General features: G+C 39.6%; 56 protein-coding genes and 1 pseudogene (1 of these 57 running past the window's edge). 11 read left to right on the plus strand and 46 right to left on the minus strand.

What is annotated here, in order from left to right; translation table 11 throughout:
• Window positions 1-314: 314 nt before the first annotated feature.
• Complete coding sequence (gene rnz, locus ACI3K6_RS13730) at window positions 315-1238, minus strand: ribonuclease Z (RefSeq protein WP_435555273.1); 924 nt, start codon at window positions 1236-1238, stop codon at window positions 315-317.
• A gap of 175 nt (window positions 1239-1413) precedes the next feature.
• Here rnz and zwf point away from each other — a divergent pair, with 175 nt between their 5' ends.
• The gene (gene zwf, locus ACI3K6_RS13735; protein WP_435555379.1) at window positions 1414-2880 is read left to right on the plus strand and encodes a glucose-6-phosphate dehydrogenase; all 1467 of its coding nucleotides are present in this window, start codon (window positions 1414-1416) and stop codon (window positions 2878-2880) included.
• A gap of 106 nt (window positions 2881-2986) precedes the next feature.
• Here zwf and ACI3K6_RS13740 read toward each other — a convergent pair whose 3' ends face one another.
• Complete coding sequence (locus ACI3K6_RS13740) at window positions 2987-4264, minus strand: DNA polymerase IV (RefSeq protein WP_435555274.1); 1278 nt, start codon at window positions 4262-4264, stop codon at window positions 2987-2989.
• A gap of 120 nt (window positions 4265-4384) precedes the next feature.
• Between ACI3K6_RS13740 and ACI3K6_RS13745 the strand changes: the two genes are divergently transcribed.
• The gene (locus ACI3K6_RS13745) at window positions 4385-4897 is read left to right on the plus strand and encodes a L,D-transpeptidase (RefSeq protein ID WP_435555275.1); all 513 of its coding nucleotides are present in this window, start codon (window positions 4385-4387) and stop codon (window positions 4895-4897) included.
• A gap of 45 nt (window positions 4898-4942) precedes the next feature.
• Here the strand turns inward: ACI3K6_RS13745 and prli42 are convergent, their stop codons facing one another.
• Window positions 4943-5041, minus strand: coding sequence for a stressosome-associated protein Prli42 (gene prli42 / locus ACI3K6_RS13750; protein WP_335474273.1), 99 nt, complete (start codon window positions 5039-5041; stop codon window positions 4943-4945).
• 163 nt (window positions 5042-5204) lie between these two features.
• On the opposite strand from prli42, the gene mce reads away from it, so the two are divergent.
• The 3 genes from mce (at window position 5205) to ACI3K6_RS13765 (ending at window position 8432) form a co-directional block, all read left to right on the plus strand.
• Window positions 5205-5612 (plus strand): methylmalonyl-CoA epimerase, encoded by a 408-nt coding sequence (mce, locus tag ACI3K6_RS13755; RefSeq protein WP_435555276.1) that lies wholly within the window; start codon window positions 5205-5207, stop codon window positions 5610-5612.
• A 47-nt stretch (window positions 5613-5659) separates the two neighbouring features.
• Window positions 5660-7210 (plus strand): acyl-CoA carboxylase subunit beta, encoded by a 1551-nt coding sequence (locus tag ACI3K6_RS13760; protein WP_435555277.1) that lies wholly within the window; start codon window positions 5660-5662, stop codon window positions 7208-7210.
• 100 nt (window positions 7211-7310) lie between these two features.
• Window positions 7311-8432, plus strand: a complete 1122-nt coding sequence (locus ACI3K6_RS13765) for a tripeptidase T (protein WP_435555278.1) — start codon at window positions 7311-7313, stop codon at window positions 8430-8432.
• A gap of 141 nt (window positions 8433-8573) precedes the next feature.
• Here ACI3K6_RS13765 and ACI3K6_RS13770 read toward each other — a convergent pair whose 3' ends face one another.
• The 16 genes from ACI3K6_RS13770 to ACI3K6_RS13845 form a co-directional block, all read right to left on the minus strand.
• Window positions 8574-9296: an amino acid ABC transporter ATP-binding protein gene (locus ACI3K6_RS13770; RefSeq protein ID WP_435555279.1), complete on the minus strand. Its 723-nt coding sequence runs from the start codon at window positions 9294-9296 to the stop codon at window positions 8574-8576.
• Entirely contained in the window at window positions 9289-9948 is a 660-nt protein-coding gene (locus ACI3K6_RS13775) for an amino acid ABC transporter permease (RefSeq protein ID WP_435555280.1), read from the minus strand. Before ACI3K6_RS13775 ends, ACI3K6_RS13770 begins: the two co-directional genes overlap by 8 nt.
• A gap of 78 nt (window positions 9949-10026) precedes the next feature.
• Complete coding sequence (locus ACI3K6_RS13780) at window positions 10027-10806, minus strand: transporter substrate-binding domain-containing protein (RefSeq protein WP_435555281.1); 780 nt, start codon at window positions 10804-10806, stop codon at window positions 10027-10029.
• A gap of 223 nt (window positions 10807-11029) precedes the next feature.
• Window positions 11030-11467 carry a BrxA/BrxB family bacilliredoxin gene (locus ACI3K6_RS13785; protein WP_435555282.1) on the minus strand — a complete coding sequence of 146 codons (438 nt, stop codon included), beginning with the start codon at window positions 11465-11467 and terminating at the stop codon, window positions 11030-11032.
• A 343-nt stretch (window positions 11468-11810) separates the two neighbouring features.
• Entirely contained in the window at window positions 11811-12512 is a 702-nt protein-coding gene (locus ACI3K6_RS13790) for a toxin regulator (RefSeq protein WP_435555283.1), read from the minus strand.
• A 493-nt stretch (window positions 12513-13005) separates the two neighbouring features.
• Window positions 13006-14130, minus strand: a complete 1125-nt coding sequence (meaB, locus tag ACI3K6_RS13795) for a methylmalonyl Co-A mutase-associated GTPase MeaB (protein ID WP_435555284.1) — start codon at window positions 14128-14130, stop codon at window positions 13006-13008.
• A complete protein-coding gene (scpA, locus tag ACI3K6_RS13800) occupies window positions 14130-16328 on the minus strand; it encodes a methylmalonyl-CoA mutase (protein ID WP_435555285.1) in 2199 nt (732 codons plus the stop codon). Before scpA ends, meaB begins: the two co-directional genes overlap by 1 nt.
• Window positions 16309-18141 (minus strand): methylmalonyl-CoA mutase subunit beta, encoded by a 1833-nt coding sequence (locus ACI3K6_RS13805; protein WP_435555286.1) that lies wholly within the window; start codon window positions 18139-18141, stop codon window positions 16309-16311. Before ACI3K6_RS13805 ends, scpA begins: the two co-directional genes overlap by 20 nt.
• 332 nt (window positions 18142-18473) lie before the next feature.
• Window positions 18474-19778 (minus strand): dihydrolipoamide acetyltransferase family protein, encoded by a 1305-nt coding sequence (locus ACI3K6_RS13810; RefSeq protein WP_435555287.1) that lies wholly within the window; start codon window positions 19776-19778, stop codon window positions 18474-18476.
• 45 nt (window positions 19779-19823) lie between these two features.
• Entirely contained in the window at window positions 19824-20807 is a 984-nt protein-coding gene (locus tag ACI3K6_RS13815) for an alpha-ketoacid dehydrogenase subunit beta (protein WP_335474251.1), read from the minus strand.
• A gap of 12 nt (window positions 20808-20819) precedes the next feature.
• On the minus strand, window positions 20820-21815 hold the full coding sequence (locus tag ACI3K6_RS13820; protein WP_435555288.1) for a thiamine pyrophosphate-dependent dehydrogenase E1 component subunit alpha: 996 nt from the start codon (window positions 21813-21815) through the stop codon (window positions 20820-20822).
• Between the two features lie 49 nt (window positions 21816-21864).
• The gene (lpdA, locus tag ACI3K6_RS13825) at window positions 21865-23286 is read right to left on the minus strand and encodes a dihydrolipoyl dehydrogenase (RefSeq protein ID WP_435555289.1); all 1422 of its coding nucleotides are present in this window, start codon (window positions 23284-23286) and stop codon (window positions 21865-21867) included.
• 21 nt (window positions 23287-23307) lie between these two features.
• Window positions 23308-24411 carry a butyrate kinase gene (gene buk, locus ACI3K6_RS13830; protein ID WP_435555290.1) on the minus strand — a complete coding sequence of 368 codons (1104 nt, stop codon included), beginning with the start codon at window positions 24409-24411 and terminating at the stop codon, window positions 23308-23310.
• A 135-nt stretch (window positions 24412-24546) separates the two neighbouring features.
• A complete protein-coding gene (gene bcd / locus ACI3K6_RS13835) occupies window positions 24547-25650 on the minus strand; it encodes a branched-chain amino acid dehydrogenase (RefSeq protein WP_435555291.1) in 1104 nt (367 codons plus the stop codon).
• A gap of 90 nt (window positions 25651-25740) precedes the next feature.
• Window positions 25741-26646 (minus strand): phosphate butyryltransferase, encoded by a 906-nt coding sequence (yqiS, locus tag ACI3K6_RS13840; RefSeq protein WP_435555292.1) that lies wholly within the window; start codon window positions 26644-26646, stop codon window positions 25741-25743.
• Between the two features lie 133 nt (window positions 26647-26779).
• Complete coding sequence (locus ACI3K6_RS13845; protein WP_435555293.1) at window positions 26780-28852, minus strand: sigma 54-interacting transcriptional regulator; 2073 nt, start codon at window positions 28850-28852, stop codon at window positions 26780-26782.
• A gap of 181 nt (window positions 28853-29033) precedes the next feature.
• On the opposite strand from ACI3K6_RS13845, the gene ACI3K6_RS13850 reads away from it, so the two are divergent.
• Entirely contained in the window at window positions 29034-29267 is a 234-nt protein-coding gene (locus ACI3K6_RS13850) for a DUF2627 domain-containing protein (RefSeq protein WP_335476199.1), read from the plus strand.
• 259 nt (window positions 29268-29526) lie between these two features.
• Here ACI3K6_RS13850 and ACI3K6_RS13855 read toward each other — a convergent pair whose 3' ends face one another.
• From ACI3K6_RS13855 to spoIVB, 3 genes are all read right to left on the minus strand, one after another.
• Entirely contained in the window at window positions 29527-30261 is a 735-nt protein-coding gene (locus tag ACI3K6_RS13855) for a glycerophosphodiester phosphodiesterase (RefSeq protein ID WP_435555294.1), read from the minus strand.
• 133 nt (window positions 30262-30394) lie between these two features.
• Window positions 30395-31189 (minus strand): sporulation transcription factor Spo0A, encoded by a 795-nt coding sequence (gene spo0A / locus ACI3K6_RS13860; protein WP_435555295.1) that lies wholly within the window; start codon window positions 31187-31189, stop codon window positions 30395-30397.
• Between the two features lie 306 nt (window positions 31190-31495).
• Window positions 31496-32782, minus strand: coding sequence for a SpoIVB peptidase (gene spoIVB, locus ACI3K6_RS13865; protein ID WP_435555296.1), 1287 nt, complete (start codon window positions 32780-32782; stop codon window positions 31496-31498).
• Between the two features lie 577 nt (window positions 32783-33359).
• Here spoIVB and ACI3K6_RS13870 point away from each other — a divergent pair.
• Window positions 33360-34385, plus strand: coding sequence for a DUF3231 family protein (locus ACI3K6_RS13870; RefSeq protein WP_435555297.1), 1026 nt, complete (start codon window positions 33360-33362; stop codon window positions 34383-34385).
• 1149 nt (window positions 34386-35534) lie between these two features.
• On the opposite strand, the gene ACI3K6_RS13880 is transcribed toward ACI3K6_RS13870, so the two are convergent.
• The 4 genes from ACI3K6_RS13880 to ACI3K6_RS13895 form a co-directional block, all read right to left on the minus strand.
• Window positions 35535-35906 carry a group II intron maturase-specific domain-containing protein gene (locus tag ACI3K6_RS13880; protein ID WP_435555380.1) on the minus strand — a complete coding sequence of 124 codons (372 nt, stop codon included), beginning with the start codon at window positions 35904-35906 and terminating at the stop codon, window positions 35535-35537.
• A gap of 35 nt (window positions 35907-35941) precedes the next feature.
• A complete protein-coding gene (locus ACI3K6_RS13885) occupies window positions 35942-36277 on the minus strand; it encodes a reverse transcriptase domain-containing protein (RefSeq protein ID WP_435555298.1) in 336 nt (111 codons plus the stop codon).
• A complete protein-coding gene (locus ACI3K6_RS13890) occupies window positions 36261-36773 on the minus strand; it encodes a reverse transcriptase domain-containing protein (protein WP_435555299.1) in 513 nt (170 codons plus the stop codon). Before ACI3K6_RS13890 ends, ACI3K6_RS13885 begins: the two co-directional genes overlap by 17 nt.
• A 589-nt stretch (window positions 36774-37362) precedes the next feature.
• Window positions 37363-37755, minus strand: a complete 393-nt coding sequence (locus ACI3K6_RS13895) for a hypothetical protein (RefSeq protein ID WP_435555300.1) — start codon at window positions 37753-37755, stop codon at window positions 37363-37365.
• Between the two features lie 322 nt (window positions 37756-38077).
• On the opposite strand from ACI3K6_RS13895, the pseudogene ACI3K6_RS13900 reads away from it, so the two are divergent.
• The 3 genes and pseudogenes from ACI3K6_RS13900 to ACI3K6_RS13910 form a co-directional block, all read left to right on the plus strand.
• Window positions 38078-38527, plus strand: a pseudogene (locus ACI3K6_RS13900) (IS110 family transposase); the annotation flags it as partial.
• A 230-nt stretch (window positions 38528-38757) separates the two neighbouring features.
• Window positions 38758-38895, plus strand: coding sequence for a hypothetical protein (locus tag ACI3K6_RS13905; protein ID WP_435555301.1), 138 nt, complete (start codon window positions 38758-38760; stop codon window positions 38893-38895).
• 321 nt (window positions 38896-39216) lie between these two features.
• Complete coding sequence (locus ACI3K6_RS13910; RefSeq protein WP_435555302.1) at window positions 39217-39624, plus strand: tyrosine-type recombinase/integrase; 408 nt, start codon at window positions 39217-39219, stop codon at window positions 39622-39624.
• A gap of 114 nt (window positions 39625-39738) precedes the next feature.
• Here ACI3K6_RS13910 and recN read toward each other — a convergent pair whose 3' ends face one another.
• The 20 genes from recN to spoIIIAA form a co-directional block, all read right to left on the minus strand.
• Window positions 39739-41427, minus strand: a complete 1689-nt coding sequence (gene recN, locus ACI3K6_RS13915) for a DNA repair protein RecN (RefSeq protein WP_435555303.1) — start codon at window positions 41425-41427, stop codon at window positions 39739-39741.
• A 14-nt stretch (window positions 41428-41441) separates the two neighbouring features.
• Window positions 41442-41891 (minus strand): transcriptional regulator AhrC/ArgR, encoded by a 450-nt coding sequence (gene ahrC / locus ACI3K6_RS13920; protein ID WP_335476208.1) that lies wholly within the window; start codon window positions 41889-41891, stop codon window positions 41442-41444.
• Between the two features lie 150 nt (window positions 41892-42041).
• Window positions 42042-42863, minus strand: coding sequence for a TlyA family RNA methyltransferase (locus ACI3K6_RS13925; protein WP_435555304.1), 822 nt, complete (start codon window positions 42861-42863; stop codon window positions 42042-42044).
• A complete protein-coding gene (gene dxs / locus ACI3K6_RS13930; RefSeq protein ID WP_335476212.1) occupies window positions 42853-44763 on the minus strand; it encodes a 1-deoxy-D-xylulose-5-phosphate synthase in 1911 nt (636 codons plus the stop codon). Before dxs ends, ACI3K6_RS13925 begins: the two co-directional genes overlap by 11 nt.
• 167 nt (window positions 44764-44930) lie before the next feature.
• Entirely contained in the window at window positions 44931-45824 is an 894-nt protein-coding gene (locus ACI3K6_RS13935; RefSeq protein WP_435555305.1) for a polyprenyl synthetase family protein, read from the minus strand.
• A gap of 3 nt (window positions 45825-45827) precedes the next feature.
• On the minus strand, window positions 45828-46061 hold the full coding sequence (locus ACI3K6_RS13940; RefSeq protein ID WP_435555306.1) for an exodeoxyribonuclease VII small subunit: 234 nt from the start codon (window positions 46059-46061) through the stop codon (window positions 45828-45830).
• Complete coding sequence (xseA, locus tag ACI3K6_RS13945; RefSeq protein WP_435555307.1) at window positions 46051-47409, minus strand: exodeoxyribonuclease VII large subunit; 1359 nt, start codon at window positions 47407-47409, stop codon at window positions 46051-46053. Before xseA ends, ACI3K6_RS13940 begins: the two co-directional genes overlap by 11 nt.
• Window positions 47410-47538: 129 nt before the next feature.
• On the minus strand, window positions 47539-48396 hold the full coding sequence (folD, locus tag ACI3K6_RS13950) for a bifunctional methylenetetrahydrofolate dehydrogenase/methenyltetrahydrofolate cyclohydrolase FolD (protein WP_435555308.1): 858 nt from the start codon (window positions 48394-48396) through the stop codon (window positions 47539-47541).
• Between the two features lie 45 nt (window positions 48397-48441).
• Entirely contained in the window at window positions 48442-48831 is a 390-nt protein-coding gene (nusB, locus tag ACI3K6_RS13955; protein WP_435555309.1) for a transcription antitermination factor NusB, read from the minus strand.
• A 290-nt stretch (window positions 48832-49121) separates the two neighbouring features.
• Entirely contained in the window at window positions 49122-49529 is a 408-nt protein-coding gene (locus ACI3K6_RS13960; protein ID WP_435555310.1) for an Asp23/Gls24 family envelope stress response protein, read from the minus strand.
• An 18-nt stretch (window positions 49530-49547) separates the two neighbouring features.
• Entirely contained in the window at window positions 49548-50903 is a 1356-nt protein-coding gene (gene accC, locus ACI3K6_RS13965; protein ID WP_335476222.1) for an acetyl-CoA carboxylase biotin carboxylase subunit, read from the minus strand.
• Window positions 50904-50915: 12 nt separating this feature from the next.
• On the minus strand, window positions 50916-51431 hold the full coding sequence (gene accB, locus ACI3K6_RS13970) for an acetyl-CoA carboxylase biotin carboxyl carrier protein (protein ID WP_435555311.1): 516 nt from the start codon (window positions 51429-51431) through the stop codon (window positions 50916-50918).
• A gap of 227 nt (window positions 51432-51658) precedes the next feature.
• Window positions 51659-52219, minus strand: a complete 561-nt coding sequence (locus ACI3K6_RS13975; protein ID WP_335476226.1) for a SpoIIIAH-like family protein — start codon at window positions 52217-52219, stop codon at window positions 51659-51661.
• 14 nt (window positions 52220-52233) lie between these two features.
• Complete coding sequence (gene spoIIIAG / locus ACI3K6_RS13980) at window positions 52234-52884, minus strand: stage III sporulation protein AG (protein ID WP_435555312.1); 651 nt, start codon at window positions 52882-52884, stop codon at window positions 52234-52236.
• Window positions 52877-53506 carry a stage III sporulation protein AF gene (spoIIIAF, locus tag ACI3K6_RS13985; RefSeq protein ID WP_435555313.1) on the minus strand — a complete coding sequence of 210 codons (630 nt, stop codon included), beginning with the start codon at window positions 53504-53506 and terminating at the stop codon, window positions 52877-52879. The genes spoIIIAG and spoIIIAF overlap by 8 nt, the downstream gene beginning before the upstream one ends.
• A gap of 12 nt (window positions 53507-53518) precedes the next feature.
• A complete protein-coding gene (spoIIIAE, locus tag ACI3K6_RS13990; protein WP_435555314.1) occupies window positions 53519-54718 on the minus strand; it encodes a stage III sporulation protein AE in 1200 nt (399 codons plus the stop codon).
• Between the two features lie 37 nt (window positions 54719-54755).
• Window positions 54756-55145 (minus strand): stage III sporulation protein AD, encoded by a 390-nt coding sequence (gene spoIIIAD / locus ACI3K6_RS13995; RefSeq protein WP_335476346.1) that lies wholly within the window; start codon window positions 55143-55145, stop codon window positions 54756-54758.
• A 16-nt stretch (window positions 55146-55161) separates the two neighbouring features.
• Window positions 55162-55365, minus strand: a complete 204-nt coding sequence (gene spoIIIAC / locus ACI3K6_RS14000) for a stage III sporulation protein AC (protein WP_007084610.1) — start codon at window positions 55363-55365, stop codon at window positions 55162-55164.
• Between the two features lie 11 nt (window positions 55366-55376).
• Window positions 55377-55892 carry a stage III sporulation protein SpoIIIAB gene (gene spoIIIAB / locus ACI3K6_RS14005; protein ID WP_335476234.1) on the minus strand — a complete coding sequence of 172 codons (516 nt, stop codon included), beginning with the start codon at window positions 55890-55892 and terminating at the stop codon, window positions 55377-55379.
• A complete protein-coding gene (spoIIIAA, locus tag ACI3K6_RS14010) occupies window positions 55893-56816 on the minus strand; it encodes a stage III sporulation protein AA (RefSeq protein WP_435555315.1) in 924 nt (307 codons plus the stop codon).
• A 199-nt stretch (window positions 56817-57015) separates the two neighbouring features.
• Here spoIIIAA and ACI3K6_RS14015 point away from each other — a divergent pair, with 199 nt between their 5' ends.
• Window positions 57016-57671 carry the 5' portion of an SIMPL domain-containing protein gene (locus ACI3K6_RS14015; protein WP_435555316.1) on the plus strand. Its footprint extends 16 nt past the window's final position, so only the first 656 of its 672 coding nucleotides appear in the window; the start codon lies at window positions 57016-57018; the stop codon falls past the right edge of the window.

Below are 57671 nucleotides of genomic sequence, written 5' to 3' on the forward strand. Positions count from 1 at the left end.
TCGTGGCTATTGTTTTCCTGATGCTGCGGGCTTTATGACACCTTCTTAACGACCGTGGCTATTGTTTTCCTGATGCTGCGGGCTTTATGACACCTTCTTAACGACCGTGGCTATTGTTTTTCTGATACTGCGGGCTTTATGACGCATTCATAACGACCGTGGCCCAGTTTTTTTGATGCCCAGGTCGTTATAGAACTCTCATCGACTACTTGTAATCTAAAATCCCCCCAAATATCAAGCACCTATCTCCCCTCTTGGCGACCCTTTTTCAAAAACACATGCTATTCAGGTGCCAACCCCATAAAAAAATACCGTTATTTCAACGGTATATGTATTTCCTTAAAATCCTCCGCAATATCCGTATTAGGAAAAACGCTCCTAGCTTCCTCAACAAGCTCTTTAGAAGCATTTCGATCGTAGCGGGAGCTTATATGGGTTAGGCAAAGCTGTTTGCAGCCGGCTTCCTTTGCCACTTTGGCTGCCTGCTCTGTTGTGGAATGGAAATAGTTGAAGGCTAATGAGTCTTCTCCCTTTGAAAAGGTCGCTTCATGAATCAGAAGATCGGCATCTTTAGCCAGCAAAATGGAATTTTCATGGAATCTTGTGTCTCCCAATATCGTGACCACCCGACCCTTCTGGGCAGGGCCTACAAATTCACTTGGGTCAAGCACCCGTCCATCTTCCAACGTCACCGTTTCACCGTTTTTGATTTTTCGAAAAATGGGTCCTGGCTGAACTCCAGCTTCTTTCAGCTTTTCCGCGAGAAGTGTGCCCGGCAGGTCTTTTTCAACAATACGATATCCGTATGATGGGATGCCATGATCCAGCAGGCGTGTTTCCACGGTGAATTGGTCATCTTCAAAAATAATGCCTTCTTCTATTTCTATGACTGTTAATGGATATTTTAAATATGTCTGGCTGATTGTTAGACTCGTATGTAAATAATCGGCTATTCCTTTAGGCCCATAAACAGTAACCTCTGACTCCCCACCTTGAAACGAGCGGCTTGATAACAATCCGGGTAATCCGTATATATGATCACCATGTAAATGGGTGACAAAGATTTTTTCAATTCTCCGCGGTTTCAGGGTAGTATGTAAAATTTGATGTTGTGTTGCTTCTCCAGCATCGAACAACCAAACAGATCCCCGTTCCTCCAGTAATTTAAGTGCGATAGACGTGACATTTCGGAGCTTTGCGGGCATCCCTGCCCCCGTCCCTAAGAAAAATACATCCAAAAAAAAACCCCCGTTCTAACTGCTATTATTGATACTATAGCACACCATTATAAAAACAGAAAAATATCAATACATGTATTACTTGCGATAAGTGAAATCTAAACTATATAATTACATAGGCTATTTCGCTAGAAAAGAGGTATCAGACGTGGCACAAAATATGACAACATTACTGATGATTTTTGGAGCAACCGGGGATTTAGCAAAGCGAAAGCTGTTTCCTTCCATTTACCGTTTGTATGAACGCGGGCGCCTGGAAAAATTTGCTGTAGTTGGTGTGGCGCGCCGATCGATTACGAATGATGAATTTCAGCAATCGATTAAAGATTCGGTTGAATCCGCTCTAGGTAAAAAAGAGAATCTGGATGAATTTGTCTCTCATTTCTACTATCAATCTCATGATGCATCAGATTCCGATTCTTACGTTGCCTTAAAAGATTTTGCTAATCAAATTGATGAACAATATCAACTTGAAGGCAATCGTATTTTTTATTTGGCAATGGCCCCAGAATTTTTCGGCCCCATTGCTTTACATTTAAAATCAGACGGTTTAACAGATGTCAAAGGGTATAAACGTTTGATTATCGAAAAACCGTTTGGGCATAACCTAGCCTCTGCTAAGGAGTTAAATAACCAAATCAGAACCGCTTTTTCTGAAGAAGAAATATATCGGATTGACCATTACTTAGGAAAAGAAATGGTCCGCAATATCGAGGTTATTCGTTTTGCCAATGCCATTTTTGAACCGTTGTGGAATAACCGTTACATATCCAATATCCAAATTACTTCCAGCGAAGTTTTAGGAGTGGAAGAACGTGGACGTTATTACGAAAATAGCGGTGCCCTTAGGGACATGGTTCAAAATCACATGCTGCAGATGGTAGCTTTGCTTGCGATGGAGCCGCCCATTAAGTTGACTACAGATGAAATTCGTTCCGAAAAAGTCAGAGTATTTAGAGCGCTCCGTATGATTGAAGGAGACAAGGTAAACGAGTACTTTGTACGCGGGCAATATGCTGAGGGAACGATTAATAATGAACTGGTTCCAAAGTATCGTGATGAGCCAATGGTGGCTCCGGACTCCAATACAGAGACCTTTGTAGCCGCCAAAGTGAAGATTGATAATTTCCGCTGGGCTGGTGTGCCTTTCTATATCCGTACCGGAAAAAGAATGGCTGAAAAAACTACAAAAATTGTTGTACAGTTTAAAGATATTCCAATGAATTTATATTATCAGACTGATAAAATGTTGAATCCAAACCTGCTTGTGATTCATATTCAGCCTGACGAAGGCATTACCCTGCATCTGAACGCTAAAAAAGCTGGCGGTCATTTGGATGCTCAAGAAGTAAAATTAAGCTTTGCCAACACTGGCAGTGACGCTATGAACACTCCTGAGGGCTACGAAAAGCTGCTGTTTGACTGTATGCGCGGTGACGCCACTAACTTTACCCATTGGGATGAGGTTGCCTATTCATGGGCATTTGTTGATAAGATTTCGGCAGTATGGCAAAACACTGATACGAATTTCCCAAATTATCCATCCGGATCAATGGGTCCAAAAGAAGCTGATGAACTCCTGGAAAAAGACGGCTTCTTCTGGTGGCCGGTTACGGATCTCGATGTTGAAGTTTGCAAATAAAGAAACCTTTTCGATTGGCAAACCTTATGAGAAAAAAGAGGCGTAACTTCCCTTATGCCTGATTAGCAAATAAAAGCTCCGGATTCCCTCTAGAATCTGGAGCTTTTTATACTTCTTCCTCGTTCTTTTTCGCACGTGAGCGAAGAAAATCCTTATTAAAACTAGTTGCTGTTCCAATTTTGTGATTGGGATCCACTTGATGGGCCCCTGCTGCTTCAATAATATTTTTTCCATACTTATCACGTAGACTGGATAATGTTTTTAACAATGGTTCCTTTTTGGCATCCTGTTCATAAGAAAACAAATCTAATTGTTTAACAGCATGATCATGTTCAATCAAATCATTCCCAGTAATCCCTAGCAATCGAACAGGATCACCGCTCCAATGCTTTAAAAACAACTGCTTAGCAAATGCGGCAATTTCCTCTTTTTGACCGATGGGATTAAGTAATTTTTTGCTTCGGGTAATCGTTTTTCTGTCCTTATAGCGAATGGTAATGCAAATGGTACTAGCAAGGACATTTTTTCGTTTAAATCTGATAGAAACGGTTTCTGCCAATGATTCCAGTACATGAAAAAGTTCTTGCTGGTTGCTGACATCCCTAGGAAGGGTAGTCGAATTGCCAATACTTTTAAATTCCTCAATGGATTCGGGGTCGACCATGCGTTGATCGATGCCGTTAGCCCTCTCTTTCAAGCGGATCCCATTAATCCCAAGCAGCGATTTAAGCTGGATTTCATTTGCCTTTGCTAAATCACCAATCGTTTCAATGCCAATCGTCTTAAGCTTTTCTGCGGTCTTTTTCCCTACCCCATGCATTTCATTAGTATTCAGAGGCCACAGAATTGTGGGAATATCCCGTTTTCGCAAAATAGTGATCCCCAGCGGTTTCTTCATATCAGAAGCTGTTTTTGCAAGAAATTTATTCGGAGCAATTCCAATGCTGCACGGTAAATCCAATTGCTCCAAAATTCGTTTTTGAATACTTTTGGCAATTTCAATCGGACTGCCGAACTCATAGCTTTCTGATATGTCCATATACCCTTCATCAATCGAGACCGGTTCAACCAACTCAGTATATGTCCTGAGAATCTCAAACATCCCCATCGAAGCGGCCCGGTACCGATCAAAATTCGGTGATTTTACTATTAACTGTGGACAGAGCTTTTTCGCTTCCCACAAAGGCATTGTGGTTTTTACACCAAATTTTCTCGCCTCGTAGCTGCAAGTAACAATAATTCCCCTTCGTTCTTCTACATTTCCGGCAATCGCCAGCGGTTTCCCCTTTAGCGATGGGTCATAGGCCATCTCTACTGATGCATAGAAGCTATTCATATCAACATGTAAAATGACTCGTCCTTTTTTTGGATACATTTCTTTCATGACAATCATCCTAATTGAACATTTATAGTTTCAGTATAACAAATGAAGCCAAATCTAAAAAAATAGGAATTAGAAATATAAGGATGAAGCAAACTAGGATAAAAACGGCAGGTGGATTTTATGATAAAACTTTTATCACCTATCCTGATTGCTATTTTATTTTCACCTATTTGGCCTTTAGGACCAAACCCTTTGCCCGGTGACCCCTTCGTGATTGTCAACAAAAACAACAATGAACTCGCCTTTGTTAACGAGAACAGGGTCCAAACCGTCGTTAGCGTAGGAACCGGTAAAACAAAAGAATTGACTCCAGAAGGGCTATATACGATTACAGTCAAAGCCAAAGACCCTTACTATCGGAGGGGAAATATTCTTGGCGGAGATCCGAAGAATCCCTTGGGCTCACGTTGGATCGGGTTTGATGCAGAGGGTACCGATGGCAGAACCTACGGAATCCACGGGACTAACCAGCCGGCGTCTATTGGAAAATACGTCTCGCAAGGTTGTATCCGCACCCAGAATGAAGTAATCAGCTCATTATTTCCGTTAATCCCGTTAGGAACCAAAATATTGATTACTACCTCAAAAAAGTCATTTGAAGCTTTGGCCCGGGAACAAGGAGCTATAAAATAAGCAAAGGGAATGTTCAGTATCAGTGAACATTCCCTTTTAATATATTTAGCGGATAAATTGACCGATTCCAATCAGGAGGGTTGAAGCCAGCATGGCACCTAACATTAAATAAACAACGATTTTTCTTCCTTTTTTACTAGACAAAGTCTATTCCTCCCTTTCGAGTTACTAATCTTAATGTTTATTGTACATGGAAAAGCCTTTTTAAACAACTTGAACAACTAAGCAATTTAGGAAGGATTTATGAACTTTATACCGAATAAATTAATTGTCGGATTTATTCTAATTTTGAAATAGAGGGGTATTTATGATTAAAAAGGTGGACCATATCGGGATTGCGGTGAAATCAATTGAGGCAGCACTTCCTTTTTATACAGAGGTGCTTAAGTTGCCGCTTATAGGAATTGAAAGCGTTGACAATCAGAAAGTGAGAGTGGCCTTTATCAAAGCAGGGGAAACAAAGCTTGAACTGCTCGAGCCGACTTCTGAAGAAAGTACAATTGCCAAATTCATTGAAAAACGTGGTGAAGGAATTCACCATGTTGCCCTTGGTGTCGAATCAATTGAGGAACGGATTAAGGAAATGAAAGAAAATGGCATTACCATGATTGATGACCATGCTAGAACCGGTGCCGGCGGAGCTGAAATTGCCTTTATGCACCCGAAATCCGCTTCGGGTGTACTTTACGAACTTTGTGAAAAGAAAGCCAGATAGTACTAACAAGGGAGAATACGATTAATGCCAAAAAGGGGATGAGTCAAATGCTTGACATTTATGAAAAAATTAACGATTTATACGATAAACGCAGAGAAGTGGAGCTTGGCGGCGGAGATGAACGGATTGATAAGCAACACGCAAAGGGAAAGCTGACGGCAAGAGAACGGATCGAGTTACTGGTAGATAAAGGGTCATTTATTGAACTAAGTCCGTTTATTGAACACCGTACTAATGACTTTGGTCTTGATGAGCTAAAGGGTCCCGGAGATGGTGTTGTAACCGGGTTTGGTAAAGTGAACGGCCGACCAATTTATTTATTTTCTCAAGACTTTACCGTTTTTGGGGGAGCCCTTGGCGAAATGCATGCGAAAAAAATCGCAAATGTCATGGATTTAGCAGCGAAAAATGGTACACCATTTGTCGGCCTTAATGACTCTGGCGGCGCCCGCATTCAGGAAGGAGTCGTCTCTCTGGATGGCTATGGCCATATCTTTTATCGAAATGCGATTTATTCTGGGGTGATTCCGCAAATATCCGTGATCATGGGGCCTTGTGCAGGTGGAGCCGTTTATTCGCCGGCCATCACCGATTTTGTCTTTATGGTCGAAAATACAAGCCAAATGTTTATCACCGGCCCTAAAGTCATTGAAACGGTAACCGGTGAGAAGATTTCCGCAGAGGACCTTGGAGGAGCAAACGTCCATAACACGATTAGCGGCAATGCCCATTTTCGTGCTTCCAGTGAGGAAGAGGTGTTAAAAAATGTTCGCAGACTCTTAAGTTATCTGCCGCAAAATAATGAAGAGAAACCGCCGAAATGGGACTATGAAGATGATTTTGATTATCGTCCGGACCTGACAGATGTTGTCCCGTTTGATGCGGTTCGCCCTTATGACGTTCGAAAAGTTATTGAACAGGTTGTGGATGAACATTCTTTTATGGAAATTCATCAGGACTTTGCTAAAAATATTGTAGTCGGATTTTCCAGAATCAAAGGGGAAACAGTAGGCCTTGTCTGCAACCAACCAAAGGCCATGGCAGGAGGATTGGATATCGATTCTTCTGATAAAGCAGCCCGCTTTATTCGAACTTGTGATTCTTTTAATATTCCAATCATCACATTTGAAGATGTTACCGGCTTCTTCCCTGGGGTTAAACAAGAACACGGAGGAATTATCCGCCACGGCGCAAAAATTCTCTACGCTTATTCAGAAGCAACAGTACCAAAGCTGACGGTCATACTAAGGAAAGCATATGGAGGCGCTTATGTGGCCCTTAACAGTAAAGCCATTGGCGCCGACCTGGTATTCGCCTGGCCAAATGCTGAGATTGCTGTAATGGGACCACAGGGAGCTGCCAATATTATTTTTGCCAAAGAAATTCAAAACAGTGAAAACCCAGAGGCAGTCAGACAGCAAAAGATTGATGAATACCGTGAGAAATTTGCGAATCCGTATGTGGCTGCCAGCAGAGGAATGGTCGATGATGTTATTGACCCACGGGAAACAAGGATCAAGCTCATTCAGGCTTTAGACATGCTGCAGACTAAAAAAGAATCCAGACCATATAAAAAGCATGGTAATATACCACTATAACGATTCGGAGGCTGTGAATATCACAGCCTTGAAATTTGATGACCTGAATCTGAAAAGGTATACTAAAATAGTGAGTACATATTATTGGAGGTTCGACAGGATGGTAAATCAAGAACGTCTGTTAAACGAATTTTTAGAGCTTGTTCAAATTGATTCTGAGACCAAATTTGAAACGGAAATTGCCAAAGTACTAAAGCAAAAATTCTCTGAATTAGGACTCGAGGTTTATGAAGATGATACGACTTCAGTAACTGGTCATGGTGCAGGGAATTTGGTTTGTACCCTTCCCGCTACCAAAGAAGGCATAGATCCAATTTATTTTACATGTCATATGGATACAGTTGTACCTGCAAAAGGTGTAAAACCTTCCATTAAAGATGGTTATGTTGTGACTGATGGAACCACGATTTTGGGTGCCGATGATAAAACGGGAATCTCTGTCATGCTTGAAACCATTCGAGTGTTAAAAGAGCAAAACATTCAGCACGGAATGATTCAATTTGTAATTACGGTTGGCGAAGAATCCGGCCTAGTCGGTGCAAAAGCCCTTGACCCTTCCTTAATGAGGGCTAAATACGGCTATGCGCTTGATAGTGACGGATTAGTCGGAAATGTTGTAGTGGCAGCTCCTACGCAAGCAAAGGTGAAAGCCGTGATTTATGGAAAAACGGCACATGCCGGTGTCGCACCTGAAAAAGGAGTTTCTGCGATTACAATTGCGGCAAAAGCGATTTCGAAAATGCCATTAGGCAGAATTGACCATGAAACTACTGCTAATATAGGCAGATTTGCTGGCGGTCAAGCTACGAATATCGTTTGTGACCGTGTTGATATTTTAGCAGAGGCTCGCTCGCTGATTCCTGAAAAAATGCAGGCACAAGTTAGCAAAATGAAGGAAGCTTTCGAAACAATGGCATCTAATATGGGTGGTAAGGCAGAAGTAGAAGTGGAAGTTATGTACCCTGGATTTAAATTCGGCGAAGGCGATCAAGTGGTGGAAATCGCCCGCAAAGCAGCAGCCAAAATTGGCCGAAGCTGTGAATTGCAGCATAGCGGCGGTGGCAGTGACGCCAACGTAATCGCTGGTTTCGGTATCCCAACCGTTAACTTGGCTGTAGGTTACGAGGAGATCCATACAACCAATGAGCGAATGCCTATTGAGGAATTATACAAGCTTGCTGAAATGACATTGGCGATTATTGATGAAGTAACGAATCAATAAAATATGTTTTTTATGGAGAGTCCCGGTGGCTCTCCTTTTTTATAAATAATTGTTTGTAGTTGTTGGGAATGAGGGTTTATCAGGCCTTATTTGCTTTTGCTGCTTTTAAAAAACAAAAAAAGATGATCAATTCGACCATCTCTACAACATTTTTTCCAAAAATCCCTTGGCTCTTTGGCTTTTAGGGTTGGTGAAGAACTCTTGCGGTGCGCTGTCTTCCACTAATACGCCACCATCCAGGAACAATACACGGTCTGCTACTTCTCTGGCGAAGCCCATTTCGTGGGTCACTATTGCCATTGTCATACCGGTATGGGCAAGAGATTTCATTACTTCTAATACTTCCTTTACCATTTCCGGGTCGAGCGCGGATGTTGGTTCATCGAAGAGCATCACTTCAGGCTGCATCGCTAATGCTCTGGCAATGGCCACGCGCTGTTTCTGCCCGCCTGATAATCGTGTTGGATATTCATTGGCTTTTTCGGAAAGACCTACTTTTTCCAACAGCTCCATCGCAATTTTTTCAGCTTCTGCCTTCGCTAAACCCTTTACCTTCATCGGTGCGTAAGTCAAGTTCTTCAATACCGTTTTATGAGGAAATAAGTGAAAGTGCTGAAACACCATACCAACATTTTGGCGGACGTTCATAATATTGGTTTTCTTATTGGTAACCTCTTGATCGCCAATCCATACGTTTCCGCTTGTTGGCATTTCAAGCAAGTTCATACAGCGAAGAAAGGTCGATTTGCCGGAGCCCGAAGGACCAATAATCGCCACCACTTCACCCGTTTGGATGGTAGTGGATATCCCTTTTAATACATCTAGGTTGCCATATGATTTATGCAAATTATCAATCTTAATCACTGCGTCTCATTCTCCTTTCAACCGCTTTTCCTAAGAAGGTTAAGGTAACAACCATGACATAGTAAATAAGTCCGGCGATCAATAATGGTTCGAAATAGGAATAATATTCAGCCCCCACCTGATAAGAACGGCGCATAATATCCATGACACCAATGGTCGTAACAATTGCAGATTCCTTTGTTAAGGTAATAAATTCGTTCATTAGAGCTGGAAGGATGTTTTTAAGTGCTTGAGGCAAGATAATATCCCACATCATTTTTCCATAAGGGACTCCAAGAGCCATTGCGGCTTCCTGCTGTCCTTTATCCACCGCAAGAATCCCGGCCCTGATGATTTCAGAAATGTAGGCACCCGAATTTAGCGCAAAAGATAACACTGCAGCGGTATATGGCTCAATTTGATAGCCGAAAATCTGCGGTGAACCAAAATAAATCAACATCAATTGCAGAACCAACGGGGTTCCGCGGAATACAGATGTATAAAGATCGGCAAACCAACCGAGAAATTTGAAACGGCTAATTTTAAATAAAGATAATATGATTCCAAAAATAAACCCCATAACTCCTGCCAAAATAACAATCTTTAATGTTACTAATATTCCTTTTAAAATATATGGCATGGAGGGCATGAACTGTGAAAAGTCGAGATTCATCTGCTTACCACCCTTTAGTTAAAAAATGAGAGACGCTGGAATCAACAGCTTCCAAACGTCTCTTTAAGTAATGAAGAATTAACTTTCTCCACCAAACCACTTCACTACTAGTTTTTGTAATTCTCCATTTTCCTTCATTTTCTTTAATTCTTTATTGAACTTCTCAGTTAAATCGCTGTTTTTCGGGAAAGCGATCGCTGAACCAGCTTCTTTCGGATCATCACTAATGGTAAATCCTACTAAATCCTTTTCTTTAGCGAAATAGCCTTTTGCTACGGTGTCTTCAATGATGGCTGCATCAAAACGGCCGGATTTGATTTCTTGAATAAGGTCAGGAATACGATTGCGATTTTCGATTTTAATAGGAATTTGCTTATTGATGTCATTCGCTTTTCCTTCTTGAATAGAACCAAGCTGAACGCCAACTGTTTTCCCTTTTAAATCTTCAAGCTTCGTAATACCGCTATCCTTTTCCGAAACGATCATGTGCTGTGCTGTATAGTAAATATCACTGAAATCAACGTTTTTCTTTCTTTTCTCTGTTGGTGTCATACCTGCCATAACAAAGTCTGCTTGTCCAGATTTAAGACCCTGAATCAAACCGTTGAAATCCATATCCTTAATTTCAAGCTTATACCCAAGTTTGCTGGTGATTGCCTTAGCTAAATCAACGTCAAATCCCTTAATTTCGTCGCTCTTCTCTGTTTCAACAAATTCAAATGGTGCATAATCGGCTGATGTAGCCATTACCAATTTCTTTTTCTCGCTGCTCTTCTTGCTTTCTTTCCCATTGGTGCCGCATGCAGCCAGTCCGATTGCCATTACGATTGTTAACAATAAAACAATTGCCTTTTTCATATGTTTTTCCCCCTATACATTCAAGTTTCAATTTCTTGCATAAAATATGTGAAATTACTGGATAAACGGATGAATAAATTAATATTTATTCACATAAATGCATTTTAACACATGTTAATAATTATGCAAGTATATTATTAAAAATTCATTTGTGATTTTTTAGAGTAACTTTTTCCAAAAAAATAAGGCCAGTCTCCATTTTGGGAGACTGACCCATTTAAGATTATACTTCGTCGCAATATTTATCAAACTCTTGTTGCAGTTTTCCCACGACTGTTGCAGGATCGTAGCCTTCGATTTGATGACGTTCAACCATAGAACATATTTTGCCATCTTTTAATAATGCGAAAGATGGTGAGGATGGCGGATAACCAGTAAAGTAACTTCTCGCCTTCTCCGTTGCTTCCTTATCTTGTCCAGCAAAAACAGTGACAAAATGGTCTGGTCTTTTATCATAATGAACAGCATGGGCTGCTGCAGGACGAGCTACGCCGCCAGCACAACCGCATACAGAATTAATCATTACTAATGTTGTCCCTTTTTGATTAAGAGCCGCGTCCACTTCCACTGGTGTTTTAAGCTCCTGATAGCCGGCAGAAGAAATCTCTTGGCGTGCCTGGCGCACAACATCATTCATGAAAATATTAAAATCCATGCTCATTGCATTCACTCCTTTATATGTCTATATAACTACATCATAACAGTAAAAATGTGTTTATTTCAAATTATTATTACTCAAAAAGAAAAACACCATATTATAATTTAGATTTTATTTCTGTAATAGTTTTTATTTGTGTATGCGTATAACATTCATAATTAGGTAATATCTAAAAAAATTACTACTAAATATGATCCATTTATTCATAAATGTTGTATGCTAGAGCCCTTTTTAAATTATCCTCAAATAAAAACACCCTTCTGAAGATCGTTATTAGTTTCTAACTAATACGCTACAGGGGTGCTTTTTACTAATATCAATTAACTGGGATATTATTAAATATTTATTATTGGTCTATTTTATCAATAGAAACACCAGGAATCGATATTTTTCCACCCATTGTGGAATCATAAGTAATTAACCCAGTAGATGTTCCATAAATGGTAATCATATCATCCTCTAAGACTCTGGATGTAACAACAGAAGAATCAAATGCTCCCAATAATACAGTATCATAATTATCATTAACAGCCAATCTAATTTGGGTTTCAGCATCACCCTCAATTACTTGAATCACTTTCCCACGGAATTTTATTTTTTGACTGACAAATTTATCAGGTGTCCTAGCTAATTGGTCATAAGTAATTCCTGTATTGTAACCTTGCTTTGCCTTTGCTTCTGCCTCAGCCTTAGCTTTGGCCTCTGCTTCAGCTTTTGCCTTAGCCTCGGCTTCAGCTTTTGCTTTCTCTTCAGCTAAACGTTTCTCCTCTTCAGCTTTGGCCTCTGCTTCTTTTTGTTTACGCTCCTCATCCTTCATTTTAAACCACGGTGCTGCCTCATCTACTTTAGCTTGTAAATCTTTGTTTTTATTTTCTAAACTTGCTACAGTAGCTGTCTTGGTTGATAGTTGTTTCTTTAAAGAGTCCACTTTTGCATTTGCCTTATCAAGTTGATCTTGGGAAGGGCCACCGGAAGCACCAATGATAAGAGCGATGATTGCGGTTAATACATACTTCCACTTCTTTTTTAAGAATCCTAAAATCTTCATGTTTTAACTCCCCTTAAATTAATAACTATAATTATTTCCGATTTTTAACAAACTAAAATGACCATTAGGGAAACTACCCTTTTCATCAAACGATATGTGAAACTTTTAACAAACAAGCAAACACATCACCTCAAATATCTTTTAATAAGGCTGTTTAAAAAAGGAGGACAAGCTTAATCTTAGAAAAATCTCTCATCCATGTTGTGGAAACACATATTAACACTTTTTCAATTTCCAAAGAAACCTTTTGTTATATTATTTTATATAGTTCAAATTAACTATATTATATAATTATAAAACCTTGAATTTTGTCGAATTTTGTAGGTTCGTTAAGAAATTTGTTTATATTACACAATGTCGTTTTCCGGATATAAATATATTGTTCATTGAATGATCGTTAATAGACTGGGTCCTTTTACCCCTAATATTTATTTTTTAATTCTATAATCCTACTCATAAAAAATAAAGAAACTGCCTCCAAAAAAAGGCAGTTCTATGGTTTATTTATTAAAAACACATTAAACAAACTTTCCACCGCAACAGCCACTGTTCTTTCCCCAGCAATCACCTCATTCTCATATTTCGGAAGGAGGTTTTTTACCTGTGGATGATGATAAAAATGGTATTGCAGCTGATCGAGGATCATCGAATGCATCCACTCTCTAGTTTGGATTTTCCGTCTTTGTTCGAACACACCAGAGTTTTTTACGGTTTGTTCAAAGCTTTGAATCATGGTCCAAAGCTCGTTAATTCCTTCCTTTGTTATTGAGGAACATGTATGAGCCTTTGTTTTCCAACCCTTTGTGGCTGGCTGAAGAAAATGGAGAATGCGATTGTATTCTTTTCTAGTTTGTTCGGCTTTCAACTTATTAGCCCCGTCTGCCTTGTGAACAATGATCGCATCGGCCAACTCCATGATTCCTTTTTTCATGCCCTGCAATTCATCACCAGCACCGGTTAAAACAAGTAGCATGAAGAAGTCGACCATGTCGCGGATAATCACTTCACTTTGGCCGACCCCGACGGTTTCGACTAATATGACATCAAAACCGGCGGCTTCACAGACCAGCATCGCTTCCCTTGTTTTTCGATGAACACCGCCAAGCTTGCCGGCGGTGGGGGATGGTCGAATAAAAGCTCTTGGATTTTTGGCCAGTTGCTCCATTCTAGTTTTATCCCCCAAGATGCTGCCTCCGGTTAACTTTGAGCTTGGATCAATTGCAAGTACTGCTACCTTGTACCCCAAATCGCATAAATACTGGCCAAATGCTTCGATAAAGGTACTTTTCCCGGCACCCGGAACCCCGGTAATCCCAATGCGAATGGATTTCCCGGAGTGAGCCAAGAGCTTTTGCAGCAACATTTGTGCTTTTTGAAAATGGTGTCCTGCGTTACTTTCCACCAGCGTAATCGCTCGGGCGAGAAGAGTCCTGTTCCCAGATAACACGCCCTCGTATAGCTCCTCGACTGATGGTTCCGCCCTGCCACGTTTTTGAAATTGCATATTCTTTTGAATGCTTGCAGTCTGCCCTTCCATCTCCTGTCCCTTACGAATGATGCTGGAGCAGGAATCAGGATCATTCGGATTGCTCCACTCTGGTTTTTGATCAACAGACATTAGTTTGCCACTTCCTCGTAGCCCAGCTGTCTATAAATCTCTTTAATGACTTTTTGGGCAGCCACTGGAATAATGGTTCCCGGTCCAAAAATAGCTGCGGCACCATTGTCATATAAAAATTGATAATCCTGAGCGGGAATGACACCGCCGGCAACAATTAGGATGTCCGGCCGACCTAACTTTTTCAATTCTTCAGCTAGCTGTGGCAGAAGTGTCTTATGTCCAGCCGCCAGTGAACTCATCCCTATCACATGAACATCGTTTTCCACGGCTTGTTGCGCTGTTTCCGCCGGGGTTTGGAACAATGGTCCGATATCGACATCAAAGCCGAGATCGGCAAAGGCTGTGGCAATGACTTTCGCACCTCGGTCATGGCCATCCTGACCCATCTTGGCAATTAAGATCCGCGGTCGTCTTCCTTCATTTTCGAGGAATTCGTCGGTCATCTGTTGGACTTCGGTAATTTCCTCTTCATTTTGAAATGCCGTACTGTACACTCCGCTAATGGAGCGAATCATCGCTTTATGTCTACCTGCTACTTTTTCAATAGCATCGGAGATTTCCCCTAATGTGGCTCTAACTCGTGCAGCTTGAACAGCAAGCTCCAATAAATTTTGTTCCCCGCTAGCTGCAGCTTTTGTTAAAGCTATTAAAGCTTCTTCTACTTTCTGTTCATCACGGCTGGCTTTTAATTCGGTTAATTTGTCAATTTGCTTTAACCGGACCGCGGTGTTATCAATATCCAAAATATCAAGTGGTTCCTCTTTTTCAAGACGATAACGATTAACACCGATAATCGTTTCTTTTCCTGAGTCTATTTGCGCCTGTCTACGGGCTGCTGCTTCTTCAATCCGCATTTTTGGAAGACCCGTCTCGATTGCTTTCGCCATTCCTCCCAGACTTTCAATCTCTTCAATATGTTCCCAGGCGCGTTTCATTAATTCATCTGTCAGTTTTTCAACATAATAGGAACCGGCCCACGGATCAATGACTTTGGTGATTCCGGTTTCCTCTTGCAGGAATAGCTGAGTATTCCGGGCAATTCGTGCTGAAAAATCAGTTGGGAGAGCAATTGCTTCATCCAAGGCATTTGTATGCAGAGATTGTGTATGCCCCATCGCGGCCGCATGGGCTTCAATCAATGTTCTTGTTATGTTATTGAACGGATCCTGCTCGGTCAGACTCCAGCCCGAGGTCTGTGAATGGGTGCGAAGAGCCATTGATTTTTCATTTTTCGGGTTAAAGGTCTTCATCATTTTCGCCCAAATGAATCTCGCTGCCCGCATCTTCGCGACTTCCATAAAATAATTCATGCCAATCGCCCAGAAAAACGATAACCGTGGTGCAAAAGAATCTATCTCGATGCCCGCTTTCAGTCCTGTTCTAACATACTCCAGCCCATCGGCAAGTGTGTAGGCCAATTCAATATCAGCAGGTGCCCCTGCTTCCTGCATATGATAGCCGGAGATACTGATGCTATTAAACTTTGGCATGTATTTTGATGTATATTCGAAAATATCGGCAATGATCTTCATCGACATGTCCGGTGGATAGATATACGTATTGCGAACCATGTATTCTTTTAAAATATCGTTTTGGATTGTACCTGAAAGCTTTTCTTGGCTTACCCCCTGCTCCTCGGCCGTGACGATAAAAAATGCCAAGATCGGGAGTACGGCACCATTCATTGTCATCGAAACAGACATTTGATCCAAAGGAATCCCGTCAAATAGGGTTTTCATATCGAGAACTGAATCGATTGCTACACCGGCCTTGCCCACATCCCCTACCACACGAGGATGGTCGGAATCATAACCTCTATGTGTGGCTAGGTCAAAGGCAACAGACAACCCTTTTTGCCCCATTGCTAAGTTCCTGCGGTAAAAGGCATTACTTTCTTCTGCAGTGGAAAATCCAGCATATTGACGTACTGTCCAAGGCCGATTGACATACATCGTTGGGTAAGGTCCGCGGGTATAAGGCGGTAACCCCGGAAGGTTATGAATATGTTCCAACCCTTCACGATCTTTCTTTGTATAAAGCGGTTTTAATTTAATTTGTTCATTCGTTTCAAAAAATAGGTCTTCAATGGAGTTTCCAAGTTCCTTGTCAACTTGTTTCTCCCATTCTTCCTTCGTCAAAAATTGCTGGTGTTCAAACAGGGCTTTTTGTTGAAAATCAGGCTTTTGAATCTTCAACTGCCTTCACCTCCAATTGGGTCAGAATAGCTGATGCTGTTTCATAGCAATTACTATTTAGATGAATAAACTGTTGGATTCCTTCCTCAAGCCATTGTTGTTGGCGTTCCCGCTCCGGCAAGCCGGCCAATAGGAAGATTCGCTCAGGGAACTCTGCTTTTAGAGAGAACAAAAGTTCATGCCCCATCACTTCATATTGATCATTCGTGCCACAGAAGCAAAGATATTTCACGGTTGAACCAGAGAGAAATAGTCTGGCATCTTCTAATGTAAAGATTGGCTGACTTTCAACTGTATCAATCCCGCCCGGTGCCAGGAATCCCTGGATAAAATCCTTTCGTGCTTTATGCTGCTTTAATTCTCCTAAGCAAAGCAAACCAACTGCTGGCTCTTCTGGCAACTGTTTCGCTTTAAAACGTAATTCCTCATATGGTTCAGCCAAACGGCGCTGCGGAATCTTTTCGATTTTTAAGGATGAATCAACAGTTTTAGGCTGAGGTGACATTTTTGGTACAGGTATAGGCTCATCCAATTTTGCATACACATTGGTTCCAATAATACTTTGTTTTCTCATTTGAATATCTTTATTTCTTTTTTCAAAAACTGCGGTAATCTCCTTCTGTACCCATCCGGATCTCAATGCTTCAAGAATGCCGTTTCTTGCATCAATCTGCTGGAAAAATACCCATGCTGCTTCTGCCAGCTGATTTGTAAGTGACTCGATATACCAAGACCCTCCTGCCGGATCTATGACCTTTTGCAAATGGGCTTCATCTTTTAAAATAAGTTGGATGTTACGGGCAATCCGTTCAGAGAATAGATTGGAGCCTGTCAATTCATCAAATGGCCCGATCTGCAAATATTGCACCCCACCTAAAATGGCCGCAAATGCTTCGTTAGCAGAACGGAGAATGTTAACATGCGGATCAAATAATGTTTTGTTAAAACTGGAGGTTTTTGCGGTAATTTGCATGTTCCGCGCTTCCTCAGCTGTACCGTAGAGCTCGGTAATCCGATTCCACAACACACGTGCTGCCCGCAGTTTTGCCACTTCCATGAAAAAGTTACTGCCAATAGAGAATTGAAACATGAATTTGGAAAGGCTTGTTTCAAGGTCCAACCCATGATTGGTCAAATGCTGAACATAAAAGACAGCTGTTGCTGCAGCAATTCCTAGCTCTTGTACTGCATTTGCTCCCCCGTTATGATAAGGAACTGTGTCTATTAAAACGGTTCTTAGCTGTGGTTGCTTGCCAGCGACCTGTAGTACTGCATTTGTCCATGTTTGAAGGTAATCCTCTGAAATAGCTCCTTCTTCAGCAAATAGCGCAAGCGGGTCATTGGCAATATAGCCTGTTAGACCTTTACTATCTAGCTTTTTAACTAGTTCCGGTTGCAGCCATTTTGCATTAATGGCAAAAGGATAAGTTGAATCGGTCACACTAGAAAAGTGATCAATCACCTTGTTTGTAAGTTCAAATGAAATAGCGGTTTGTCCTTTTTCAACAGAAGTTGAGAGTTTACTCTTTAATTCATCTAAGTCTTTGAAAGGAATTTGCTGGGCCACTTTCCATTCCTTTGTCACATATCCCAACAGGTCATTTCCCCTTCGACCATCAGAACCCCCAGGATAATCACAAATAGATATTTCATCATCTTCCAAATAAAGCGGTTTCAAAATAATGTTTTCGTATGTCGAATTATGTAATGTTTGGACCGTTTTCCCTTTTAATGATTGTTCGGCTTTTGCCTCCCAATCCGCCTTGGTTTTTAAAGGAAAAGACTGATTCCGAATTTGTTCCAAACCCACCATCCCCCTTATGTGTCAGTTTAGAATATAAGTAATATTCAATTAATTATATTGTAGAATAGTTACCGAAATGTGGCAATAAGAAAAGCTCAAGTGTCCTGGTCTGCTGCGTATGGCCTCCTCGAAAAAGCTAGCGCTTTTCCTTCGTGCGATGCCCATGCTACTGAAGCTTTCCTTGTGGAGTCTCTCCAACTGAGATATAGGAAACACGAAGAGCCGGTGGCGATTCGATGTTGACTTATCGTAGGGCGGAGAGCGAAGGACACTAGCAGCTAGGGCACTGGAGCTAGACAATAAAAATACCACTGTCTGGTAAAAGACAGTGGCTAATTTTATTAATAGATGGACGTGTTGGATTTGGATGTGTTTTCGATAATTTCTTTAACACGCTGCAAGAAACGGCCACACACTAAGCCATCCAAAATACGGTGATCAAGAGACATACATAGGTTCACCATGTCGCGAACAGCGATCATTCCGTTGTTCATGACAACAGGACGCTTTACAATGGATTCCACCTGAAGAATCGCTGCTTGCGGATAATTAATGATACCCATTGATTGGACAGATCCGAATGAACCTGTATTGTTGACGGTAAAGGTTCCTCCCTGCATATCCTCCGCTTTCAGCTTTCCGGTTCTCACCTTCACAGCTAACTCAGAAATTTCGCGGGCAATTCCTTTGATCGTTTTTTCATCGGCATTTTTGATTACCGGAACAAACAGCGCATCATCTGTTGCCACAGCGATGGAAATATTAATATCCTTCTTCTGGATGATCTTATCGCCGCCCCACATGGAGTTGATTTGTGGGAATTCCTTCAGTGCTTGGGAAACGGCTTTCACGAAGAAAGCAAAGAAGGTTAAATTAAAGCCCTCTTTTTTCTTAAATTCATCTTTAATCGAGTTGCGATATTCCACCAAGTTAGTAGCATCTACCTCGACCATTGTCCAAGCGTGCGGAGCCTCATGTTTGCTGCGCAGCATGTTGGCGGCAATCGCTTTGCGGACACCTGTAACTGGAATTTCAATATCTCCAGGGGCCACAGGAATAGCCGGAACAGCTGCTTGAGCTTGTGAAGATACTGCCTGTGCTACCGGCTGCGCGGTTGGCTGGACAACGGCTGTTTGGCTGGCTGCTCCAGTTGCTTCGACCGGCTTTGGTATCTGACCAGATTCAATTATTTTCAATAAATCTTTTCTGGTAATCCTTCCCTCTGCGCCGGTGCCTGTCACCTGGGTTAAATCAATCCCATGCTCTTGGGAAAGCTTTAATACAGCTGGTGAATAGCGCACTTTCGTATCAGATGCCGGAGGTGAAACAGGACTCTTTGTTGCTGTTGCTTCAACTGGTTGTTCAGAAGTAGGGGTTGATGCTTCAGCTGCAACCTCAGTTCCACCCTCCACTTCAATAGTACAAATAATTTCACCTACTGCTAAAGTATCACCCTCAGCTGCAATAAGCTCTTTGATTGTCCCTGCAAAAGAGGATGGAACCTCTGCGTTTACCTTATCGGTCATGACCTCTGCAAGCGGGTCATATTTATTAACTTGATCTCCTACTGAAACTAACCATTTACTGATAGTGCCTTCGGTTACACTTTCGCCTAACTGAGGCATTTTAATTTGTTCGATTGCCAATGGTTTTACCTCCTATACAAATGCCTTTCACTTATTCGGTTGGAATTAGAACTCTGCTAATTCTCGCATTGCCTTTTCCACTTTATCCGGATTGACCATAAAGAATTTTTCCATTGTAGGAGCGTAAGGCATTGCTGGCACATCATAGCCCGCTAGTCGCTTAATTGGTGCATCCAAATCAAATAGACAATGTTCCGCAATAATCGCGGCAACTTCACTCATGATACTGCCTTCTTTGTTATCTTCCGTAACAAGTAATACTTTGCCTGTTTTGGAAGCAGCTTCAATAATAGCTTCTTGATCGAGTGGGTAAACTGTTCTTAAATCAAGAATATGGGCTGAGATTCCATCCTTCGCTAACTTCTCAGCAGCCTGCAAGGCAAAGTGCACGCAAAGGCCATAGGTAATCACAGTGATGTCTTCCCCTTCACGTTTCACATCGGCTTTACCAATTGGCAATGTATAATCATCTGTCGGTACTTCACCTTTAATTAAGCGATAAGCCCGTTTATGCTCAAAGAATAGAACAGGATCATTGTCACGGATTGCCGCTTTTAAAAGACCTTTTACATCATAAGGAGTGGAAGGCATTACAATTTTTAATCCCGGCTGATTCGCAAAAACTGCCTCTACGGATTGGGAATGATAGAGAGCACCATGCACCCCGCCGCCATATGGCGCCCGGATCACCATTGGACAGCTCCAATCATTATTGGACCTGTAACGGGTTTTTGCTGCTTCTGAAATAATTTGATTGACAGCAGGCATAATAAAATCAGCAAATTGCATCTCAGCAATTGGACGCATTCCATACATAGCCGCTCCAATTCCCACACCTGCAATGGCTGATTCAGCCAAAGGTGTATCAATCACTCGCTCTTCACCAAATTGTTCATATAATCCTTGAGTGGCCTTAAATACGCCACCTTTTTTACCAACATCTTCACCAAGAACAAAAACCTTTGGGTCCCGTTCCATTTCCTCACGAATCGCCATTGTTACAGCATCTATATAAGAAATTACTGCCATGTTCGTTCCCCCTTACTTATCCGCGTACACATATTTCAGCGCATCTTCAGGCGCAGCATATGGAGCACTTTCAGCATAATCTGTAGCTTCATTAACCTGCTTCATCACACGGTCATTGATTTCCTTTTCCAATTCATCACTTAGCACACCTGTTTCTTTTAAATAGGCACCAAAAGTAATAATTGGATCTTGTGTTTTGGCTTTTGCCACTTCATCAGGAGCCCGGTAAGAACGGTCATCATCATCAGAAGAATGCGGAGTTAAACGATAAGAAACGGTTTCAATTAAGGTTGGGCCTTCACCACGGCGACCTCTTTCCGCTGCTTCCTTTACAACCTTATAAACTTCTAATGGGTCATTTCCATTTACCGTATATCCAGGCATACCATAGCCAATGGCACGGTCAGAAACTTTTTCACAAGCCAATTGCTTTTCAATTGGAACGGAAATCGCGTATTTATTATTTTCACACATGAAAATAACGGGGAGCTTATGAACACCTGCAAAATTTGCACCTTCATGGAAGTCACCTTGGTTGGATGAGCCTTCTCCAAAAGTTACAAACGAGACAAAATCCTTTTTCTCCATTTTTCCGGCAAGAGCAACTCCTACCGCATGCGGTACTTGGGTTGTTACAGGAGAGGAGCCAGTTACGATGCGATTTTTCTTTTGTCCGAAGTGGCCAGGCATTTGACGTCCACCTGAATTGGGATCTTCTGCTTTAGCAAATCCTGATAGCATTAAATCTCTTGGGGTCATTCCAAAGGTTAATACGACGCCCATATCACGATAATAGGGAAGGACATAATCCTTTTCACGGTCTAGTGCAAAGGCAGCACCAACCTGTGCGGCTTCCTGACCTTGACATGAAATGACGAAAGGAATTTTCCCAGCCCGATTCAACAGCCACATCCTTTCATCAATTCGCCGTGCCAAAAGCATCGTTTCATACATTTCCAACACTTTGCCGTCGTCTAACCCTAAAGCTTCATGACGCTTTTCTACCATATATCAAGTACCTCCCAATTGTTCGTAAAATTTCTATTTTACTTAGATTTTATGAATGAATTGCCTTTCCATCGACTGCCAATGCGGCCTCCCCGATAGCCTCTGACAGGGTTGGATGTGGATGAATGGTATGACCGATTTCCCATGGAGTAGCATCCAGCACCATGGCTAAACCTGCTTCAGAAATCATATCCGTGACATGCGGGCCAATCATATGGACCCCTAATATATCATTGGTGTCTTCGTCAGCGACAATTTTTACAAAACCATCAGATTCACCGAAAACAAGAGCCTTACCAATTCCCTTAAAGGAAAACTTTCCGACCTTTACTTTAAAGCCTTTTTCTTTTGCCTGATCCTCTGTAATCCCAACACTAGATACTTCTGGATGACTGTAAATACATCTAGAAACTAAATCATATTGTAGTGGTGAAGGATCTTTTCCTGCTATATGCTCTACAGCAATAATTCCTTCGTGGGAAGCCACATGAGCTAATTGCAGACCGCCAATTACATCCCCGATCGCATAAATATGTGATTCCTTTGTTTGGAAAAATTCATTAGTGGTGATAAAACCTCTATCCACTTGTATTTCGGTATTATCTAGTCCAATTCCTTCTACATTTGCCTGGCGACCCACAGAAACTAAAATCTTTTCTGCTTTAAATTCTTTCACAGAGCCCTTAACTTCCGCCGAAATAGTTACCCCATTATCTTTTACGAGAGTTTCTGACAGAACTTTTGCACTGGTTACAATTTTAATACCTTTTTTCTTCATTAATCGCTGCATTTCTTTGGAGATTTCTTTATCCTCAGTTGGAATAATTCGATCTGCATATTCAATTACGGTAACCTCTACACCGAAATCAGAAAGCATTGACGCCCATTCAATGCCAATAACTCCGCCTCCAACAATGACAATGGATTCCGGAAGTTGTTCCATTTCAAGCGCTTCATCAGAAGACATGACATATTGTCCGTCAATATCAAGTCCTGGAAGAGTTCTCGGTCTTGAACCAGTGGCAATAATGACGTTTTTAGGGATTAACATTTCGTTTTCTGCGCCATTATTCATTTCCACTGAAATGGTTCCCGGCATCGGGGAAAAGATGGAAGGACCCAAAATGCGGCCGATTCCTTCAAATACATCTATTTTTCCTTGCTTCATTAAAAATTGTACACCTTTATGAAGCTGGTCGATAATTTTGATTTTTCGTTCCTGTACTTTGTTAAAATTTACTGTGATATCATGGGCAAGAACCCCGTATTCCTCACTGCGCTTCGTGGTAGCATATACTTCAGCACTTCTTAATAACGCCTTACTTGGAATACACCCTTTGTGCAAACAGGTACCTCCAAGCTTCCCTTTTTCAACAATTGCAGTTTTTAATCCGAGCTGTGAAGCCCGAATGGCTGCCACATAACCGCCGGTTCCCCCACCAAGTACAACTAAATCATATTCTTGTGCCACAAAATTCCCTCCCTATATGGTTTACATTTTTACAGTATTGAATTGTCCGGGATAATCTTTCACAGACTCTTCACCACGAAGAACACGAAGAGCTCCCTCCGCAAGTGCTTGAAGTTCATTTTCACCGGGATGGATCATGACATCTGCAATCCAATTGATTCGGTCACCAATCATCTGAACAAACTCCTTACCATAGGCAAGCCCACCAGTTAAAATAATAGCATCAACTTTCCCCGAAAGCACGGTACTGGCTGCCCCGATTTCTTTAGCAACCTGGTAAGCCATCGCTTCATATACTAGTTTTGCTTTTTTGTCACCAGAGGCGATATGTTGTTCCACCTTGACGGCATCATTAGTACCTAAATAACCAACTAAACCGCCTTTCCCAACAAGCATCTTCATGATTTCTTCTCGATAGTACTCACCTGAAAAGCACAAGGTGACTAAATCACCTGCTGGAACAGTCCCTGCACGTTCCGGGCTAAACGGACCGTCCCCATGAAGTCCATTATTAACATCGATGACACGCCCTTGCTTGTGAACTCCGACAGTGATCCCACCGCCCATATGAGTAACGATTAAGTTAAGGCTTTCATATTTTTGCCCTAGCTCTTTTGCCACTCTTCTAGCGACAGCCTTTTGGTTTAACGCGTGGAAAATACTTTTTCTTTCAATTAAAGAAAATCCAGAAATTCTCGCAATTGGCTCCAGCTCATCTACAACAACTGGGTCGACAATAAAGGCAGGAATGTTCAGTCCTTTTGCAATCTCATGGGCAATAATCCCACCCAGATTAGAGGCATGCTGACCGGAATAACCTAACCGTAAATCCTCCAGCATGATTCCATTTACGGCATAGGTCCCCCCTTCTATAGGACGAAGCAATCCACCGCGGCCACAAACTGCATCCAATTTTGAGATATTAATTCCTTCCATATCCAGTGTTTCTAAAATCGTATTTTTTCTAAATTCATATTGGTCAATGATATTGGTAAAAGTGTTAAGAGTGTCAGCCTCATGGCGGATGGTTTTTTCTAATAAAGAATATTCATTATCGAAGACTCCAATTTTAGTGGAAGTTGAGCCCGGGTTGATGACGAGGATTCGATATTTATGATCTGGCAATGTTTTTAACCTCCATTTTCCATCCGTTTTTTCATTCTGTTTTACATTTATTAGTAATAAATTCCGCTATTTTAAAGGCAAAGACGCTGAATCTTATAATTCAGCGCTCTGCAACCAAAAAAGTCATAATTTTATTTATCTAGAGATCCTGTGACTTAAAATATGATGACCATTTTGCAAGAATTGACTTCTTGAATTACGCATTTTTGCGATTCTCTCTTCTGCCATACGGTCAGCAGCAACATACGTTGGAATACCGTCACGCTTGGAAATCTCAATAACTTTAGTGATGTTGTCATAAATGGTTTCCACTTTTTTCATAGCACGGTCATGGTTGTATCCATATAATTCGTCAGCAACATTGATCACTCCGCCGGCATTGATAACATAATCAGGAGCATATACAATTCCCATCTCATGAATTAAGTCGCCATGACGTGTTTCTTTCAGCTGGTTATTAGCAGCACCGGCAATGACTTTTGCCTTAATCTGTGGAATAGTGTCATCATTAATGGTTGCACCTAGTGCACAAGGAGCATAAATATCGCAATTCACACTGTAAATTTCGTTTGGATCAACCGCACGTGCGCCAAAATCTTCTACTGCACGATTGACTGCTTCTTTATTGATGTCTGTTACGATTAATTGAGCACCCTCTTCATGTAAATGACGGCACAGGTTATATGCCACATTTCCTACACCTTGAACAGCTACTACTTTTCCTTCCAATGAATCCGAACCAAATGCGGCCTTTGCAGCAGCCTTCATACCACGGTATACGCCATAAGCAGTTACTGGGGATGGATTTCCAGAAGAGCCGAAAGCAGGTGAAATCCCGGTAACAAAATCTGTTTCTTCATGGATTAAATCCATATCTGCCACAGTCGTACCAACATCTTCTGCTGTAATATATCTGCCGTTTAATCCTTGAATGAAACGGCCAAATGCCCGGAACATTTCTTCATTTTTATCTTTTCGAGGATCACCGATAATAACTGTTTTTCCGCCACCAAGGTTCAAACCTGCTGCAGCATTTTTATACGTCATTCCCCGTGCCAAGCGGAGCGCATCTTCAATGGCTGCTTCTTCAGAAGCATATGTCCACATCCGTGTACCGCCTAAAGCAGGTCCTAGAGTGGTATCATGTATAGCAATAATCGCCTTTAATCCTGATTGTTGGTCTTGGCAGAAAACTAGTTGCTCATAATCATATTTTTCTAAGTACTTGAAGATTTCCATTGTTCAATTCCTCCTCATATTTTTGAAAAAAGTCAAAATTCACTTAAAAACCCCTGGCTTTCATCATGCTAATAAAGTTGCAAATCACTGTTATTCAGCTACACTGCAAAGGGCAAGTGCTAATGAATAAAGCTTACTTTCTGCTGAATCCGCCCTTGAGGTTAAAACGATTGGTGCTCTTGCTCCGGCAATGACGGCTCCAACTTTAGCTTTGGCAAAATAAATTAATGATTTATATAAGGCATTTCCAACCTCTATCGCTGGAACCAAAAGGATATCAGCATTCCCCGCTACTTCACTTTGAATTCCTTTATGTTCGGCTGCAAGGGTTGAAATGGCATTATCCAATGCCAGTGGTCCATCCACTATACATCCAGGAATTTGTCCCCGTTTATTCATAATGGTTAATGCTGCTGCATCCATAGTTGCCTGCATTGCAGGATTGACCGTTTCAATAGCAGCGAGTGGAGCTACCTTAGGTTGATTTATACCAATTGCCTTGGCAATAGTAACGGCATTTTTAATTATTTGAGCCTTCTGCTCTAAATCAGGAGCAATATTCATACCAGCATCGGTAATTAAAATAAATCGATCATACTCAGGAATTTCAAAAACGGCTACATGTGACAGTGCATTTCCTGTTCTTAAACCATATTCTTTATTTAAAACTGATTTTAATATAACGCTTGTCGGTAGATTTCCTTTCATTAAGACGCTTGCACTTTTAGAGGAAACGGCTTTAACGGCCAATTCTGCCGCCATTGAAACAGAATCAGCATGAACAATTTTTAATTGATGGGTTGGCGTCAAATTAAAATGCTTCGAACGAAGAATGGTAGTAATTTTTTCTTCATCACCAAAAAGAATAAAATTTGCTAAATTACGTGAAAGTGCATCAATCACGGCATCGATTACTTCAGAATCTTCTGCTGCAGCAACTGCGATGGTTTTCTTGTTTACCTGGGTTGCTTTGTCAATTAGTGATTCCAGCAACAAGTTGTCCTCAACCCTTTCTGTTTATACTACAACTCCTACTATACTTATTTGCAAATTTCGTGCCAAGATAAACTCCGTGAAAACGCTTCATTTTCGGCATCCACACCGTGCAGCTATTTTCATACCATGAAATTTATTGCATGCTATTTTTTTCAAGGTGATATTTATCCAATTTGTAATATAGATTTCTAACGGATAACCCGAGTGTTTTAGCGGTTAAGGTCTTATTTCCCTCTAAGCGGTTTAATGTTTCCGCGATAATCTTAGCTTCATACGATTCAACCATTTCTGCTAGACTTCGATTAGACGTTACGACTTCATCTAGTTGGACATGGTTTTGTTTTTGAGCTTTTTCGGTGGCTAAAATCGGCAAATGCAGGACATCTATAAATGTTTCATTATACTTCATAAAAATAATCGCTCTGCCCAGAATATTTTCTAATTCTCTTACATTTCCCGGCCAGTCATATTCTATTAACTGATTTAGAGCCTTCTCGGTAATCCCTTCAACATTCCGACCATAATCCCGATTAATCTTGATAATCAATCGTTCACATAGTGCCGGAATCTCTTCTTTTCGGCTCCTTAATGGAGGTATATGGATCGGCATCCGATTTAAACGGTAGTATAAGTCTTCCCTAAAGGTTCCTTTGGCAATCCCCTTTTCTAAATTGACATTAGTTGCCGCAATCACCCTTACATTAATGGAAATTGACTTTGTCCCTCCGACCCGAATAATTTCATTTTCCTGAAGAACTCTAAGGAGTTTTGCCTGTGTCCCGGCAGACAGCTCGCCTATTTCATCAAGAAAAATACTTCCGTTATTCGCTTCTTCGAAAAGTCCCCTTTTTCCTCCTCTGATTGCACCGGTGAAAGCACCCTCTTCATAACCAAATAGCTCACTCTCAAGCAACGAATCGGATAAGGCCGCACAGTTTACACGAATAAATTTGTTATATTTTCGATCACTTGCATTATGTATGGCATGGGCAAATAACTCTTTTCCTGTCCCGGATTCCCCGCGAATTAGCACGGTAGCAGGAGTTTTAGCCCCCAGTTTTGCTTGTTCAATGGCCAGCATCATTTCTTCAGATGTGCCAATAATATCTTCAAATGTATATTTTGCTTCTAGGGTTCGAATTAACTGACGTGCCCGGCTTAACTCACGGCTGAGGGATTTCATCTCTGACATATCGTGGATCACACCAACACTGCCTTTTAATTTCCCATTCACAATAATCGGTGCCACATTTACAATGACCTCTCGTTTACCTGGCCCCACTCTCATTGGAACACCGCGAACAGCCTTTCTCGTATTTAACACCTTCAAATGCATACTTTCGCCTTCAGATATATCTGCTGTAGCCGGATGTCCAATTACCTGCTCCTCTTTTAAACCTGTAATCCGCGAATAAGCTGGATTAATCAAGATTCCCCGTCCAGATTCATCAACAACGGAAATCGCATCGTCACTCGAATGGATAATCGCCTGTAGCATCGTTTGAATTTCTTTTAAGTCCGTAATTTCCTCAGCTAAATTGACGACCTCGGTAATATCCTTAAACACAGCCAAGGCCCCAATTAATGTTCCATTTTCCTCCACAATCGGAATACGGGTTGTAATAATTTTCCGTCCATTCCCTAAAATCATTTCTTGATTGGTTTCAATTCTTCTCGTTTCAAGAATGATGGGTAAACGACTTTGCGGGATTACCTCCCCGACGTATTTTCCAATGACCGTCTCCTTTTTTTGTTCCATCATTTCTTCGGCACGACGATTAAATAAAATTATGTATCCACGATGATCAATCACAACCATGCCATCGTTAGTGGAATTAAAAATTAATTCCTGTACGTATGATTCATATTGATGTTTCTGAATTAGTTCCTCTTTCTCTTCCAGTAATTTCGAAAAAAGAAAAGCCACGCTTCCCGGTATTAATAAGGTTTTTCTTGGCTTTTGATTTCGCAGTTCCTGAAAGACTTGATCATCTCCAGTAACCTCAATAATGATATCTATATTTTCGTTTAAAAGAGAACCCCAGTCTGTACCGGTTTTAATCTCTTCACGCCCAGCTAATTGAATCCCTGGGGCATCAAAATTGCGGTCAATCACAGCATAAACATTTAGAACTTCCGATTCTTTAATAATTTTAAGAATCGCCGTTCCTCCTTTTCCGGCCCCAACAATCATGACATTTTGCATCTATATACCCCTTTCAATAAACCATGTAGGGTGAACCAGTTGTTTACTAGCAACGGAGAGTTATGCAATTTTTTTCACACTCTAATTCTATCGTGAAACGTCTATTCTTGACAAATTTTATCTACGAAATCATATTTTAATGTATAATAAAAAAAGAATCTTTTTATGGAAGGACTTCATAATGACGCGGATTATTGCCCTTATAATATTATTAATTCCAGGGATGCTGGCTGCTTGGGGAATCAAATTGATGCGAGACATGACATTCGGCATTTTACAGCCGCCATTTCCTTATTTAGTCATCCAATTTCTAGCAGGCCTTATCTTTTTGATCGGGGGGCTCGGCTTTATTGCCGGATTTATTCTGCACAGAGATCGAAAACGAAACAAAGTTCAACAGCGATTCAAAAAATAGGCTGTGTTAAAGAACAGTGTTGATTTTTACACTCTGTTGATTGTAGCGGAAGGTGAGAAGACTCCTCGAAAATGCTAACGCATTTCCTTCGTGCGTGGGGGAATTCCAGGAAGAAAATCAATGTCCTGTGGGAGTACGATTCTGGAGAGACCCCGCAGGCGCTAGCGCCGAGGAGGCTCGCCGAAACGCCCACGAACCGCTTGCACCTGGAGCGAAAATCAACAGACAATTTTAACAGAGCAAAAAAATAAAGAGGCCATTATCTCAATGGTCTCTTTTGATAGGTTTCTCTTATTTTAATCGCTTTAACTGGATCATCCGTGATGATAGCTGTACAGTTGATTTGAAACAAACGTTTCATATCTCTGTCCTGATTCACTGTATAGGGCCGGACTGCAATTCCATTTTCCATTGTCGTTATGATGACTTGATCCGATATATTGGAATGCTTTGGATGAATCCCCTTGGCTCTAATCGATTTCGAATAGATCCAAGGCATATAGATCGCTTCAATGAACAAAGGCGCCGTTTCAATTTCCGGGGCAATACGATAACAATAAACAATACTATAATGATTAAACGAAGAAAACACAATTCGGTCCTCTAACCGATATTTATGAACTAGTTCAACTACTTTCTCTTCCATCCCTTCATAGGGGATTAGTCCGTTCTTAAATTCAATATTACAGACCATTTTATTTGATTTAAGCCATTCAAGTACTTCTTCTAATGACGGGATTGGCTCCTTTTTGGGACCATTCTTATCCGCATTTAATTTTCTAAGATCCTTAAATAGGAAATCTTTCACAAAACCACTGCCATTCGTGGTTCGGTTCACTTTCTCATCATGAATGACTACTATTTCTCCGTCCCTTGTCAATTGAACATCAAGCTCCAGACCGTCTGCTCCAGCCTTTTCCGCTGCAATAAATGACCCCATAGTATTTTCCGCATAAGCAGCAGAATATCCCCTATGTGCGAAAATTTGCGTCATCTTTTCACTTCCTTAATAAAATGAGCATTTTCTATAACAATTATAAATCCTGCTTAAACAGCTTATGCAAACAAGATACCATATTTTCATCAACTTATAAAAAAAAGCCCCAAACGAGGCTTTTTTAATCCTTTCAAGAAGCTTTATGTTCTAAACGCAGTTTGTCTGCCACCATCGCGATAAATTCGGAATTGGTCGGTTTTGCTTTTGACATGCTGACAGTGTAACCGAATAAAGAGGATATGGAGTCGATATTACCTCGGCTCCAAGCCACTTCAATGGCATGTCTGATGGCCCGTTCCACACGGCTGGCAGTTGTATTATATTTTTTTGCAATGTCAGGATATAAAACTTTAGTGATGGAGCCTAAAAGCTCAATATCATTATACACCATAGCAATTACTTCCCTTAGATACAAATAACCCTTAATGTGGGCTGGGACACCAATTTCATGAATGATACTGGTAATGCTGGCATCAAGGTTTTTAGGTTTCGATTCCGTTTGAGGGCGGTAGCTTGAAGAGGAAACCTTACGAGAAGAGACGGAATTTCTGCTTCCGCTAACTTGGCGAATATGATTACCTAAATTGTCCATGTCAAATGGCTTTAGAATAAAATAGGATGCACCTAATTCCACAGCTTTTTTGGTTACATCTTCCTGCCCAAATGCCGTTAACATAATGACATTCGGCAATACACCACGGTTCATTTCACGAAGTCTCTCGAGTACAGCTAGGCCGTCAAGATGGGGCATAATTATATCTAAAACAAGTACATCTGGTTCGATTGTACTTAATAAGTCCAAACATTCTTGTCCATTATGGGCTACACCAGCCACTTCCATATCATCTTGTGAGGAAATATAATCCTCTAATAAACCTACTAACTCTCTATTGTCATCAACGACACAAACTTTTATTTTCTTCAACTCCGCTTCCTCCTCAGCTCAATTGTATCTATGTAGCACAGTTTTGTTCTAATTCTATTCTAAATTAGAAATTCGACAATGCAACAAAAATTCCTCTCATTTTTTTAATATTTCTTAAAATAGTGAGAAAATCTTATCTTTTCTTTGTTTTTCTCGGTTTTTCGACGCAAAACGCAATATTCCCAGTATTTAACTTGAATTTGTCGAAAACTTTTCATGATAATGGGTGCTGTTTTGTGTATAACCATACTTTTTAACCACGAAAAAAGAAGCAAAATAGGGAATGACTCCTATTTTGCTCGGATGTTAACTTGCTTTATTTTTTGGAACGTCATATATGTTAATTCCGGCTTCATTTAACATCCATTCAATATGGACACCATACCCTGAAGTTGGATCATTTACAAAAACGTGGGTAACCGCACCAATCAATTTACCGTTTTGAATAATTGGGCTTCCGCTCATACCTTGAACGATGCCTCCCGTTTTTTCCAAAAGCTTAGGGTCTGTCACTTTGATCACCAATCCTTTTGTTGCCGGAAACTTTTGCGGAATTGTACTGACGATTTCAACATTAAATTCTTCCACTTTATCATTGTTTACCACCGTCAAAATCTTTGCTGGTCCTTCTTTTACTTGATGGGATAACGCAATAGGAATTGCTTTATCCATTATACCATTTTTTAATTCCTTGTTTATTTGCCCAAAAATTCCAAATGGGCTATTCTTTTTAATATTTCCAACCACTTCACGGTCTGAAGAAAATCTAGCTAGTTTTTCACCAGGGTCACCGTTGCTGCCTTTTTCAATAGAAGTAACCGTTGATCGAACAATTTGACCATCTTCTACTACAATTGGCTGCTTCGTATCCATATCGGAAATGACATGTCCTAAAGCACCGTATTTTTTGGAATCGGGATGAATAAAAGTCATCGTTCCAATTCCGGCTGCTGAATCCCTGATATATAAACCCAATTTGTAAGTGTCTTCTCCCTTATCTTTTAACGGAGTTAATTTGGTTCGAACTTTTCCATTCTCACGACTAATCATCATGTCCAACGACTTGCCTTCTTGTCCTGCTGTTTGGACAAATGGAGCAACATCTGTCATTTTTTCAATTTTATTGCCATTAATTTCTGTTATTATATCGCCGACTTTAATTCCTGCTATCTCGCCTGGCGACTTTTTTCCGTTTTCCGTATTAACTAAGTGGTGACCAACCACTAATACACCGACTGTATTCAACTTTACACCGATTGATTGCCCTCCAGGAATAACTCGAAAATCTTTTAGAACATTTACGTCAACCTTTTTAATGGGAATACCCGCAAATTCCAAAAGCATTTCATTTTTTCCATTTTCATTTGCTTTGAATGAAACTTTGTTTTTTTCCTGCTCAAGCGTGATATTGCTGTTGGATTTCAAAGTTGCTGTAACCGGGGCTGCTTTTTGAAAAGAAAAATCGTCACCTTCAAAAACGGTAACACTCTTCGGTATATTTACATATTCTCTCATTGGCTGAAAAAAAATAAGGCTAATTAATGAAACAAGGAGAATTCCACCAATCAATTTTCGAAATAACTCTGACTTCAAATTTTTCACTCTCCTCGCTTCTAATTCAACTTGAAATGGCTACATCTTTAATTTTGCCTCCTTGACAAGCATTTATAACTTTGTTCCAAATAAAAAAGCTACCCAAGATGGATAGGAATGGTATCTGGGTGTTATCGGAAGCTTTAGGATAAATGTTGATGTACCAAGGATTGAATAAGATGCCAATATGTTTTATTCGGGTCGTTTTTGGGCGTTGTTGACATATTTGGTCAACATTTCGTCAACAACTTTAAATTTACTTTGTATAAATTATTTACTTTTAATAACTGATTAATCATGAATCATTGATTTTTTTCTTCTATATATAAGAAAAAACTAAACAGCATTTCCTACCAGCTTTAAATTAGCGGCAAAATTTGGATTAATATATATCCTAACCCAGCGTTTTGAATCATGGTCCAGGCTCGTGCATTCAATAACGAATATCGCTTTTTTCTTATTGAAGTAATGGGGCAGGTTAATTAAATAAAGATGAGTAATCTTTTGTAAATTCAAATTCAGAATATAACTTCAAAGGAGGAAAATACTAAAAAAAAATGAAATGAAGGAAGTTACTATGCAAACGATTAAATTAGGAGCCAATAAAACAAACATTACAGAAAAATTAACATCCGCAGAAATGGGTAAACTTTGGGCAACATACATGGGAAACAGTATGTCGAAATGCATTTTAAGCTATTATCTCCAACACGTTGAGGATAAGGATATTAAAACTTTATTAGAAAATGCATTGAAATTAAGCGAAGAACTCTTGAAAACAACAACTGAAATTTTTACTAAAGAAAATTTCCCAATCCCTAAAGGATTTTCACAAGAAGATGTAAATTTAGATGCTCCTCGTCTATTCCAAGATCAATTCTATGTCCATTATCTAAAATATACTTCAAAAGCTGGCGGGAGCATTTATAGTGTAGGAAGTCCTCTTGTATTTAGAAAGGATGTAAAAGAATTTTTTAGATATTGTTTGGATTCTACTATGGATTTAATGGAGCAAATCAAAGAAATATTAATGAATAAAGGGCTTATCGACAAGCCACCATTAATTCCAGTTCCTGATAAGGTGGAGTTTGCTCATCAGGATTTTTTAAATGGTTTCTTTGGTCATGTACGTCCATTGCACGGATTAGAAATTGCTCATCTTTATGATGCTATTGAAAATAATGCAACGAGTAAGGCACTAATTATGGCGTTTGCCCAAGTAGTAAAGGATGAAAAGATTCGCAAATTGTTTGAAAGAGGAAAAGACATTACAACAGAAAATATTAAAAATTATTCGCAAAAGCTACATGATGAAGATTTACCTTCCCTATCTTTTCTGGACGATTTAGTTACAGCATCTACTTTTTCACCTTTTTCGGATAAGATAATGCTCTTTCATAAGATGGATATGTTTTCAATGAAATTTAGAACCTTTGGAAATGCAATGGCTGTAAATGGAAGGCGTGATATTGGGCTAATCTATATTAATTCCTTCATGAAAATTGCAGATTTTGTTCAAGATGCAACAAAAATTATGATTGAGAAAAGCTGGTTTGAACTAGCACCAAGAGCAGCAGATAGAGAAAAATTAGCTTCTGATTAGTTTTTCCAAATTAATTATGGTTTAATTAGGAACAGTCTGGCTCCCAATGTTATGTTTTGTCCTTGAGATATTGTTAAAAATAGGACTAAAAAAGGAGGAAAATTATTAATTGTTCGTTTATTTGGCTTTATTTAGAATTTAATGGAAATAGAAAGAGGAACTTCTGCCTAACAGGATTTCCCTTTCTTAAAATCAAACCCAAGCCTTTCTTAAATAGAGAAAGATTGTGAATTAATGTACTTAAACTATCAGGTGCGATTCTTCAATAGAAAAGGATCGCTTTTCTTATTGAACGAGGTTGAATAAGGGTTTTTATTAGTTGAATTAAGTTTTTAAATGGAAGGGATATATATTCAACAAAAAGAGAATTAAATGAAGGGGAAATACTTATGTGGAGACTCGTATATCTAGCTTTTGGTATATTTAGCATAATCGCGTTATTAATACCAAAAAAGCTAAGTAAAATAGAATTTTACGCTACTTCCTTTTTGCCTTTACCTACGGTGTTACCATTTCCGGCTGCCTGTTTTTTGTAGATTACGGAGCAGAATAGTCGAATAAGGAATCAGTAAAAAGGAGGAGGAAAATGGCATAGAAAGAAAGGGGAATAATGGATAAGGTTTTGAAAAAAGTTATTATACCCATATTACGACAACAAGGATTTAAATTCTTTTCCGTATTTTAGACGAATGAATGAAAAAAATATTGATTGATTAACTTTTCAATTTAACAAATTGAGAGGTTCGTTTGTTGTCGAGTTAGTTGTTTGTCCAAGACAAGGTGTAACAATGGATTGGGGAGAACAAATACCACCAAACAAAGTTACAGCCCATAATATGGACAAATGCTTTAGGTTGAAAGCAAAATCCGAAGATGAAAACGAAATATGGTTTGATTTGGAGAATGCAAAAACGAGGAAGACTTTGGGAAAATTGCTTTAATTGTTGTAAATTTATTAAATATTTCAGACCGTTTATGGATTTCTAAGTTATTTCGCTAACGGGAAAATTAAAGATGTAGCTGTCAATGAAGAATCTTTTCATCTTGGACAATCGGTAGTTTTGTAATCGAGTAGAGGGAAAATAAGCTGACTTATTTTCGCCCCTCTCACAACACCGTACGTACGGTTCGCGTATACGGCGTTTCAATTTATATTACAGTGTATACTTTTAAGTAACGTTCTAAAGAAGAGGGTACTCCCCTCTGCTTTAAACTTTTATTTGAGATTGCTCTTTGAATAACTTTCGATAACCCGATATACCGATACCCTTTTCGGCAGAACGTTAATCCTTTCGCTTCTTCTTCAGGTATTCCTAGTTTTATGAGCGACTTGATTTGTTTTGTCGGTACCTTCCATTGTTTCCAGATGATTACTCTTATTCTCGAGCGTAGCTTCTCATCTATTCGACTCGTTAATTTTTTCATATTTCCGATTCTAAAGTAATTTACCCACTCAAATATGACTTGTTTCAGTTTCATGATTCGGTAGTCTAACGGAACACTCCAGTTTCTCTTTGTCAGTTGTCGAAGCTTCCTTTGAAATTTCTGTACTGAGGTTAGGTGAGGTTTAACTTGGTATCTCTTGTTGTGAAGTCATAGTAATACCCAAATCCTAAGAATTTTAATTCTTTTGGATGAGAGATTTTACTCTTCTCAACATTGACTAGTAATCCTAATTTCTCCTCTATAAATCTCACGATCGATTTCATTACTCTGTTAGCGGCTTTTTCGCTTCTAACAAAGATTAGGGAGTCATCAGCGTATCTTACGAAACGCAATCCTCTACTATCAAGTTCCTTATCAAGTTCGTTTAACATAATATTACTCAATAGTGGACTTAGGTTTCCTCCTTGCGGAGTTCCGACTGGTGTTTCTTCATATTTCCCTTTCACCATGACTCCACTGACTAAGTATTTTCTGATTAAAGAAGATGACATCACCATCATCTATTGTATTGGCAATAATTCGCATGAGTTTATCGTGATGGACTGTATCGAAGAATCTTTCAAGGTCAATGTCTACCACCCAATCGTGTCCATCATTCAGAAATTCCAAACTTTTTATAATCGCCATCTCACAACTTCTTTTTGGTCTAAAGCAGTAGCTGAATTCACTGAATTGCTTTTCAAATATTGGACTGAGATCTTGATGAATGGCTTGTTGAACTTCTCTATCCACTACTGTTGGTATTCCCAACTTGCGCATCTTACCATTTTCTTTTGGGATTTCCACTCTTAAGGCAGCTTGTGGTTGGTATTTTCTTGTTCTGATGCGCTGGCGTAACTCATCCTTGTTCTCTCTCAGATATTGCTTTAGTTCTTCAACTGTTACTCCATCGACCCCACTCGCACCTTTATTTTTATAGACACGCAGGTAGGCTTCGTTCATATTTTGATTACTTAGAATCTGTTCTAAAAGTTACACACTCGTTTCTCCTTCCCTCTCACGTAGTAAGTGATATCCCCATTTTGGTTAGCCTTTGAGATACGCTCATACTTTCCCCATTAATACATTCGGAGTACGTCACTTACGCATTCGTGGTGTTGAAACACTATAAATTGTTCAGCCCTTCATGAATTAATTTCACTACTATGGCTTCTGCTGACTTCTTGCGGCTCCCTTTTTCGACTGTACTTCCGTACATCCACAAGACCTCCCAGGGTAAGACAACTATCTTTCCTCTTTTACTCGCCTGATTTATTCTACAAAGTTACGCACATCTTTTGGACTTTGACTTGTTACGGAGCCTCATCCCTTTATAAAGCCTTAGTATCAGATTTCTGTACGTCGAGCCAAGATTTTATTCCACGCTTCCTCCAGCCCTTATCTCACGATAAGTACCTTGCGCTTCCTTAGTGGTTGGCTGATGTGTACCCCCACAGTGGACTTTCACCACCTAGATAGTTACCATTCCTGGCACACGTAAAAAAAGGACTACTTAAGCAATAGTCCCACATTTGTAATGTTTTAATGTTTATTAAAAAATTCTTCTGTTAATGACTGTACATCTCCTTGCGCCCCTGCTAATTAAGCTCCGTGCCTGAGCCAATGATAATTGAACAAAAACTGCTTGGTCCATGTTGTTTTCCACATCAAACAATGCAAAAGCCTCTCCGTCAACGATGAATACACAAATGAATTCTACTTCTACATCATTAGATCTTGGAGGGCTGGATACAATCTCACAAAGCATGATTTGTCCAGTAGCGAGCAATGCTCTTGCCTCCCTGCGGGAAATTCGAATAAACACGAATTCCTCAAATGCAACATTAGTATCTTCCACTTCAATTTCAACTACAAGAAAAAAGCCATTTCTTCTGGTTTGGAGTATACAATGTGCCCCAATGGAAACAGGATCCCCCATACTCATATACTATCACCTCCTTACTACTATAAAATTCCTTAGCGAAGGAAAGGTGTGGACAAATTGTAAATTAATTTTGGTTTGCTTATCTTAAAATTTATACTATGTAACCTTTGTTAACCTCATAATTAACATTGTGAAATATCCCACTTAAACAAAAGGGGGCGATTCTTCAATAACGTAGGATCGCTTTTTCTTTTTGAAGTAACGACGCAGGTTAGCATTCCTGTAGATCGTTAAATATCAGGTTTGAAAAAAATAGAACCCCTCAGTAAGATACGAGTATAGAGTCCAATCTAACTCAGAGTCTTAAGGAGGAAGCCCTACTATGAATTTTAAAATGCAAGACAAACAAAATCAACTAATAGAAAGAATTTCTGATACACATCTTATTGTTGGTGTAGATATCGCTCAACAACTACACGTCGCGAGAGCTGTTAACTTCCGTGGAATTGTGGTTGGAAATCCCCTTTCTTTTGAAAATAGTGAAGAAGGGTTTATTAAACTATTAAACTGGATCCAAGAGTTAAAAAGACTAAAGAACTTAGAGATAGCAATAGTAGGTATGGAGCCTACAGGCCATTACTGGCTAAACCTATCAAAATGGTTATATAACCAAAACATTGAGGTAGTAACAGTCAATCCCCACTTAGTAAAAAGAAATAAAGAGAATCGTGATAATACCCAATCTAAAAGCGATAAAAAAGATGCACTCGTTATCGCAGATATGGTCAAAAATGGCTACTATTCCTTTATTCGCCCTTCATCAGAATCATATTACTAGAAAATGGTGGCATCGTTTGTTACACAATCAGTCCGCTTTCCGAATAAGAGCTATTCTATTTGCAAGAAAGGAAGTAATTGTTGCAACTGTTCCATTTCATTTAAATGATTAATTACACTCTAGAAAACCCAATGACCAATTCATTGGGTTTTTCTTGTTGCTTATATATTAATTAAGGAGGGAATGGAAAAAATAAAAATAATACAGATTTTAGGAGTGGTAATATGGAAACAGTATGCAACATTTGCGGTAGTGAAAAAGATGATTTCGAAGAACATAAAGAATCAAACGTCTTAATTATTTGTGACAATTGTTTAAAGGAAATTAAATTTTCTAATCTAATTGAACAATTTTTCAGTTAAAGTTCGTATGAGTTTCCAAGTTTTAAATGTAATTGTGAACTTTTGCACTTAAACTAAAAGGTGAGTTAGTTGAAGAAGCTAATCGGAAATGAATATAAAAATGGCTCAGTATTGCGAACTTCCATTTTATATTAATTACAAAACAGAAACAAATACATAGGAAAATTTGGTTACATTTTCAATTACATTATCAGGTTTTGCAATAGTAAACGTAACCAAAGAATAAAATAGCCCATTCTTTTTTTCTGAATGGGCTCATATTATTAGAACATTACTGACCAAGTAGCTGGACCAACTTTTCCATCAGGTGGAGTTGTTGAAATGCCTGATTGGTATATGGAAGAGTTGAAACTATACCAGTTTGAATGGAAGAAGGAAAAGCTAAAAGTCGGCGAATTGTGGGAAGGTGAAAAAAATGAATACCTTTTCCATGCTGGTTATGGGAAACCTCTCTTTCACAATTCTCCCACCCAAAAATGGATTCAATTTATAAAAAAACATAACTTAAAAAGAATTCGACTTCATGATCTTAGCCACACAATGGTGACTTTATTAATTGAAGCCGGAACAAACATTAAAGCAATTTCTAAACGCGCTCGCCATAAAAACACCGGAATTACATCAGACATTTATGGACACATTACCAAAAAAGTCAGTCGGGAAACAGCTGACAAATTTGATCGTTTTGACCCAAGAAAAAAAATAGTCAACAGTTCGTCAACAAGATGACTTTTATCTTGATGAATCGCAAAATAAAAAGCCCTTAAACCTTGATATACCAACGGTTTAAAGGGCTTTAAATTTAATAACTTTTGGACAAAGCTACCCAAGATGGATAGCATTTCAAATTTTTTTGGTTTTTTCTGCTAATTGTAATAGTTCCCCTGCATGTTGCTTAGTAAGATCAGTGATTTCCACACCAGAGATCATCCGGCCTATTTCCTTAATTTTATCATGTTCATTTAGTGGTGTAACAGAGGTAGTCGTCCTTCCACCCTTAATATTCTTGGAAATATATAAATGAGTGTCAGCCATTGCAGCGACTTGAGGCAAATGTGAAATACATAAAACTTGTGAATCAGTAGCCACTTTATATATTTTTTCAGCAATCGCCTGCGCCACTCTTCCACTTACCCCAGTATCCACTTCATCGAAAATAATGGAGGTGACTCCTTGATGCTTGGAAAAAATACTTTTTAATGCCAGCATAATCCGAGATAATTCTCCCCCTGATGCCACTTTTGATAATGGTTTTAACGGCTCCCCTGGATTGGTGGAAATATAAAATTCTACATGATCCATACCTGTTCTTGAAAAATGATCCGAATCTGTTTCAAAGCGAATGTCAAATATGGTTTTTGCCATATACAATTCCTTTAATTCTTTATGTATTAACTTTGTCAGTTTTTCAGCCCATTTTTTTCGAAGTTCACTTAATTGTTTGGCTTCCAATAACAGGTCTTTTTGCAATGAAGCCAGCTCTTTTTCTAATGCCCCTATATGCGTCTCTTTATTTTGCAAGGTCTCTATTTCTTCTTCTATCTTTGCAGCATATTCAAGGATTTCCTCAATTGTTTTTCCGTATTTACGTTTTAACTGGTTCATTTCATTTAAACGCTCTTCAATCTCGTTTAATCTGTGAGGATCAAATTCTAAACCATCCAATTCATTGCGAATGGACCCTACGGCATCCTCCAATTGGTAGTAGCAATTAGAAATGACATCATATAAATCTTTATAGGCTGTATCAAGCGCTGCAGCGTCCTCCAGGTGACCCATGGCCAACCCAAGCCAATCAAGCCCTTTTTGTTCACCATTTAAGGCTGTATAGCCTAATTGAAAAGATTCATAAATCCGTTCAAAATTAGCCAGCCTCCGCTTTTCTTCCGTTAATGCTTCATCTTCCCCAGGTTTTAACCCAGCCTTTTGAATTTCATCTAATTGAAAAAGGATTAAATCGAGGCGGTGAGCCATTTGTTGATCATTCTCACTTAAGGTTCGCAGTTTTTGACGTGTTTGTTCAAATTTACGGAAGATTTCTTGATATTCTTCAAGAGAATCAAGTATTTCTTCCGCGCCAAATTGATCAAGTAAAGGTAAATGGTGAGATTCATCCATTAATTCTTGATGTTCATGCTGACCATGGATGTCCACCAGTGCCGCCCCCATTTCCCGCAATGTAGAAATCGTCACTAATTTTCCATTAATACGGCATACACTTTTTCCACTGCGGAAAATATCTCTTCGAAGGACAATCATGCCTTCTTCAATATCAATTCCAAATTCCATAGCTCTTTCATAAACCGGATGATTTTCATCATCCATTTGAAAAAGACCCTCGAGTTCTGCTTTTTCTTCCCCATGACGAACAAATTCAGACGATCCTCTGCCACCTACCAACAAGTGAATAGCATCAATAATGATAGATTTTCCTGCACCTGTTTCTCCTGTTAAAACGGTTAGTCCTTTGTCAAATGACACTGATAACTGCTCAATTATCGCAAAGTTTTTAATTGATAACTCAGATAACAAGGATCTCCCCCCAATTAAAGCATATCCAAGAAACGCTTCGTGATAATTTCTGTATCCTCTTCCGATCTGCAAATGATCAGCATCGTATCATCACCACAGATTGTACCTAAAATTTCATCCCAATCTAGATTATCAATAAGAGCCCCAATTGCCATTGCATTTCCTGGTAAACATTTCATCACCAGCATATGACCGGCAGAATCAATTCGTACAAAGGCATCAACTAAGGCGCGTTTTAATTTTTGTAATGGATTAAATCTTTGATCCGCCGGTAGACTGTATTTATAACGACCGTCACTTAATGGAACCTTCACAAGATGCAATTCCTTTATATCTCGGGACACGGTTGCTTGAGTCACATTATAACCAGCATTTTTCAATTCATCGACAAGGTCATCCTGTGTTTCAATATCGTTATTAGCAATAATTTCTCTGATTTTGATATGGCGTTGGCCCTTATTCATACTTTCACTCCTGTTTACCCTTCGAATATTAGTACTATGAGTACTTTCTACCCATATGTTAGCCCATTTTCGTGAAATTGTACAATTAAAATTTATAAAAATACAGGATTATACAAAAAAGGATAAGCCCAAGCTTATCCCTTATATTTGTTAGCTATGAAATTCCTCATGAGCTGCATCTACGACTTCTTTTGGAGTAACAGGTAGGCCATTCACACCTGTCTCTCTTTCACCTTCCCATTTAAGGTGGAGAAGAAATTCTATATTTCCTTCTCCTCCTGTAATAGGTGAAAAAGACAGATTAATGGCAGCATACCCTTGCGAGATGGCAAACTGTATAATTTTTTCAATTACTTCAATATGGACCTTTTTCTCACGTACAATACCTTTTTTTCCAACCTGCTCACGCCCCGCCTCAAATTGTGGTTTTACCAGAGCAACGATGTCACTCCCAGGGACCAACAATGTTCTTAAAACGGGTAGTATTAAGGTTAATGAGATAAATGAAACGTCAATCACTGCAAAATTCGGCATCTCTCCAGACAAATCAGCCGGAGTCACATAACGAAAATTCGTCCGTTCCATAACCACAACTCGTTCATCCTGCCGTATTTTCCAGGCCAATTGGTTGTAGCCAACATCAAGTGCATACGACATTTTAGCGCCATTTTGCAGGGCACAGTCAGTGAAGCCGCCTGTGGAGGCTCCAATATCAATCATCACTTTATCCAAAACACTGACATCAAAAACCTTAAGAGCTTTCTCCAACTTTAAACCGCCTCGACTGACATAAGGAAGGATGTTTCCTTTCACCTGTAGCGGAATGTCCACTTTAACCTTTTCCCCGGGCTTATCCAATCGCTCTTCATTTGAATAAACAAGGCCGGCCATTATGGCTCTTTTTGCTTTTTCTCTTGTTTCAAATAACCCTCGTTCAACTAATAAAACATCTATTCGTTCTTTATTTTTCATGAAGTAATGCCCTTTGTTGTTTTTTACTGGTCAAAAGCGAGATTCTTTTGACCACTTCTTTGGTTGTAAAATTAATTTCCTCTAACAGTGAACCAACATCACCGTGTTCAATAAATTGATCCGGAATTCCCATACGGTCAATTTGGGCATGATAAAATTCTTGATCATGGGCATACTCTAAAACAGCACTGCCGAATCCCCCTTGTAGAATTGCCTCTTCAATTGTCAGAATAGGAATATTTTCTTTAAGAATATGATTCAGCATGTTTTGATCCATTGGCTTGATAAAGCGAGCATTGACCACTCTTACTGAAACACCTTGTTTTTCAAGCTGTTCTGCTGCCTCCATGGCCATTGGGATGGTTGTGCCAAAGGTTAAAATGACAGCATCTTCCCCTTCTTTCAGCACTTCCCAGGTACCAATAGGAATCTTTCTAAATTCCGTATCCATCGGTACACCAATTCCGTTTCCACGAGGGAATCTCATCGCGATTGGCCCTTCATCATAGTTTAAGGCCGTATATACCATATGCTGCCCTTCATTTTCATCTTTTGGCATCATTAAAACAATATTTGGAACATGCCTTAAAAAGGCAATATCAAATACCCCTTGATGCGTTTCGCCATCAGCTCCAACTAATCCGGCGCGGTCAATCCCGATAAACACATTTAGGTTTTGACGGCAAATATCATGAACTACCTGATCATAGGCTCTTTGTAAGAAGGTAGAATAAATCGCTAAAAAAGGCTTCATATTCTGAGTTGCTAGTCCGGCAGCCACCGTTGCGGCATGCTGCTCCGCAATCCCGACATCATACATTCGATCCGGGAATTCACTAGCAAACCCTTCAAGTTTAGAACCTACCGGCATAGCCGGAGTGATTGCCACGATACGGTTATCCTCACGTGCAAGGTTACGGACGGTTTCACTAACAAGACTGCTCCATGCTGGCGGCAGCTTTTTATTTGGTTTTACGAAATCACCGGTGTCCATTTTATATGGACCTGTTCCATGCCAAGTTCCAACTTTATCAGACTCTGCAGGATGAAATCCCTTGCCCTTTTTGGTAATCACATGCAGCAATACTGGACCTTCCGTTTTTTTGGCGTAGTTAAGATTCTCAGACAGTGCATCAAAGTTGTGCCCATCAATGGGGCCTAAATAGGTAAATCCTAACTCTTCGAAAAACATACCTGAAACAAATAAATATTTTAAGCTATCCTTGACCCTTTCAGCGGTTGCTGCAAGTTTTCCACCCACTGCAGGCACTTTTTTAAGCAATAATTCCAATTCATCTTTTACCCATTGGTATTTACCCGCGGTCCGTAATTGCCCAAGGATATTGTGGACCGCCCCGACATTAGGGGCTATGGACATCTCGTTGTCATTTAAGATCACAATCATGTCCTTTTTTTCATGGCCAATATGATTCATGGCTTCTAGTGCCATCCCACCAGTTAGAGCACCGTCACCAATGACAGGAACCACAAAGAATTTTTCTTTTTTTAAATCTCTGGCAATGGCCATTCCCATTGCGGCAGAAAGGGATGTAGAGCTATGCCCTGTTTCCCAAACATCATGCTCACTTTCCGTTCGTTTCGGGAATCCGCATAACCCTTTAAATTGGCGCAATGTATCAAATTCACAAGCTCTGCCCGTTAAAATTTTGTGAACATAGGATTGATGCCCTACATCCCAAAGAATTTTGTCTTTTGGACTATTAAAGCATTTATGTAAAGCAATGGTTAATTCAACCACACCTAAATTTGGCCCGATATGGCCGCCAGAAACGGAAAGCTTTTCAATTAAGAACTTCCGTATGTCTTGACTAAGGCCCTCCAATTCTTTGTTGGACATCCCTTTTAAAAAGGAGGGGTCTTTTATTGATAACAGATCCATTTATGGATCACTCACTTTCATACTTTTTCTTACACATGTCATTATACTATTAATACCTTTTAATGTTAAAAATAGCCGTCCACATATAGTGATAACGGCATGACAACGTTTTCGACATTAATATCAATTATAACACACCATTATCATTGCTACAAATCCCAATAGAATTAATGGTCACGGGATGCAATTAAATCTGTAATTTCCAAGAGCAGTTCTGTTTTTATTCCAGTTTTCTCTAAATGGAATTTCGCCTTATTTATTTGGTTTTTTAGTGCGGCTTTTGCTCCTTCTAATGATAATAACTGTGGATAGGTACTTTTATGATTAGCCGTATCACTTCCAACAGGTTTGCCAATCAATTGTTGATTTCCAATTAAATCTAATATATCATCTTGGATTTGGAAGGCAAGTCCAAGGTGATGAGCAAAAGTTAATAAATTTTTAACCTGTTCTTGTCCTGCCTTTGCTAATATAGCTCCAGCCAATACACTATAGCAGAGTAATTTCCCGGTTTTATGAATATGAATATACTCCAATTCCTCTAAAGAAAGGGCTTTATCTTCCCCTTCCATGTCGGCTACTTGACCGCCAACCATGCCTTCTGCACCTGCTGCTTTTGCCAGTTCAGTTAATAATTTTACTTTTACTTCCGGAGGTGCTAGTTCATTTGGGGTTTTACATAGCACTTCAAAACTATAGGTTAACAAGGCGTCGCCAGCCAGCGTGGCAACGGCATCTCCAAACACCTTATGATTCGTCGGTTTCCCCCTGCGAAGATCGTCATTATCCATGCTTGGCAAGTCATCGTGAATCAATGAATACGTATGTATCATCTCAATCGCCGCAGCCACATTCAGCCCGTTTTTTGGATCCATCCCGAAGGCGTTTAAGGTTGCAAACAATAAAAGTGGACGAATTCTTTTCCCCCCTGCCTGGAGAGAATAAATCATTGACTCCTTTAGAACTGCCGGTGCATTTAACGTTTCAACTTGGTTTCGAAGTTCCTGTTCTAAAAGCTGTTTATATTCCAGCGTAAATGCTTCTAAAGCGTTGCTCGCCAACTTCTATTCCTCCTCATCTATAGTAAAACTCTCGGTGCGTCCGTCCTCCGTAATAATTTGGGTTAATTGTACTTCTACACTTTTCAATTTATCATGACAAAGTTTTGATAACTCCATTCCCTCTTTATAAAACAGGATCGCTTTTTCTAAAGGGACATCACCTTCTTCAAGCTTATCAACAATCTGCTCCAGCTTGGTCATGGCCTCTTCAAAGGTTAAATTTTTCTCATTCTCCACGATTATCTCTCTCCTTTATGGTTTCCACTTTACAGTAAAGACTGCCATCTGATAATTGAACCTGAACGGTATCCGCTTCTTTTATCTGATGAACGCTCTTTATAATCCGATCATCCTCTGTATAGGCTAAGCTATAGCCGCGCTCCATGATTTTTAAGGGACTCAAGGCCTGCAAAGTAGCAATCATACGCTCAAAGTCAGTTTGCTTTTTTAATAAAATTTGCTGGATATTTCGCTCTAAATCTTTTTGTGTACGTTCGAACAGGATCTTAGCATCTTTTAATGCTGAATTAGGGTGGTTTCGCTGTAATCGCTTTACCAATCCATCCTGCTGTTCCTTTTTTATACTTACTAATCTTGTTGTGCCGCGAACCAGCCTTTCTGTTACTTTATCAACCTGTTCAAGCTTTTGTTCGTACAGCATATGGGGATATCGAAAAGCATAGGATTTTTGAACTCGATTAAATCGTTCTTTTTCAAAACGCAGCTGTTCTTGCATGGCCCTCATAAGGCGACTTTGCTGCTGTAATACTCTGTGCATAAGTTCTTCAATATGTGGAACAGCCATTTCCGCAGCACCTGTTGGGGTCGGGGCACGAAGATCTGCCACAAAGTCCGCAATTGTAAAATCTGTCTCATGACCTACAGCCGAAATGATGGGGATTTTCGATTGAAAAATGGCCCTGGCGACCATCTCCTCATTAAATGCCCATAATTCTTCAATAGAGCCTCCTCCACGCCCCACAATTAATACATCAATTTCCTTCAAATGATTGGCCCTTTCTATTGCCTTGACAATCGAAGGCGCAGCATTGTCACCTTGTACAAGTGCTGGGAAAACCAAAATATTAGCAATGGGATATCGTCTTTTTAAAGTTGTAATAATGTCCCTGATGGCGGCACCAGTAGGAGAGGTGATAACACCAACTGTTCCTGGATATAACGGCAGCCTTTTTTTGACTTCGGGAGCAAATAATCCTTCCTCAGCAAGCCTTTGCTTTAGCTGCTCATAGGCCAAAAATAACTCACCAATTCCATCAGGCTGCATTTCTTTAATATATATTTGATATTGCCCACTTGATTCGTAGACTGTAATATCGCCTTTTACAATTACCTTCATTCCGTTTTCCGGTGCAAACTTCATGGCTCGCGAATGACTTGAAAACATGACTGCTAGGATTCGGGCTTTTTCATCCTTTAAGGTAAAATACATATGTCCACTGGAGTGCTGTTTAAAATTTGAAATTTCTCCTCTTACATGGACATCATGCAAATGCGGGTCGGCATCAAATTTTCTTTTTATGTATTTTGTTAACGCATGTACAGTTAAGTATCTTTCCTTCTGCATAGGGATACTCCTTTATTTCGAGCTCTAGAACATAAAAACTGTCCTTATCTATTATAAAGTTCATTCCTATTTTTGTCTGTAAATGAACAAAAAGGAACTATTTAAAATAATAGATAAGGACAATCCTAATTATGATCTTTCTGCACTTTCACGGGCAGATTTTAAGGTATTATACATAAGCATGGTAATGGTCATCGGGCCCACTCCTTTGGGAACAGGTGTAATATACCCTGCTACTTCACTCACTTCATCAAATGCGACATCACCACAAAGTTTTCCAGCTTCATTACGGTTAATGCCAACATCGATAACAACAGCGCCTTCTTTAATATGGTCAGCTGTAATAAAATTAGCGATCCCGACTGCAGCTACAAGGATATCGGCTTGTCTTGTATGAAACTTTAAATCCTTTGTTTTGGAGTGACAATACGTAACTGTTGCATGCTGATTCAATAATAATTGACCAACTGGTTTGCCTACGATATTGCTTCTTCCGACCACAACAACATCTTTACCAGCAACCGAAATCCCTGCCTCTTCAAGCATTACCATAATTCCAAAAGGGGTGCAAGGTAAAAAGGCATTTTGTCCGGTCATCATTCTGCCAATATTAATAGGATGAAAACCATCCACATCTTTATCAGGTGAAATGGATTCTATGACTTTCGTTTCATCAATATGCTTAGGTATCGGTAATTGAACCAAAATGCCATGAATTTGTTTATCATTATTCAATTCATGAATTTTGTCAAGTAGTTCGCCTTCTGAGGTTTCCTCTGGTAATTCAATTAAAACGGAATACATACCCAATTCTTTGCAGGCCTTTTCTTTGTTTTTTACATATGTACGAGAAGCATGGTTATCCCCAACTAGGACAACTGCCAACCCCGGAACGATCCCATTTTCCTTTAAGCTTTTTACTTCCTCTGCAATCTCTTGTCTTTTTTTGTCGGCAATTTCTTTTCCACTAATAATAACTGCGGTCATTTTCAACTCTCCCCTTTTAAAGTAAAAATTTCCGTAAACTGTGTTTTAAAGGTTTTGTTTAATTTTAGAAAGGACACCATTGATAAATTTGCTTGACTGGTCATCTCCATAGATTTTTGCAATTTCAATAGCTTCGTCAAGGACAACATTACCCGGAACTTCCGTACTTAAAAATTGTAATTCATAAACTGACATTCTAAGAATGTTGCGGTCAACCGTTGCCAATCTTTCTAGTGACCATTTTTCGAGATTTTCAGTCAGCAGCTTGTCGATTTCCGTTTTATGTTCATACACCCCATTAACAAGCTTTGACAAATACTCGTCACTGGCCTCCTCTTCTAATACATACTCAATAGCTGACTTAGGGTCGCTATCACTTACATCAATTTGAAAAAGTGCTTGTAAAGCCTTTTCCCTAGCTGTTCTTCTTTTCATTATAACTTTAACTCCTTTAGAGGTTTTAAGAAATTTTGGTCTAAATATTATACATCCTATAGTATTAATCTAATTGTAATGGATAGACACATAAAAAGATAATAGCATATCTATTTTAGATTCGCACATGTATACCTGATTTTATTTTAACTTTCCTTTCAAAAAGGCTCTGTTGATTTCCGCTCCAGGCACTTCGCTCCAATCAACAGGGTATAAAATCAACAGTTTTCTTTAACACAGCCTTAAAAAAAGAAAAACCAAAGGATAGCGCTTCCTTTGGTTTCTCTTGGTTATACTTCTTCTTCTATTAAGGCTTCTTGTTTCTGAGTTTCAAATTGAACGCCCACAACGTGAATGTTCACTTCTTCGGCTTCAAGAGCAGTCATATTTAACAACGCTTGACGAATATTTTCTTGAATTTTACCGGCAACACTTGGAATAGAGATTCCAAATTTCATTAAACAGTAAACATCAATTTTTATGCCCGTCTCTGTAAGTTCAACCTTTACACCCTTACCGTGATTCTTTTTGCCAAGACGTTCAACAACACCAGCAGCGAAATTGCCGCGCATACTGGCGACACCTTCCACCTCAGATGCAGCGATTCCTGCGATTACTTCAATCACTTCAGGTGCAATTTCAATCTTCCCTAGACCGTTATTTTCTTGCTCCATCTCCAGGATATTATACTCGCTCAACTAAAACACCTCCAGATTTTAGACAGACTTCATCACATCATATAGCTCAAGGAATTTGGTATTAAATTGTCCTTCTACAAACTTTTCATGCTCAAGGAGCTTTAGATGGAATGGAATAGTTGTATGGATTCCTTCCACTACAAATTCGCTTAAGGCGCGTTTCATTCTGGCAATCGCTTCATCCCTTGTGCTTCCATATGTGATAATTTTCGCAATCATGGAATCATAGTAAGGTGGAATGCTATACCCTGGATAGGCAGCAGAATCAACACGAACTCCTAAACCTCCCGGCGGTAAATACATATTAATTTTACCTGCGGAAGGAAGAAAATTCTTTTCCGGATTTTCAGCATTGATTCTGCATTCAATTGCCCATCCGTTAAATGTTACATCCGCTTGTGACAACGATAATTTTTCACCGTTTGCAACTCGGATTTGTTCTTTAATCAGATCAATTCCGGTCACTAGTTCCGTTACAGGATGTTCCACTTGTATTCTTGTATTCATTTCCATAAAGTAAAATTTGCGATTGCGATAATCATATATAAATTCTACCGTTCCTGCACCTGAATAATCAACTGCTTTTGCAGCTTTTACTGCTGCATTTCCCATTTCTGCCCTAATTTCGCCATCTAATGCTGGTGAAGGGGTTTCCTCAAGCAACTTTTGCAGTCGGCGCTGGATCGAACAATCCCGCTCGCCCAAATGAATAGTGTTTCCATAATTATCTCCCAAGACTTGAATCTCGACATGACGAAAATCTTCAATATATTTTTCAATGTACACGCCTGGGTTTCCAAAAGCAGTTAATGCCTCTTGTTGGGTGATATTAATCCCTTTGATTAATTCCTGCTCATTTCTGGCAACTCGGATTCCTTTACCGCCACCTCCTGCCGTTGCTTTAATAATAACAGGAAATTGAATACGTTCTGCCAGTTCTAATGCTTCGTCAACATCGTTGATAATACCGGTTGAACCCGGAACAATCGGTACACCAGCTTCTCTCATGGTTTCTCTTGCAATGTCCTTTGTGCCCATCTTGGTGATTGCTTCAGGGCTTGGACCCACAAAAGTAATATTGCATTCTCGGCATAGCTCAGCAAAATCAGCATTTTCGGCTAAAAATCCATATCCCGGATGAATGGCATCACAGCCCGTCAATTTTGCGACACTTATTATATTGGTCACGTTTAAATAGCTGTCCTTGGATGAAGTAGGACCAATACAGTAAGCTTCATCAGCTAACTGAACGTGAAGGGCTTCACGGTCTGCTTCGGAATAGACAGCGACGGATTCAATTCCCATTTCGCGACATGCACGAATGATCCGGACTGCTATTTCTCCTCTGTTCGCAATTAACAGTTTTTTTATCATGGGTTACGCTCCTTATTCAGGCTTTACTAAAAATAATGGCTGTCCATATTCTACTAATTGCCCATTTTTCGCGAGAACTTCAACAATTTCTCCATTCACTTCAGCCTCTATTTCGTTAAATAACTTCATTGCTTCCACAATACAAACGATGGAATCCTTTGTTACCTTCGAGCCTGCTTTTACGTATACATCTGCATCTGGACTTGAAGATGCATAGAAAGTTCCTACCATTGGTGAAGTGATCTTATGTAGGTCTGTTTCCGTTGTCTCAACTGCTGCAACTTCAACAGGTTGTGTGGTTTCTTGCTTAACTTCCGCTACATGAGTAGCAGGTGTTGAAACAGGCATGACTGGAGCCTGAGCTGCCATCGGCTGAACTGCCTGAATGACAGGCTGGACAGTTGCAGTAGTCACAGCACCACTCTTTTTCATTTTGATTTTTGAACCTTCGTTTTCATATACAAATTCATCAATGCTTGATTGATCTACCAATTTAATAAGTTCGCGTATTTCTTGAACCTTTAACATTGTTTACACCCCTTGTGCTATTAAAATTATTACTAGATACTAATACTATACGATAATACCTTGTCTAAGTTCAATCATCTAAATTTGGGAATCAGGTGTTTTTGGCACTGAGTTCTTATTTTATAGTAATATTTTTTATGCAAAATGTAAATTTTGTAATTGTCATTAAATTCTGTAAAAAAACAACTCTCCATAAAAAAAAGGAAAGCCAATGCTTTCCTCCTTTGTTATTTTGCCGCTTGGAAGGTAACAGCAACAAAGTTTGTTTCGCCAATTTCTTTTTTAACTTCTTGAATGATTTTATTTGCTTCTGATGGAGATGGTTTATTTTTGGACTTGACAGTAACACTAACCTTTGCTCCATCTGCTCGTACTAGTGCATCTTCGTATCCCATGGTTTTAATCATCGTTTCAAGAAGTTCTTCCTTTTGGGCTGTTTCGTTTAATTTTTGCATTTGGTCTTTTGCTTTCATCCGCTCATCTGCGGGTAGATCTGTCGAAGCCATCGTTGCTGTCAATTCTTCCTTTAACTCGCTGCGAGAATCCTCAAGTTTCATGCGAAGTTCTTCGAATTGAGCATCCCCGGCAATGGTAGATACCACCGTTTTTCCATTTTTGGCTTCTGATTTTGTTTTTTGTGTGTTTTTAGCCGTCTCAGTTTTTGCCTTTTGTTCAACTGTTGCCAAATCAGCATTTTTTTGCTCGGGTGAGGTGATATAGTAGACTGATAGGACTACTACTAAACTTAACATTGTTAATAACCAAACCGTTTGTTTTTTCAATAGCATGATAAAATCCCCCTTTATTTTTTCGGAAATACGCCAACTCGATAGCTAGGTACTCCTAATGCTCTTGTTACTGCTTCAACAATCCATTTTTTCACCTGGATATTATCTGCTCCTTTGGCTACTACCATGACACCACGGATCGCAGGCTTCTTGGTTTCGACGACAATTGGAACTTCTTTATCACCATTTCTGATGATGACCAGCGTCTCATCAGAAGATGATTCTTGAACTTTTCTTTGACCGCCCTCACGATCTGCTTCTTCTGTTGTTTGCGATTTGACTGATTTATTTTTTTCCAGCACTTTTTTATCTGATGAATCAATCGTTACAACCACGGTGACATCATCAACCCCAAGAATTTCCTGCAGTGCTTTTGTAAGCCGCTTTTCGTATTTTTCTTCATATTCAGCTATATCCTTGTTTCCTGAACTTTTGCTGAGGCCAAAGGTAGGAACATCCTCTGCTGCTGCTTTTTGATTCGTTGCGGCAGGTAAATTGGCAGTACTGGTGTCATTCTTGAAGAGGATATTTCCGACAAGCATAAATGCTGCTCCAACACATAAAACCAATAGCATATACTGATATTTTCCCGGCTTTTTATCTGACTTCCCATCGTTTTTCAGCTGCTTTTTAAGCCAAGATAATGGTCCACGATTATTATCCATTTTCTTTTGAGATCCCCCCTTCTACGGAAACTTCGATTGTTCCTTTGGTTACATTCCATTTTTTCGAAAGAAATGCAGCAATTTTTTCAGTTTCTTCTGTTGGTTTTTTAGAAGGAAGAGGTGTATCAGTGTTTATTTCTATAGGTTTTACCGCTTCGACTGTCTTCTCACCTGATTCTGGCTGTTTCAGAAGAACCATTACCTTTTGGAGGTTTTTCGGGAAAGCTTGGTCACTTGCTTCGTTTGTTTGAACGTCAATTCTTGCGATCTCCAATCCGTATTGTTCCATCAACTCCTCTTTCACGTCCTTTTTCAGTTGGACAGCCATTTCTTCTAAAATATATGCATCTTGAGAGGCTTGTATTTCTTTTTTCTTTAAATCTATAGAATTTTTTAGATTTTTTTCTCCAGGAGTTTGGTAGGAAGGAATAGAGGCCAGGGTTGTTTCAAAATCCTTGGAGATTAATTTAAATAACGGGGTTAGAATTATAGCGATTAAGAGTAATCCTGTTACCATTTTGGTATATTTTTGCATGCTGGAATTAGGAATAAGCATATCTATAACAGTAGCTAGCAAGATAAATAGGATGATATTCGTTACCCATTCTTTTAAGAACTCCAACGTAGATCCCCCCTATCGCATCATCATAGTCAAATTTCCTGCAGCCACAATAACGGTAATACTTAAAAAGAACATCAAAGATACGATTCCTAACGCAGCAAACACATAAATGACACTCTTACTGATAATATCTAGACATTTAATAATGGGCCCTCCTCCCAATGGCTGGAGAATGGCAGCTGCAAACTTGTAAATAAAGGAGATCATCAGAATTTTAAAAGCAGGAAAGGCAACGATAATCAGCAGAATGGCAACGCCGGCAATTCCCACTGAATTTTTTAATAACACTGAAGCACTAACCACCGTATCTGTCGCATCGGTAAACATTCTCCCAATTACTGGTATAAAATTACCAGTAATAAATTTAGCAGTTCGAATGGTTATGCCATCTGTCACAGCGGCAGATGCTCCCTGTACTGAAATTACTCCTAAAAATACTGTCAGGAACAGCCCCATTAGTCCGATACTCCAATTTCTGAGCAACTGGGCTAATTGGGTAACTTTATATTGCTCAGACATTGTACTGACAATGCTAAGCAGTGTAGCCAAAAATAGCAGTGGAAGAATAATATATTGCATGAAGATCCCGCTTACATTCATTAAAAACAAAATGACGGGGTGAAAAAATGCTGCTGATACCAGTCCACCTGAGGCAGCTATTAATGCCAGCAGCAACGGGATTAATGCAAGCACAAAGGAAATCATCGTCCCAATGGCCTCATTTGTATAACTGATGGCGATATGAAAACTGTTTAGTGCTAAAATAACGAGAACCATATAGACAATGGCATAGGCAACCTTACTAATATTGCTCTTTTCAAAAGCATTTTGCATAGATTGCAGGAACATGCTGAATACCGCCAACATGATTAAAGATCCTAGCAATTTGCCATTTGCGACAAATTCATGAAAGATGAACTTTAGAAATCCCAGCCCCCATTGTTTAAGGGAGAATTTTTTTTCACCTTTGATAAAATCATATAGGCTCCCCTTTTGACTTTCAGGAAGGTATCCACCATATTTCTCTGTAATGTCTTCCCAAAATTGCTTCAGTTCAGTTAAATCCAATGTTTCTAGCTGAGAATCTACCATTTCCTGCGGTGAAAGAGGTTTTGACGTTTCTTGAGGCTCCTGGGCAGCTTGGACTTGTGGAATCAGAAAAAAATAGAATAAAAGGATGGTAATAGGAATCAACTGCAGCTTTTGCTTCATTTAACACACCTCTTCTTTTAAAAAGAAACTGCCTTGGCTAGCTTGGAATGAGATTAATAATGGTTTCAATGAGCACGGTCAAGATCGGTATCGCCATCGCTAAAATGATTACTTTACCTGCCAATTCAATTTTTGAGGCAATTGCACCTTGACCTGCATCCTTCGTAATTTGTACAGCAAATTCCGCAATATAAGCTATGCCGATGATTTTAAGAATGGTCTCAACATAAACTAAATTCACCTTGGCATTAACTGCCAGCCTTTCGAGCATATTAATAATTTCGTATATTTTATCTACTAAGAAAAGAAAGATTGTACAGCCCACGAACACAATTAACAAGAAGGCAAAATTTGGTTTTTGCTCTTTAATAATTAAAGCGAGAAAGGTGGCTACGAGAGCGATTCCGACTATTTTAATGATTTCAATCGTAGAGCCCTCCTTTCTATTGGAACAAAAAGACAGATTTTATTTTTTGGAATAAATCGTCAACAATCGAAGCAACTTGAAACAGGATGTAAATAAAGCCAAACAGGGTAACCCACTGGGCATATTCCTTTTTGCCAACCTGATCGAGTACTGTATGCAAAAAGGCAACGACAATCCCCACTCCGGCGATTTTAAAAATGATGTCTACTTCTAAACCCATTGCTTTTCCCCCTAAAATAATAAAATAATCAGTAATAGGCCCGACAGGAATCCCAGACTCTTTACCATTTTTTCATATTTTGCCTGCGCCTGAATGGCGTCTGCCTCCTCTCTTTCCAAATGAGATAGAGTCAGCATAATGTGTTTTTGCTGGGACAAGCGATCATGCCGGCCAAGGGTCTCCCCAAACTGCTTCATAATTTCAAATTCCCCTTGTTTTAGTGCGGTTGACTTCCATACCTCTTTTAAACTTGACTCCCATGCTTCTTTTACCGTAGTTTCCGTATCAGCTAATTTCTTTGCAAATGTTTCAAAAAAGTGGGACAGAGGCTTTGTCAACTGAGCTGCTAAACGCCTTGAAGCTTCGTGCAAGGGGGTATGTCCATACATAATCTCGGCTTCTAAGGATTGCAGAGCAGACCGCAGTGCCCTGAGCTGCCGTGGCCGCTCACTTAAATGTTTAGCTGCCTCAAATCCTGTTACAGTTGTCGCAACGATAATAAAAATCGCTCCAATCAGTTTAACCATTTATGTCACACTCACTTTTACGTTCATGTCTTTACCCATTTCATCGAGAATGTGGGTAATCGTCCCAGGACCTGTTTTTCTGCTTAAAACGACAAACCGCTGAAAAATTCCCTGGCTAAGAATTTCCTTTAACGTTGGCCGACACTTTATCTCTTCCAAACTGCTGCCATGCGTGGTCATCATTAATTGTATCCCGGCGTGCACAGCTTCTTGAATCGCAGCCGCATCCTCCATTCGCCCGATCTCATCAACAATTAATACATCCGGGCTCATAGAGCGAATTAACATCATCATTCCCTCCGCCTTTGGACAGGCATCGAGGACATCTACACGATTGCCAAACGTCATTTGTGGAATTCCATTCACACAGCCTGCAATTTCGCTTCGTTCATCAACAATTCCTACTTTACATGCTGGGATGCCCAGTTGAACGCTTCCAGTTGAAATAAATCTGGCAATATCACGCAGCAACGTTGTTTTTCCTGTCTGCGGCGGTCCAATAATCATCGTGTTCTTCCATTTCCCTTCGAATAGAAAGGGGAGAATGGAATCAGCAATTCCTACCTTTTCCCTGGCAATTCTTATATTAAAAGACGATATATCTGTGATCGCTTTGACCTTCCCATCCTCAAGAATTACTTTTCCGGCCAAGCCAATTCGATGTCCTCCCGATACCGTTATATACCCTCGCTTTAATTCCTCTTCCAGTGCATAAATAGAATGATGGCTTATTTTATTCATCAATTGAAAAGCATCTTCAGGTTCAACTATATTGGTTAGAAAGTGGGGGGCTCCTCTCATCGTTAATTCGATAGGTCGTCCAATCCGGATCCGTATTTCTTCCAGTGCTTCGATTTGGGCAGGAGGGATCTGATGCAGGAGTGATACAATCTTTTTAGGTAAAAAGTTCAGGATTGTTTCCATAATTAGCTATCTCCCTTTTTGCTCGTCTCATTAATTAAAATGTATTCATGCTTGGACACAATATGACTTTCAAATCTGGCAAATCTTCCAAATTTATCTCTCAATCTATTTTTTCCCCTTTTAATAGAAAATCGGAAAGGTACTTTTTATAGGCTAAAGCATATTTATATATGGATTACACGATAAAGGTGGGGAAAGAATGTATCCATATCAGCAGCCGCAAAAAAATAAACCCCCGGAAAAACCATTTGATTTGAAAGTAAACGGAGAAGGAGAATTGATGGTCCAACCGGATTCTGCCTCCGTTAATTTAGGGGTTATTACAGAAAGTAAAGAACTAATCACTGCCCAGGAACAAAATTCTCAAGAGACAGCTAAAGTGATTCAGGCCCTTACATCATCGGGGATTCAAAAAAACCATATTCAAACCTTTGATTATCGAATTGAAACAGATTATGACTACGATCAAGGGAAACAAATATTTCGTGGTTACAAAGTGACCCATATTTTAAAAGTAATCTTTGAAGATTTAAACATGATAGGAAAAGTGATTGATCAATCTGTCAAGAATGGTGTAAATTATATTTCAAATGTGCAATTTACCGTAAAAAACAAAGAAGCCTACTATCAAAGAGCATTAGTTTTGGCAATCAATAATGCGATTGAAAAAGCCAATACAGTTGCTAAAACTTTACATGTCATGTTAAACCCGACGCCAGTATCCATCATTGAGTCTGGTGCAAGTTTCCAATCTCCATTCCGTCAACCGGAAACAATGGTAAAAGGGATCTCCTCCACCCAAATAGAGCCCGGTCAAATTCAGGTGAAGGCCAGTATTTTGGCAGAGTTTCACTA

Origin of the sequence: Neobacillus solisequens, from assembly GCF_051233465.1 — a bacterium.
Lineage (GTDB): Bacteria > Bacillota > Bacilli > Bacillales > Cytobacillaceae > Neobacillus.

Coding starts and splice junctions, on each gene's coding strand:
- zwf (WP_435555379.1), top strand. CDS start 1,414: ATGATTTTTGGAGCAACCGGGGATTTAGCAAAGCGAAAGCTGTTTCCT.
- ACI3K6_RS13740 (WP_435555274.1), bottom strand. CDS start 4,264: ATGAAAGAAATGTATCCAAAAAAAGGACGAGTCATTTTACATGTTGAT.
- ACI3K6_RS13745 (WP_435555275.1), top strand. CDS start 4,385: ATGATAAAACTTTTATCACCTATCCTGATTGCTATTTTATTTTCACCT.
- mce (WP_435555276.1), top strand. CDS start 5,205: ATGATTAAAAAGGTGGACCATATCGGGATTGCGGTGAAATCAATTGAG.
- ACI3K6_RS13760 (WP_435555277.1), top strand. CDS start 5,660: ATGCTTGACATTTATGAAAAAATTAACGATTTATACGATAAACGCAGA.
- ACI3K6_RS13765 (WP_435555278.1), top strand. CDS start 7,311: ATGGTAAATCAAGAACGTCTGTTAAACGAATTTTTAGAGCTTGTTCAA.
- ACI3K6_RS13775 (WP_435555280.1), bottom strand. CDS start 9,948: ATGAATCTCGACTTTTCACAGTTCATGCCCTCCATGCCATATATTTTA.
- ACI3K6_RS13780 (WP_435555281.1), bottom strand. CDS start 10,806: ATGAAAAAGGCAATTGTTTTATTGTTAACAATCGTAATGGCAATCGGA.
- ACI3K6_RS13785 (WP_435555282.1), bottom strand. CDS start 11,467: ATGAGCATGGATTTTAATATTTTCATGAATGATGTTGTGCGCCAGGCA.
- ACI3K6_RS13790 (WP_435555283.1), bottom strand. CDS start 12,512: ATGAAGATTTTAGGATTCTTAAAAAAGAAGTGGAAGTATGTATTAACC.
- meaB (WP_435555284.1), bottom strand. CDS start 14,130: ATGTCTGTTGATCAAAAACCAGAGTGGAGCAATCCGAATGATCCTGAT.
- ACI3K6_RS13805 (WP_435555286.1), bottom strand. CDS start 18,141: ATGGTGGGTTTGGAACAAATTCGGAATCAGTCTTTTCCTTTAAAAACC.
- ACI3K6_RS13815 (WP_335474251.1), bottom strand. CDS start 20,807: ATGGCAGTAATTTCTTATATAGATGCTGTAACAATGGCGATTCGTGAG.
- ACI3K6_RS13820 (WP_435555288.1), bottom strand. CDS start 21,815: ATGGTAGAAAAGCGTCATGAAGCTTTAGGGTTAGACGACGGCAAAGTG.
- bcd (WP_435555291.1), bottom strand. CDS start 25,650: ATGGAAATCTTCAAGTACTTAGAAAAATATGATTATGAGCAACTAGTT.
- ACI3K6_RS13845 (WP_435555293.1), bottom strand. CDS start 28,852: ATGCAAAATGTCATGATTGTTGGGGCCGGAAAAGGAGGAACGGCGATT.
- ACI3K6_RS13850 (WP_335476199.1), top strand. CDS start 29,034: ATGACGCGGATTATTGCCCTTATAATATTATTAATTCCAGGGATGCTG.
- ACI3K6_RS13855 (WP_435555294.1), bottom strand. CDS start 30,261: ATGACGCAAATTTTCGCACATAGGGGATATTCTGCTGCTTATGCGGAA.
- ACI3K6_RS13870 (WP_435555297.1), top strand. CDS start 33,360: ATGCAAACGATTAAATTAGGAGCCAATAAAACAAACATTACAGAAAAA.
- ACI3K6_RS13890 (WP_435555299.1), bottom strand. CDS start 36,773: ATGAACGAAGCCTACCTGCGTGTCTATAAAAATAAAGGTGCGAGTGGG.
- ACI3K6_RS13895 (WP_435555300.1), bottom strand. CDS start 37,755: ATGAGTATGGGGGATCCTGTTTCCATTGGGGCACATTGTATACTCCAA.
- ACI3K6_RS13905 (WP_435555301.1), top strand. CDS start 38,758: ATGGAAACAGTATGCAACATTTGCGGTAGTGAAAAAGATGATTTCGAA.
- ACI3K6_RS13910 (WP_435555302.1), top strand. CDS start 39,217: ATGCCTGATTGGTATATGGAAGAGTTGAAACTATACCAGTTTGAATGG.
- ahrC (WP_335476208.1), bottom strand. CDS start 41,891: ATGAATAAGGGCCAACGCCATATCAAAATCAGAGAAATTATTGCTAAT.
- ACI3K6_RS13925 (WP_435555304.1), bottom strand. CDS start 42,863: ATGAAAAATAAAGAACGAATAGATGTTTTATTAGTTGAACGAGGGTTA.
- dxs (WP_335476212.1), bottom strand. CDS start 44,763: ATGGATCTGTTATCAATAAAAGACCCCTCCTTTTTAAAAGGGATGTCC.
- xseA (WP_435555307.1), bottom strand. CDS start 47,409: ATGCAGAAGGAAAGATACTTAACTGTACATGCGTTAACAAAATACATA.
- folD (WP_435555308.1), bottom strand. CDS start 48,396: ATGACCGCAGTTATTATTAGTGGAAAAGAAATTGCCGACAAAAAAAGA.
- nusB (WP_435555309.1), bottom strand. CDS start 48,831: ATGAAAAGAAGAACAGCTAGGGAAAAGGCTTTACAAGCACTTTTTCAA.
- accC (WP_335476222.1), bottom strand. CDS start 50,903: ATGATAAAAAAACTGTTAATTGCGAACAGAGGAGAAATAGCAGTCCGG.
- accB (WP_435555311.1), bottom strand. CDS start 51,431: ATGTTAAAGGTTCAAGAAATACGCGAACTTATTAAATTGGTAGATCAA.
- ACI3K6_RS13975 (WP_335476226.1), bottom strand. CDS start 52,219: ATGCTATTGAAAAAACAAACGGTTTGGTTATTAACAATGTTAAGTTTA.
- spoIIIAG (WP_435555312.1), bottom strand. CDS start 52,884: ATGGATAATAATCGTGGACCATTATCTTGGCTTAAAAAGCAGCTGAAA.
- spoIIIAE (WP_435555314.1), bottom strand. CDS start 54,718: ATGAAGCAAAAGCTGCAGTTGATTCCTATTACCATCCTTTTATTCTAT.
- spoIIIAC (WP_007084610.1), bottom strand. CDS start 55,365: ATGGGTTTAGAAGTAGACATCATTTTTAAAATCGCCGGAGTGGGGATT.
- spoIIIAB (WP_335476234.1), bottom strand. CDS start 55,892: ATGGTTAAACTGATTGGAGCGATTTTTATTATCGTTGCGACAACTGTA.
- spoIIIAA (WP_435555315.1), bottom strand. CDS start 56,816: ATGGAAACAATCCTGAACTTTTTACCTAAAAAGATTGTATCACTCCTG.